The organism is Ignatzschineria sp. LJL83, from assembly GCF_054871845.1.
In genome coordinates, this window is sequence record NZ_JBTXLY010000004.1 from 1 (window position 1) to 57,671 (window position 57,671).

General features: G+C 39.1%; 56 protein-coding genes (1 of these 56 running past the window's edge). 19 read left to right on the top strand and 37 right to left on the bottom strand.

Annotated features, from left to right (window positions below):
• Positions 1–793: IS30 family transposase (locus tag ACYSN2_RS03560; protein WP_461748883.1), on the top strand; the 793-nt coding region annotated here is incomplete at its 5' end.
• A 41-nt stretch (positions 794–834) separates the two neighbouring features.
• Here ACYSN2_RS03560 and ACYSN2_RS03565 read toward each other — a convergent pair.
• The 5 genes from ACYSN2_RS03565 to ACYSN2_RS03585 form a co-directional block, all read right to left on the bottom strand.
• Positions 835–1,911 carry a glycosyltransferase gene (locus ACYSN2_RS03565; protein ID WP_461748884.1) on the bottom strand — a complete coding sequence of 359 codons (1,077 nt, stop codon included), beginning with the start codon at positions 1,909–1,911 and terminating at the stop codon, positions 835–837.
• Between the two features lie 90 nt (positions 1,912–2,001).
• On the bottom strand, positions 2,002–2,904 hold the full coding sequence (locus ACYSN2_RS03570; RefSeq protein WP_461748885.1) for a glycosyltransferase: 903 nt from the start codon (positions 2,902–2,904) through the stop codon (positions 2,002–2,004).
• A 32-nt stretch (positions 2,905–2,936) separates the two neighbouring features.
• Positions 2,937–3,515 (bottom strand): hypothetical protein, encoded by a 579-nt coding sequence (locus tag ACYSN2_RS03575; RefSeq protein ID WP_461748886.1) that lies wholly within the window; start codon positions 3,513–3,515, stop codon positions 2,937–2,939.
• 67 nt (positions 3,516–3,582) lie between these two features.
• The gene (locus ACYSN2_RS03580; RefSeq protein ID WP_461748887.1) at positions 3,583–4,536 is read right to left on the bottom strand and encodes a glycosyltransferase family 2 protein; all 954 of its coding nucleotides are present in this window, start codon (positions 4,534–4,536) and stop codon (positions 3,583–3,585) included.
• Positions 4,537–4,560: 24 nt separating this feature from the next.
• Positions 4,561–5,706: a glycosyltransferase gene (locus ACYSN2_RS03585; RefSeq protein WP_461748888.1), complete on the bottom strand. Its 1,146-nt coding sequence runs from the start codon at positions 5,704–5,706 to the stop codon at positions 4,561–4,563.
• A 251-nt stretch (positions 5,707–5,957) separates the two neighbouring features.
• Here ACYSN2_RS03585 and glyS point away from each other — a divergent pair, with 251 nt between their 5' ends.
• The 4 genes from glyS to rsmD all read left to right on the top strand — a co-directional run bounded on the left by glyS (position 5,958) and on the right by rsmD (position 10,278).
• Positions 5,958–8,027 (top strand): glycine--tRNA ligase subunit beta, encoded by a 2,070-nt coding sequence (gene glyS / locus ACYSN2_RS03590; RefSeq protein ID WP_461748889.1) that lies wholly within the window; start codon positions 5,958–5,960, stop codon positions 8,025–8,027.
• Positions 8,028–8,107: 80 nt separating this feature from the next.
• A complete protein-coding gene (locus ACYSN2_RS03595) occupies positions 8,108–8,701 on the top strand; it encodes an HAD-IIIA family hydrolase (protein WP_461748890.1) in 594 nt (197 codons plus the stop codon).
• A 14-nt stretch (positions 8,702–8,715) separates the two neighbouring features.
• A complete protein-coding gene (locus ACYSN2_RS03600; RefSeq protein WP_461748891.1) occupies positions 8,716–9,513 on the top strand; it encodes a lysophospholipid acyltransferase family protein in 798 nt (265 codons plus the stop codon).
• A 123-nt stretch (positions 9,514–9,636) separates the two neighbouring features.
• A complete protein-coding gene (gene rsmD, locus ACYSN2_RS03605; RefSeq protein WP_461748892.1) occupies positions 9,637–10,278 on the top strand; it encodes a 16S rRNA (guanine(966)-N(2))-methyltransferase RsmD in 642 nt (213 codons plus the stop codon).
• Positions 10,279–10,338: 60 nt separating this feature from the next.
• Here the strand turns inward: rsmD and ACYSN2_RS03610 are convergent, their stop codons facing one another.
• The 4 genes from ACYSN2_RS03610 to hemE all read right to left on the bottom strand — a co-directional run bounded on the left by ACYSN2_RS03610 (position 10,339) and on the right by hemE (position 13,346).
• A complete protein-coding gene (locus tag ACYSN2_RS03610) occupies positions 10,339–11,127 on the bottom strand; it encodes a deaminated glutathione amidase (RefSeq protein WP_461749031.1) in 789 nt (262 codons plus the stop codon).
• Between the two features lie 235 nt (positions 11,128–11,362).
• The gene (locus ACYSN2_RS03615) at positions 11,363–11,791 is read right to left on the bottom strand and encodes a response regulator (RefSeq protein WP_461748893.1); all 429 of its coding nucleotides are present in this window, start codon (positions 11,789–11,791) and stop codon (positions 11,363–11,365) included.
• Between the two features lie 22 nt (positions 11,792–11,813).
• Positions 11,814–12,269, bottom strand: coding sequence for an NUDIX domain-containing protein (locus tag ACYSN2_RS03620; protein WP_461748894.1), 456 nt, complete (start codon positions 12,267–12,269; stop codon positions 11,814–11,816).
• A gap of 9 nt (positions 12,270–12,278) precedes the next feature.
• Entirely contained in the window at positions 12,279–13,346 is a 1,068-nt protein-coding gene (gene hemE / locus ACYSN2_RS03625) for a uroporphyrinogen decarboxylase (RefSeq protein ID WP_461748895.1), read from the bottom strand.
• A gap of 342 nt (positions 13,347–13,688) precedes the next feature.
• Between hemE and rpsB the strand changes: the two genes are divergently transcribed.
• The 4 genes from rpsB (at position 13,689) to ACYSN2_RS03645 (ending at position 17,077) form a co-directional block, all read left to right on the top strand.
• The gene (rpsB, locus tag ACYSN2_RS03630; protein ID WP_461748896.1) at positions 13,689–14,471 is read left to right on the top strand and encodes a 30S ribosomal protein S2; all 783 of its coding nucleotides are present in this window, start codon (positions 13,689–13,691) and stop codon (positions 14,469–14,471) included.
• A gap of 92 nt (positions 14,472–14,563) precedes the next feature.
• Complete coding sequence (tsf, locus tag ACYSN2_RS03635) at positions 14,564–15,427, top strand: translation elongation factor Ts (RefSeq protein ID WP_461748897.1); 864 nt, start codon at positions 14,564–14,566, stop codon at positions 15,425–15,427.
• Positions 15,428–15,758: 331 nt separating this feature from the next.
• A complete protein-coding gene (locus tag ACYSN2_RS03640; RefSeq protein WP_461748898.1) occupies positions 15,759–16,124 on the top strand; it encodes a hypothetical protein in 366 nt (121 codons plus the stop codon).
• Positions 16,125–16,246: 122 nt separating this feature from the next.
• Complete coding sequence (locus ACYSN2_RS03645; protein ID WP_461748899.1) at positions 16,247–17,077, top strand: hypothetical protein; 831 nt, start codon at positions 16,247–16,249, stop codon at positions 17,075–17,077.
• A 107-nt stretch (positions 17,078–17,184) separates the two neighbouring features.
• On the opposite strand, the gene mog is transcribed toward ACYSN2_RS03645, so the two are convergent.
• The 15 genes from mog to ndhC all read right to left on the bottom strand — a co-directional run bounded on the left by mog (position 17,185) and on the right by ndhC (position 32,481).
• Entirely contained in the window at positions 17,185–17,754 is a 570-nt protein-coding gene (gene mog / locus ACYSN2_RS03650; RefSeq protein WP_461748900.1) for a molybdopterin adenylyltransferase, read from the bottom strand.
• A 171-nt stretch (positions 17,755–17,925) separates the two neighbouring features.
• Positions 17,926–19,386, bottom strand: a complete 1,461-nt coding sequence (locus ACYSN2_RS03655; protein WP_461748901.1) for an NADH-quinone oxidoreductase subunit N — start codon at positions 19,384–19,386, stop codon at positions 17,926–17,928.
• 14 nt (positions 19,387–19,400) lie between these two features.
• On the bottom strand, positions 19,401–20,915 hold the full coding sequence (locus tag ACYSN2_RS03660; protein ID WP_461748902.1) for a complex I subunit 4 family protein: 1,515 nt from the start codon (positions 20,913–20,915) through the stop codon (positions 19,401–19,403).
• Between the two features lie 9 nt (positions 20,916–20,924).
• On the bottom strand, positions 20,925–22,931 hold the full coding sequence (nuoL, locus tag ACYSN2_RS03665) for an NADH-quinone oxidoreductase subunit L (protein ID WP_461748903.1): 2,007 nt from the start codon (positions 22,929–22,931) through the stop codon (positions 20,925–20,927).
• Between the two features lie 4 nt (positions 22,932–22,935).
• Complete coding sequence (nuoK, locus tag ACYSN2_RS03670) at positions 22,936–23,244, bottom strand: NADH-quinone oxidoreductase subunit NuoK (RefSeq protein ID WP_461748904.1); 309 nt, start codon at positions 23,242–23,244, stop codon at positions 22,936–22,938.
• Position 23,245: 1 nt separating this feature from the next.
• On the bottom strand, positions 23,246–23,923 hold the full coding sequence (locus ACYSN2_RS03675; RefSeq protein WP_461748905.1) for an NADH-quinone oxidoreductase subunit J: 678 nt from the start codon (positions 23,921–23,923) through the stop codon (positions 23,246–23,248).
• A 9-nt stretch (positions 23,924–23,932) separates the two neighbouring features.
• The gene (nuoI, locus tag ACYSN2_RS03680; protein ID WP_461748906.1) at positions 23,933–24,424 is read right to left on the bottom strand and encodes an NADH-quinone oxidoreductase subunit NuoI; all 492 of its coding nucleotides are present in this window, start codon (positions 24,422–24,424) and stop codon (positions 23,933–23,935) included.
• A 19-nt stretch (positions 24,425–24,443) separates the two neighbouring features.
• A complete protein-coding gene (nuoH, locus tag ACYSN2_RS03685) occupies positions 24,444–25,496 on the bottom strand; it encodes an NADH-quinone oxidoreductase subunit NuoH (protein ID WP_461748907.1) in 1,053 nt (350 codons plus the stop codon).
• Positions 25,497–27,830 carry an NADH-quinone oxidoreductase subunit NuoG gene (gene nuoG / locus ACYSN2_RS03690; RefSeq protein ID WP_461748908.1) on the bottom strand — a complete coding sequence of 778 codons (2,334 nt, stop codon included), beginning with the start codon at positions 27,828–27,830 and terminating at the stop codon, positions 25,497–25,499.
• Entirely contained in the window at positions 27,830–29,116 is a 1,287-nt protein-coding gene (gene nuoF, locus ACYSN2_RS03695) for an NADH-quinone oxidoreductase subunit NuoF (RefSeq protein ID WP_461748909.1), read from the bottom strand. Before nuoF ends, nuoG begins: the two co-directional genes overlap by 1 nt.
• The gene (locus ACYSN2_RS03700; RefSeq protein WP_461748910.1) at positions 29,116–29,637 is read right to left on the bottom strand and encodes an NADH-quinone oxidoreductase subunit NuoE family protein; all 522 of its coding nucleotides are present in this window, start codon (positions 29,635–29,637) and stop codon (positions 29,116–29,118) included. Before ACYSN2_RS03700 ends, nuoF begins: the two co-directional genes overlap by 1 nt.
• Before the next feature lie 33 nt (positions 29,638–29,670).
• On the bottom strand, positions 29,671–30,936 hold the full coding sequence (locus ACYSN2_RS03705; RefSeq protein ID WP_461748911.1) for an NADH-quinone oxidoreductase subunit D: 1,266 nt from the start codon (positions 30,934–30,936) through the stop codon (positions 29,671–29,673).
• 8 nt (positions 30,937–30,944) lie between these two features.
• Entirely contained in the window at positions 30,945–31,643 is a 699-nt protein-coding gene (locus ACYSN2_RS03710; RefSeq protein ID WP_461748912.1) for an NADH-quinone oxidoreductase subunit C, read from the bottom strand.
• A gap of 8 nt (positions 31,644–31,651) precedes the next feature.
• Positions 31,652–32,137 carry a NuoB/complex I 20 kDa subunit family protein gene (locus ACYSN2_RS03715; RefSeq protein ID WP_461748913.1) on the bottom strand — a complete coding sequence of 162 codons (486 nt, stop codon included), beginning with the start codon at positions 32,135–32,137 and terminating at the stop codon, positions 31,652–31,654.
• Positions 32,128–32,481 carry an NADH-quinone oxidoreductase subunit A gene (gene ndhC, locus ACYSN2_RS03720; protein ID WP_461748914.1) on the bottom strand — a complete coding sequence of 118 codons (354 nt, stop codon included), beginning with the start codon at positions 32,479–32,481 and terminating at the stop codon, positions 32,128–32,130. The genes ACYSN2_RS03715 and ndhC overlap by 10 nt, the downstream gene beginning before the upstream one ends.
• 197 nt (positions 32,482–32,678) lie before the next feature.
• Between ndhC and ACYSN2_RS03725 the strand changes: the two genes are divergently transcribed.
• Together ACYSN2_RS03725 and ACYSN2_RS03730 are read left to right on the top strand one after the other, a co-directional pair.
• On the top strand, positions 32,679–33,878 hold the full coding sequence (locus ACYSN2_RS03725) for a M20 metallopeptidase family protein (protein ID WP_461748915.1): 1,200 nt from the start codon (positions 32,679–32,681) through the stop codon (positions 33,876–33,878).
• A 239-nt stretch (positions 33,879–34,117) separates the two neighbouring features.
• Positions 34,118–35,824 (top strand): proline--tRNA ligase, encoded by a 1,707-nt coding sequence (locus tag ACYSN2_RS03730; protein ID WP_461748916.1) that lies wholly within the window; start codon positions 34,118–34,120, stop codon positions 35,822–35,824.
• 445 nt (positions 35,825–36,269) lie between these two features.
• Here ACYSN2_RS03730 and tsaB read toward each other — a convergent pair whose 3' ends face one another.
• The 3 genes from tsaB to ettA are packed head-to-tail and all read right to left on the bottom strand — an operon-like array spanning position 36,270 to position 38,847.
• A complete protein-coding gene (tsaB, locus tag ACYSN2_RS03735; protein WP_461748917.1) occupies positions 36,270–36,995 on the bottom strand; it encodes a tRNA (adenosine(37)-N6)-threonylcarbamoyltransferase complex dimerization subunit type 1 TsaB in 726 nt (241 codons plus the stop codon).
• 3 nt (positions 36,996–36,998) lie between these two features.
• Positions 36,999–37,166: a zinc-finger domain-containing protein gene (locus tag ACYSN2_RS03740; protein ID WP_461748918.1), complete on the bottom strand. Its 168-nt coding sequence runs from the start codon at positions 37,164–37,166 to the stop codon at positions 36,999–37,001.
• 10 nt (positions 37,167–37,176) lie between these two features.
• The gene (ettA, locus tag ACYSN2_RS03745) at positions 37,177–38,847 is read right to left on the bottom strand and encodes an energy-dependent translational throttle protein EttA (RefSeq protein ID WP_461748919.1); all 1,671 of its coding nucleotides are present in this window, start codon (positions 38,845–38,847) and stop codon (positions 37,177–37,179) included.
• 288 nt (positions 38,848–39,135) lie between these two features.
• On the opposite strand from ettA, the gene ACYSN2_RS03750 reads away from it, so the two are divergent.
• The 4 genes from ACYSN2_RS03750 (at position 39,136) to phnD (ACYSN2_RS03765) (ending at position 43,193) form a co-directional block, all read left to right on the top strand.
• Positions 39,136–40,104 carry a quinone oxidoreductase family protein gene (locus ACYSN2_RS03750; RefSeq protein WP_461748920.1) on the top strand — a complete coding sequence of 323 codons (969 nt, stop codon included), beginning with the start codon at positions 39,136–39,138 and terminating at the stop codon, positions 40,102–40,104.
• Between the two features lie 270 nt (positions 40,105–40,374).
• Positions 40,375–41,058 (top strand): MBL fold metallo-hydrolase, encoded by a 684-nt coding sequence (locus tag ACYSN2_RS03755; RefSeq protein WP_461748921.1) that lies wholly within the window; start codon positions 40,375–40,377, stop codon positions 41,056–41,058.
• Positions 41,059–41,194: 136 nt separating this feature from the next.
• Entirely contained in the window at positions 41,195–42,133 is a 939-nt protein-coding gene (gene phnD / locus ACYSN2_RS03760; RefSeq protein WP_461748922.1) for a phosphate/phosphite/phosphonate ABC transporter substrate-binding protein, read from the top strand.
• Between the two features lie 166 nt (positions 42,134–42,299).
• Entirely contained in the window at positions 42,300–43,193 is an 894-nt protein-coding gene (gene phnD / locus ACYSN2_RS03765) for a phosphate/phosphite/phosphonate ABC transporter substrate-binding protein (protein ID WP_461748923.1), read from the top strand.
• 24 nt (positions 43,194–43,217) lie between these two features.
• On the opposite strand, the gene mnmC1 is transcribed toward phnD (ACYSN2_RS03765), so the two are convergent.
• Positions 43,218–44,558: an FAD-dependent 5-carboxymethylaminomethyl-2-thiouridine(34) oxidoreductase MnmC1 gene (gene mnmC1, locus ACYSN2_RS03770; protein ID WP_461748924.1), complete on the bottom strand. Its 1,341-nt coding sequence runs from the start codon at positions 44,556–44,558 to the stop codon at positions 43,218–43,220.
• A 239-nt stretch (positions 44,559–44,797) separates the two neighbouring features.
• On the opposite strand from mnmC1, the gene ACYSN2_RS03775 reads away from it, so the two are divergent.
• A complete protein-coding gene (locus tag ACYSN2_RS03775; RefSeq protein ID WP_461748925.1) occupies positions 44,798–45,256 on the top strand; it encodes a YehR family lipoprotein in 459 nt (152 codons plus the stop codon).
• 105 nt (positions 45,257–45,361) lie between these two features.
• Here ACYSN2_RS03775 and ACYSN2_RS03780 read toward each other — a convergent pair whose 3' ends face one another.
• Both ACYSN2_RS03780 and ACYSN2_RS03785 read right to left on the bottom strand, forming a co-directional pair.
• The gene (locus ACYSN2_RS03780) at positions 45,362–45,715 is read right to left on the bottom strand and encodes a RidA family protein (RefSeq protein ID WP_461748926.1); all 354 of its coding nucleotides are present in this window, start codon (positions 45,713–45,715) and stop codon (positions 45,362–45,364) included.
• A 545-nt stretch (positions 45,716–46,260) separates the two neighbouring features.
• Entirely contained in the window at positions 46,261–47,151 is an 891-nt protein-coding gene (locus ACYSN2_RS03785; protein WP_461748927.1) for a LysR family transcriptional regulator, read from the bottom strand.
• A 339-nt stretch (positions 47,152–47,490) separates the two neighbouring features.
• Here ACYSN2_RS03785 and ACYSN2_RS03790 point away from each other — a divergent pair, with 339 nt between their 5' ends.
• Complete coding sequence (locus ACYSN2_RS03790; protein WP_461748928.1) at positions 47,491–47,679, top strand: DUF2798 domain-containing protein; 189 nt, start codon at positions 47,491–47,493, stop codon at positions 47,677–47,679.
• Positions 47,680–47,882: 203 nt separating this feature from the next.
• On the opposite strand, the gene pnp is transcribed toward ACYSN2_RS03790, so the two are convergent.
• The 7 genes from pnp to gmk all read right to left on the bottom strand — a co-directional run bounded on the left by pnp (position 47,883) and on the right by gmk (position 56,045).
• Positions 47,883–49,973 (bottom strand): polyribonucleotide nucleotidyltransferase, encoded by a 2,091-nt coding sequence (gene pnp, locus ACYSN2_RS03795; protein ID WP_461748929.1) that lies wholly within the window; start codon positions 49,971–49,973, stop codon positions 47,883–47,885.
• Between the two features lie 260 nt (positions 49,974–50,233).
• Positions 50,234–50,503 (bottom strand): 30S ribosomal protein S15, encoded by a 270-nt coding sequence (gene rpsO, locus ACYSN2_RS03800; RefSeq protein WP_461749032.1) that lies wholly within the window; start codon positions 50,501–50,503, stop codon positions 50,234–50,236.
• 127 nt (positions 50,504–50,630) lie between these two features.
• Complete coding sequence (locus tag ACYSN2_RS03805) at positions 50,631–51,167, bottom strand: DUF192 domain-containing protein (protein WP_461748930.1); 537 nt, start codon at positions 51,165–51,167, stop codon at positions 50,631–50,633.
• A gap of 1 nt (position 51,168) precedes the next feature.
• Positions 51,169–52,350, bottom strand: a complete 1,182-nt coding sequence (locus ACYSN2_RS03810) for a JmjC domain-containing protein (protein ID WP_461748931.1) — start codon at positions 52,348–52,350, stop codon at positions 51,169–51,171.
• A gap of 276 nt (positions 52,351–52,626) precedes the next feature.
• A complete protein-coding gene (locus ACYSN2_RS03815; protein WP_461748932.1) occupies positions 52,627–54,807 on the bottom strand; it encodes a RelA/SpoT family protein in 2,181 nt (726 codons plus the stop codon).
• A 268-nt stretch (positions 54,808–55,075) separates the two neighbouring features.
• Positions 55,076–55,306, bottom strand: coding sequence for a DNA-directed RNA polymerase subunit omega (rpoZ, locus tag ACYSN2_RS03820; protein WP_461748933.1), 231 nt, complete (start codon positions 55,304–55,306; stop codon positions 55,076–55,078).
• A gap of 91 nt (positions 55,307–55,397) precedes the next feature.
• Positions 55,398–56,045, bottom strand: coding sequence for a guanylate kinase (gene gmk, locus ACYSN2_RS03825; protein WP_461748934.1), 648 nt, complete (start codon positions 56,043–56,045; stop codon positions 55,398–55,400).
• A gap of 158 nt (positions 56,046–56,203) precedes the next feature.
• Between gmk and ACYSN2_RS03830 the strand changes: the two genes are divergently transcribed.
• Positions 56,204–56,791 carry an invasion associated locus B family protein gene (locus ACYSN2_RS03830; RefSeq protein ID WP_461748935.1) on the top strand — a complete coding sequence of 196 codons (588 nt, stop codon included), beginning with the start codon at positions 56,204–56,206 and terminating at the stop codon, positions 56,789–56,791.
• Between the two features lie 191 nt (positions 56,792–56,982).
• On the top strand, positions 56,983–57,671 hold the 5' portion of the coding sequence (gene mnmG / locus ACYSN2_RS03835; protein WP_461748936.1) for a tRNA uridine-5-carboxymethylaminomethyl(34) synthesis enzyme MnmG. The gene runs 1,225 nt beyond the window's last position; the window shows 689 of its 1,914 coding nt (coding positions 1–689); the start codon lies at positions 56,983–56,985; its stop codon lies off the right edge, out of view.

Here is a 57,671-nt window from a genome sequence, read left to right on the forward strand (position 1 = left end):
TAATAATTTAGCAATTGACAGAAAAGCTAGCAATCAAGGGCGATTACGGAACTTTTTCTGGGAATATGTAGAGTATTTATTACAAAAGTACTATTCCCCTGAGCAAATTCATGGGCGTTTAAAATTGCGAGGATGGCAAGATGTGGGGTCGATAGAGTCCATTTATCTCTATGTTTACAAAGACAAAAAGAATGGTGGGAAGTTATATTCTTTTCTCAGAAACCAAAAAACATATCGAAAGCGTTCCGTACAAGGAAATGATCGTCGTGGCAAAATCCCTAATCGAAAAGACATTTCTGAAAGGCCGAAAGTTGTCGATAAGCGCTTAAGAATCGGTGATTGGGAAGGAGACACCATTGTCGGGAAAAATCATCAAGGTGTTTTGTTGACCTATGTTGATCGAGTCTCGAGACTTACAAAAATGTGTGCGCTTCCGAATAGAAAGTCGAAAATTATCGCAGAAACAAGTATTAATCTTCTGAAAGAGCACCTTGTGCTGACTCTAACTTATGATAATGGAAAGGAGTTTTCTTCTCACGAAGAAATTTCGAAAACACTTGATGCAACAAGCTATTTTGCAAGACCTTATCATTCCTGGGAACGAGGAACCAATGAAAATACGAATGGATTAATCCGTCAATTTTTCCCAAAAAATCAACGTTTAGATAACCTTGATACGCAAGCAGTTCAATATGTGGAAGATCTACTAAATAATAGACCTAGAAAGGTGTTAGGATATTTAACACCTTATGAGTATTTGGTCAAAAACGTACTTGTCGCACTTCGTATTTGAATCTGCCAAATATAATAATGCGCTTTTAATGCAGGATCATATTAATACTTTAGCACCTCACATAATCCCTCATGAAATCGTCTTGTAACACTAGCTACAGAAAATTTATCCACAGAAATTTTTATGCCGTCTTCTCTAGGTAAGATAAGTTTTTTAGAAAGAATCCGATCTAGAATATCAATCAATTCAGTATCATCATCCATATTAACCAACCAGCCATTTATATCATTTTTAATAATACTAGCTGGCCCTATTGGGCAGTCCGTTGAAATACATGGTATACCTCTCATCATAGCCTCAACTAGGACAAGCCCAAATCCTTCCGTAGTTGAATTCAATAACAATAACCCAGCGGAATTAACCATTGTCCATGGATCATCCTTCCAACCATGGAAAATTATTTTATCTTCCAAACCAGAATCATGAATGAAACTATTAAACAATAGGTCATCTTCACGATTACCTGTTGAACCAATTATATCTAATGTCCAATTTTCGTTTTTTAAATTTTTTAGGCTATTAATTAACTCTACTACACGCTTATCTTTATCAATTCTTCCAATAAATATAAATTTATTATATTGTCTCGTAATAGATGATCTTGGGATTGCAACAGGATTATATACTGTAAATACCTTTTTTTGATTTAATCGAGTTCCTAACTGTTCAGCTATTCCATCACTAATCGCAAAATGCGCATCAAAAATTTGTAGTTTTTCTTGAAAGCTCGATTCTGTATCAATCATCTTATCTAAGCTACAATGTGGCCAAGAAATGAGTTTTAGATTAGGTTTTTTCTGCTTTAATTTTGAAAAAAAAGAATAATTCTTCAAAAACTCCTTTTCAATTTTAAGTACAAATAGAATATCTAAGTTATCCTCTTCAATTTCTTGAAAAAGCCGTTCAATACCCTTTCTATGCACTATTTTGTACAAAGCTCTAGGCCTTAAAACATGTTTTCTTCTAAGAATCCTTGGCATGTAGGAACTATAATAGTTAGAAAAACTCCGAAGAAAAATCTCATCTTCCGGTTCATAAATAAAATACCCTTTCGTCCAAATATCTTTTTTTTCTAATTCACTAACTAGCGTTGTAAGTACCTGCTCTGTTCCAGCCATTCTAGTATGTTGCTTTAATGTAATAAACCCGATCCGCATTTATTCATACTCCAAAGAATTTTTATTGTATTTACCAAAATCAGTAGTCTTTCAATTTATTTTTAAAAATTTTTTTAGCTTACTAGCAAATCGAGCATCTTTTTTTATTGGCTTAACACAACTCTGATCTTTAGCGAGTAAATGTCTTGAACCAACATAGTCTGTCATATCTTTCTTATCAATTGAGCCAAATCCAATATTCCGGTAATTTTCTAAAGAATACCCTTCGGATAAAGCCTCTTTATAGTATCTATCAAACAATGTTATTAGATCTTTTCTCCAATGTTCATTTACTTCTCCCTCATACCAATGCTTACTTCCTTCCTTTTTCAAACGAGGAATTGAATATTTATGACTAAACTGGGTATCGATATCCGTAAAATGAAGAATCTTTATTTCTTCAATAGCAAGATTTTCCCCATCTAAACTATTATAGTTGTCATTAAACGGCGTAATTAGTAAAGGGTTTTTTTGCAGTTTCTTCCCTAATCGCTTATGACTTTTTTCTTTTGATTTTATTTTATTCAATTTAGGCAACTTATTTTTAGCCTTCGCACAATCCCATAACATAACACATGTACGATGCGCTTGGTCTCCACCTTTAGAAACCATAATACTATTCTCATTAAAAGGATGATCCCATAAATTTTTTATATCCGACAGAACTATCATATCCGCATCCATATATATAGCCCTACCTTCATATCCACAATAAGCAGGGATAGACCACCTGAATCCTGAAAAAGGTGTTACCCATAAAGTAGTATTCCAACCTTTATTATTCTCTGGATCAGAGTACCAAAAACTACTTGAATCACTTGATAGTTGCATCCATATGATTTCAAGAGGCGAAGTGGTATGTTTTCTCATGCTATATTCAAGAACCATCATCTGCTCTAAATCACAATTATTAGGATCACACCCTACAAATACCCGTATAACTTCCTTTGACATAATACTATTCTCCTTGCCTACTCACGAAATTACTATTCTAACAAGTTTATTTTCTTACTGTTTACCAACTCATCAATATATTTTTTTTCAGCTTTCCAACTGTGTCCAGACCATCCAGAAAAAGTAAAGTTATGTAAGTAAATCTTTCGACTTGGGTATAAATTAACAAACATGTAAACTGCTAAAAAACCTGTGCTAGCCATATTGCCGAGAATATCTTCACAGATCTGTTGCATATCCCTAGGAAAATATACTTGTCTAAAAGAATTAAGCCTATTTTTCTTTTTAAACAAATGAAATCTAAAGCTATATTTTAATTTTCGAGATAAGGAAACTGGCTGATATCGTGAAAAAATCATATCAGAAACAGAATATCGCCATATAACAATAGTGTTTTCTTTCAAACAGAAAGCACTAATATAATTATTGCCTGATACCATGTCTGATGAATTAGCAATAAATAGAATATCTGCGATTAATGAGGATGTTATATTCGGTAAGTTAAATCTTACTACAACATCCTCTTCCTTGATAAAGTGTGAAATATCATGTTTTTCCTCACTATTTCCTACTATAAAAATCGAACCTGTTTTATGCTTGGGAAGATACATAGTCAGTAACTAATTCCTTAATTCTATAATTTGAAATATTTTTTAACTCAGTTAATTAAAAAACAAGTCATCCCCATTTATATTTAAAATAAGCATAACTCCATTTATGAGGTAATCTTAATATTAAATTTTGCTCAATGAATTTTAATTTATAAGTTGCTAATAAAGGTAGCCTTATTAAGGTTAATTCTCTTAAATACTTATCAATAGTTAATGGATCTTTAAAAGTAAACAAATACTTTAAAAGTGATCTCCTTAATCTCTCTATGATTAAAGCTGATTGTGAATCTTGAGGAGAATAAAGCCCATAAATAACAGATATAACATGATATAAATCATCTATATTTTTTTTAGTCAATGAAGAAGTTGTTATTGACTCAGCCCGCTCGTGATAACTATACACGATCTTATTTATGGTTATAAGAGTCTGAGCTTTTCTATAAACAAAATACGACCACAAATCATCTTCATAATAAATATTGGGCTCAAAAAACAACCTTTCTCTTAATATAAATGCTCTATTTATCAATCGTCCCCAAGCAGTGGTAGGTAGCTTTCCAGAGGAATATGTGGAAAAAATATCTGTATTTCGTAAGAAACAATGCCCATCTAATACCCTTTCCTTCGTCACGATATTGTCAACTATACGTTGAGATCCACCTACAACTAAATCTGGCATCTCAATATCTTTCAGCCCACTAATTAAATCAGAGATTGATTGTTTATGTGCAATCTGATCATCACTATCTAAAAAGAATACATAATCTCCTCTCGCCGCTCTCAACCCACTATTCCTAGCCTCGGAAAGTCCCCTATTTTTCTCATGCTCAATATATGTAACTTCACTTCTAAACGCTGAATTTTTAATATATTCTTTGGCTATAAAGAAACTCTGATCAGGCGTGCAATCGTTAACCAATACTAATTCAATATCCTGATAATCTTGACTAATAACAGATAACAAACATCTTTCTATCTCTTCCTGAACTTTATAAATAGGGACAATTATAGATACTTTCATATTGAAATAATTCCTTTTAACCAACTAATTTTTAGTTTTTAGCACTGATTGAATCGCCTGCATAAAACACTCAATATAATTAACGGTAATATATTGACTGACACTATCAACAATACCTAAAGCTTCTGGTAATGGAATATTTCCCATCAAAATACCTTCCAATACCTCTACGCCTGCAGCTTCATCATCAATAGCGTATATCCAACCATTAGTGCCTGGCTTAATTAATTCAACTGCACCTTGAGTGGCAGTTGCCAAAACAGGAATACCCCGTTGCATAGCTTCCACTATTACTAAACCAAAAGCTTCTCTTTTTGAGTTGAGTAATAAAACACCTGCTGATTGAATTTCAGCCCAAGCATTCTCTTTCCAACCATGGAAAACAACTTTATCCCCTAACCCCATATTCATTATTTTTTGTATAAACTTCTGGTCTTTTTCTTTCCTTCCAGTTGATCCATATATATCCAAAGTCCAGTTTCCAACTAGTTTTTTTAGTTGGAGTAATAAAGAGTCAACTCGTTTATTCGAATCAATTCTACCCATATAGATAAATTTTCTTGGGTTTCTAACAATAGGCTCTGCACAATTTACAGGATTATAAACAACATCTATATCTTGAGCTCCATAGTCTCTTTCTAATTCTTTAGAAATTCCCGAACTAATTGCTAAATGTCCATCAAACAAATGAATACGGTCTTTTACAGCTTGAGCTATTTGAGATGAATTACTTGATAACGAACTATGAACCCAAGATAAGATCGGAATATTTACCTGTTCCTTAAAAGTTTTCAAGAATTCATAATTGCCCAAAAACTGCTTTGATAAGTCTAGTGTAATCAGTAAATCTAATTCATCTGATTGCATAAGAGTAAAAAGTTTCATCCCATTTCTTTTAACGTAACTTTTTTGAAAAATTCTAAAAATTTTTGTTGGAAGTATTTTTTCTAATAAAGATAGTGATCTTGGTAATGGCAAACAGGTTAACGATATAAATTCTTTTGTGAAATCATCATATTGAGGGCTATATAATGCATAAAATTTGAGCTCTACATTTTGTTTAGGTATTTCCCTAGCAACAATTTCCAAAACCTTCTCAAGTCCACCGGGCCCGTCATGTCTATTGCGCAGTAAAATACCAATTCGTAAAGGACGCTGTTCTGTACTCATAATTTCATACCTATTATTGAAAATTATTTAATAGAGATCATTATAAACACAAACCCCCTGAACGGGAATTTTCCGTTAGCTATCATGACTAATTTCAAAAGTTTTTAATTTAAAGTTTCAAAAAAATCAAAACCTAAAAGGTGTATCAGAGATAATTTAAACTCAATTAGTCGAATCCCACCAAATACGCTAAAATAACCGCTTATAAAACTAAATAGGTCTTTTCTAAACTTTTTTTAGATGGAATCACAATGATTAAAGAAACGCTACTGATTGAAATTGGAACGGAAGAGCTTCCACCACGTGCATTGAATAACTTATCTGAGGCTTTTAAAAAAGGCATTGAATCTGAACTTAAAGCGAAAAAACTTGAGTTTTCAGGGATTCAAGCTTTTGCAACGCCGCGCCGTTTAGCACTTTTAATTTCTGATCTTCAATCAGAACAAGCGGATTATAGTAGCGAACGCCGAGGCCCAGCAATAGCCGCTGCCATGAAAGATGGCGCACCAACGCCGGCACTTCTTGGATTTGCGCGCTCTTGCAGCGTGACTGTTGAAGATTTAACGCTCCTCGAAACAGAGAAAGGCGCTTGGTACACGTTTAAAGAAGAAGTGAAAGGCGAATCTTTAGAATCGCTTCTTCCGGCAATGATTGAAAAAGCCCTCAAAGGCTTACCGATTCCAAAAAGAATGCGCTGGGCAAGTCATGATTTTGAATTCGTGCGCCCTGTTCGTTGGATTGCGATTGTTTACGGCGATAAAGTACTCAACACCGAAATTTTCGGCATTAAAGCCGGCAATAAGAGTCGTGGTCATCGTTTCCATACATCTGCGCCGATTCAAATCACGCACGCAAAAGATTACGAAGCGATTATGACAGAACAAGGTCATATCGTACCGGACTTTGCAAAACGTAAAGCGATGATTGAAGCGCAGATTAAAACCGTTACTGAAAATGTTGGTACGCCGATCGTCAACGAAGGTTTGCTCGATGAAGTGACGGCGCTCGTAGAATATCCAAATGCGATGATTGGTGGCTTTGAGTCACACTTCTTAAATGTGCCACAAGAAGCATTGATTATTGCGATGGAAGATCATCAACGTTATTTCCCAATTGTAGATGCTAATGGCAAGCTCATCGATAAGTTCTGCTTTATCAGCAATATTATCAGCGAAGAACCAGCGGCAGTAATTGAAGGAAATGAGCGTGTGATTCGTCCTCGTTTTGCCGATGCGGAATTCTTCTGGAATGAAGATCGTGAAAAACCATTAGAAGATTACTTAGCGAATCTTGAAAATGTAGTATTCCAAACAAAATTAGGTTCACAAGCAGATAAAATCAATCGTGCGAAAACGTTAGCAGAAGCGATTGCGAAAGATATCAATGCCGATGAAGCATTAATATCTCGTGCAGCACGTTTAAATAAAGCTGATTTAATCTCTGACATGGTGCAAGAGTTCCCAGAACTTCAAGGCACAATGGCTCGTTACTATGCAAATGCGCAAGGGGAAAACCCGATTGTGGCGGATAGCTTAGAACAAGTATATTGGCCACGTTTTGCCGGCGATCAATTGCCAACCACGAAAGAAGCGCAGGCTCTAGGATTGGCGGAGCGTTTAGATACGATTGTGGGTATTTTCTCTATTGGCGAAATCCCGACAGGTTCACGCGACCCTTATGGTTTACGTCGTAATGCGCTTGCGGTGCTTCGTATCTTAATTGAAGAAAAGCTTAACTTAGATCTTCTCAAACTCATTGAAATCAGTGCAAGCACAATGCCGGCATCGGTTGACGCTGAGAAATCTATCGCTACGATTTTCACTTATATCTTCGATCGTTTACGCGCATATTCTGCGGATCTTGGCGTTTCTAATGATGTTTTCGCATCGATTTCTGAATTGAAGCTTACCAATCCGCTCGATATCTATCATCGTCTGCTTGCAGTTGCGGCATTTAAAGCGCTTCCGGCGGCAAGCTCCTTAGTAGAAACGAATAAGCGTATTCACAATATCTTAAGCAACAATAAAGATGAAGTAGCAGCAGAAAGCGTTCAAGAATCACTCTTAGAAAATGATTCGGAGAAAGCATTGTTTGCAGCAACTCGTGAGCTCAGTGGTCAGATTGAAAGCTTAGTTGCAGCAAAAGATTATGCGGCAATTTTAACGGCGCTGAGCAATCTTGCAGATCCGCTTGCGAAGTTCTTTGAAGATACTATGGTCATGGCGGATGATCTGGAAGTTCGCCGTAATCGTATTGCGCTCTTAACGGAAATTCGTAACGACTTTGAAACCGTTGCCGATATTTCTAAGCTTCAACTTTAATTCTTTAGCGGTAATCTTTTAGTAACAACCGCATTTTCAAATGCTGAAAAATGCCAGAAAATGCAAGGTAACGTAAAAATATGTGTGATCATTTATCCTTAAAATGGCCAGATTTAGTGATTTTAGATCGTGATGGTGTGATTAATCATGATTCGAAAGCGTATATTAAATCTGCCGATGAATGGATGCCCATTGAAGGAAGCTTAGAAGCCATTTCTAAGCTTTCAAATGCCGGCGTTAAAATCGGGATTGCCACCAATCAACGGGGTATTTCGTTAGGATTATATGATCACGCAGCACTTACCGAAATGCATGAAAAAATGTATTCGCTTTTGACAGATCTTGCTGGGGAAATCCATGCTTTAGAATTTTGTACGGCAGATGATAAAACGCATCCTGATCGTAAACCTAATCCCGGCATGCTTCTCAAGATTAAAGATCAGCTCAATATGCCGGCAGATTCGGTCATTTACTTTGTCGGCGATAAACAGTCAGATATTAAAGCTGCCATCAATGCCGGCGTTTTACCGATTTTAGTACGCACCGGCAATGGCGAGAAAACAGAGCGTGATTTATCAGATGGCAAAAAAGCACAACCGCTTGCCACATTTGATTCACTTTCTGATTTTATTCATGCCCTTTCTGCTTCCACCAACGCTATCGATTCAATCTAAAAGGATTTATACGAATGATTACTTGGCTTCGCTCACTCATTACCCTTTTAGGTTTTATCATTTTCTATCTCATCATTACGCCCACGATGCTCATTACGACGATCGTACTATGGGGTTCTTGGTATAGAGCCGTTACTAAAGCTTGGTCAAAACTTCTCATCGGCTGGATGCGAATTGGCGCCGGCATTCATTACCGCGTGATTGGTCGTGAAAATTTAGAAGCATTGAAAGAGCAACCTCATTTCATTATTTCGAATCATCAATCGGCATTAGAAACCCTCATTTACACCATCATTTTGCCACCGCATTCTTTTGTCCTGAAAAAAGAATTACTCTATATTCCATTTTTCGGCTGGGGATTGGCGAAATCAAAACCGATTGCCATTAATCGAAAAGATGGGAAAAATGCGCTGAAACAGATTTCAAAACAAGCCAAAGAGCGCTTTGCCATTGGTCGTTCTGTGATTATCTTTCCGGAAGGAACGCGCGCACCTTTTGATAGCGTGATTCCTTTTAAAAAAGGCGCATTTATTGTGACTAAACAATTAGGCGCACCGGTGTTACCTATTGCAATTAACTCAGGTCTTGCCGCTCCTAAAGGACGATTTATTAAAGAGCCCGGCGTTGTGACGATTGTCATTGGAAAGCCGATTATTTCCCAAGACCTTTCTACCGGCGAACTTGCGAAAGTCACAGAAGGCTGGATTCGTAGCCACATCGTTCAAACCTTAGATGTGCCATTAATTCCCACAGAAGCGGAAGTTACAGCCTTAACAGCGCCGATTGCGATTGAATCAAAGCCGGCAGAATAAGTAAGCGTTAAACTCTAGTTCATCTATTTCAGAGTTTTCTAACAGCTTTATTTCCAATATTCATTCCCAACCTTTATGGCAAACTTTCATTTCTCATCTTTAAAACGATCTTAAGCCTTTTATATGAAACCATCACGACCGAATTCCTCAAAACAACGCCAGAATCATCAAATTCAAATTATTGGTGGTGAATATCGTTCTCGTAAAATTGCGGTGATGGATGCAGATGGACTTCGCCCAACGTCTTCGAGAGTTCGAGAAACGCTCTTTAATTGGCTCCAAAACATTATTCCCGGCAGTATTGCCATTGATGCATTTGCCGGTACAGGTGCGCTGGGCATTGAGGCGATTTCTCGTGGCGCAAGAAAAGTGATCTTTATCGAGAAAGATCCTGCTGTTTTCAGAAAACTTCAAGAAAATATCCAACTGCTCAAAATTCCTCGTGAAAAATATGAACTTCTGAATATGGATAGCATTCGTTTTTTTGAAGAGAATCACTCACAATTAATAGCGTTCATTCAAAAAATTCAAGCAAACGAATGCCGAGCGCATCTCTTTTTAGATCCGCCCTTTTTTGCAGATCTCTATCCACAGTTATTAAGCGCTTTGCAGAATCATGAACTGTTAGAGAACTTAACATCGCTCTCCATTGAATCTCCCTTGAAACTCGCAATAATGGATACAGCAACTGCGTTAGCGCCGTTACAGGCATTTCGTGAGATGAAAACAAAAGAGAGTCTGTTGCAGTTTTACCGGCATTCATAATTATATTTATAATTACATCCAATAATGCCGGCAATATTCTCTATCGTTTATTTCTATCGCTTATTTTAATTCCGGCGGTAAGAATCTCGTATTTTGAAGTACCGGCAATTGCGCTCGAGCTATTTCCAATCGTTCACGATCCAATTCCCCAAAGAGTAATCCCGGCATTTCTGATAATTGCCCGATTACGATTCCAAGGGGATCTACGATTAAGCTATTACCGATATTAATGATGCCACATTCGCTCACAGCAAGCATATAGCAGGTATTTTCTAACGCTCTGGCAGTTGCTAAGACTTTCCAATGATGCTCTTTTTGCGGACCTTTTACCCAAGCAGAAGGAAGCAGAAATGCATCTGCGCCTTGAAGCGCCAAACTTCTTGCAAGTTCTGGAAAACGCAAATCGTAGCACGTCATTAAACCAAACTTAAAACCATCAATCTCTAAGAGTTGCGCGATCTTATCGCCCTCTTGCACCGTTAATGATTCCTGCACAGAAAACGCATCATAGAGATGAAGCTTATCGTAGCGCGCGATGATCTCCCCATTTCTTACGGCAATCAGCGCATTAATCACTTTGCCATCATTTCCGGGAATATTGATGGTAAATACCGTTGTAATCGAGAGAGATTTACTGGCTTCTAAAATCCTCTGCATAAATGGGCCATCAAGCGATTGTGATGATTTTAAAATAGAGAGCGGATCGGTAATATCTCGTGCCAAAACCGCTTCTGGCAATAACAGGAGTTTGGCACCATAAGAATCCGCTTCCTTCATGTAATGCAGACAACTCTCTACATTCTCTTCCCAATTTTCAACAACTTTAAATTGCCCAAGTGCGACTTTCAATTTGTTTCCCATATCTTCTTCTCTCCCTTGAATGGTTTTAATCATCTGTGATTATTTTATGGTTTTCTAAGATGCGCAATGATTACTAATAGATCTCAGATATAACATACCCGATTTCTCTCTTCCCTTCTTATTTCAGATATAAAAAAAGTATTGGTCCAAACCGCTACCAATACTTTCACTTTCTATCTTGGATATTTTTGATCTTGCGGAGAAGCTCTTTACGGATTGATATTTATATCTTTTGATCCACTAATGACATCGTATTTTCATCATTAACTTTCGCAATTTGATAATCATCCCATAGCTTATAAATTCTCTCGAGCAGTAGTTCAGAATCTCCTTTTTTGCTCATAACTCCGAGCAATTCCGGAGCTCTTGCTAAAGAGTAAAGCACTAAACGATCATTGCTTGTCATGATAATGCCGGGAATCACTTTTGGTAGACATTGATTTTGCAATTGTGCCAATGTTTCTGCACCTGTGAGTTTCGGTAAAACTAAATCGACAATGATCAAATTAGGTTCAAAACCCTCATTCAACAATGCCGTAGCTTCATCAATATTCTCGGCAATACAGTAATTCTCAGTGGTCAAAACTTCCGGCAGTTTCTGCTGCAACGTTTCATCCGCACAGACAAATAACAGCTGATCTAATGGTTTCATGAAATTCCTTTGATGATCATCATTAGCGAGCGGAATGACCGACACGGCGATCGTAAGCTAAATAAGTATCAGACCATAAGATCACTTCTTGCACTCTTGGCGTTACTCGCTTCAAGGCTTCCACTCTTGTCACCCAAGCCCATTCGCTATGTTCAGGTCGACCGAGTTCAGGATTGATCGGCAACCGAATTCCTCGCCGCCGAGTTTCTGCAATATAGTAACGAGCCACTTTTTTTCCACGAAAATAGGGATCGGTCTCGAAATAATCGAGTCCCCATGGAAATGTGAGATCCCGGATTGTCGTTTCTTCTTCCACTTCACGCAAGGTTGTATCTAGCGGAGTTTCTCCCTTTTCAATCTGCCCTTTGGGAAAATCCCAAAAATTATAGGCTTTTAATAGTAAGTAGCGAAACTCCCCACGATCCCAACGAACAATCACCGCTCCACAAGATAAAATCTCTGGAGGATTACTATTCATAGCTAATCCTTAGTGATACTGCGGACTAAACTCACGAACAGCTTCAACCATCGCTTTCACGTTTTCTGGATCAATGCCCGGATGAATACCGTGACCAAGGTTGAAAATATGTCCTTCATCGCTCGCAACTTTACCAAAGCCGGCAAGTACTTTCTGTACGTTTTCACGCACAACTTCTGGTGTTGAGTAGAGAACGCCTGGATCCATATTTCCTTGCAATACGACTTGTTTTCCAACAAGCGCTTTTGCTTCAGCAATATCGGTCATCCAATCTAAGCCCATGCCATTTGCACCAATAGCAGCTTGCTCTTTCAACCACATGCCACCATTTTTAGTGAAGACAATGCTTGGGATTTTCTCGCCATCATATTCAGTAATAAGACCTGCAATAATTTTCTCCATGTAACGAAGAGAGAATTCTTGATAATGCTCTTTTGAAAGAATACCGCCCCAAGTATCAAAAATTTGAACGGCAGCTGCACCATTTTTAATTTGCGCATTCAAATAATCAATCACGACATCAGATAATTTATCTAATAATTGATGCATCGCTTTCGGATGCTCATACATAAAGCCACGTACTTTACCGAAGTCTTTACTACCGCCACCTTCGATCATATACGTTGCAAGAGTCCATGGGCTGCCGGTAAAACCAATGAGTGGCACTTCATTTTTAAGCGCCTTACGAATAGTAGATACGGCATTCATCACGTAACCAAGCTCATCTTCAACATCTACAACAGGAAGCTTTGCGATTTGTGATGGATCTGTAATCGGCGTTTCAAAGATAGGGCCTTTGCCGGGTACAAAACTTAAACCTAAACCCATTGCATCTGGAATTGTGAGGATGTCTGAGAATAAAATCGCAGCATCAAATCCAAAACGATCAATCGGCTGCAATGTCACTTCACAAGCAAGCTCAGCATTACGGCAAAGCGCCATAAAATCACCTGCTTGCGCACGAACTCGACGGTATTCTGGTAGATAACGACCTGCTTGGCGCATCATCCACACTGGAGTTCTGTCTACTTTTTCTTTTAAAAGGGCACGAATAAAACGATCATTTTTATAAGTCATTGTTCTGTCCTAAATCTAAAATTTATATCGTCGAAATTATATCATAATCCCCTTATTTACTCTGTCTTTATTATTTTAATTCACTAGCTTAAAACATCTTTTAAGACTATAATACAGGGCTTGCTATTTTGCTTGATTTATAATCAATCTCTCTTTAAAAAGTGATTTTTTGAATTCAAAATTAGGTAGCATTTGAACTGTAAATAGAATTTTCTATTTGCGTATTAAACTAAAATTACTCACAGATGATCACTCCTAAGCGGGGGTGCTTTATGATTTATCATTAAAGTTACGCTTAAGGAAAATCTGGAGGCTCAACCCTAAATACATAAAGGAAAAATTATGTCACAAGTATCTATGCGCGAAATGCTCGAAGCGGGCGTACATTTTGGTCACCAAACACGTTTCTGGGATCCAAAAATGAAACCTTTCATCTTTGGTTCACGTTCTAAGATTCATATCATTAACTTAGAAGAAACACTTCCAATGTTTAATGACGCGATGAACTTTATCTCTAAAGTTGCATCACAAAATGGCCGTGTTCTTTTCGTTGGTACAAAGCGTGCAGCATCTGACATCGTTACTGAACAAGCACAACGTGCAGGTATGCCTTACGTTAACCATCGCTGGTTAGGTGGTATGCTTACTAACTTTAAAACTGTTCGCAACTCAATTCGTCGTCTTCGTGAAATCGAAGAAATGCAAGCTGATGGTTCTATCGAGCGCTTGACGAAAAAAGAAGGTATTTTATTAGAGCGTGAAGCAATCAAACTCGAAAAAAGCCTTGGCGGTATTAAAGATATGCCAAATATCCCAGACGCAATCTTCATTATTGATGTTGGCTACGAAAGCAACGCAGTAGCAGAAGCTAAAAAAATGGGTATTCCAGTAATTGGTGTTGTTGATACAAACAGCTCACCAGAAAACATTGATTATGTTATCCCTGGTAATGATGATGCTATTCGTGCAATTCAACTTTATGCTACAGCAGCAGCTGACGCAGTTATCGAAGGCCGTGGTTCAAATGCACAGCTTATTTCTCAAGATCTTCAACAAAAAGATCAATTCGTAGAAGTAGCTGAAGAAGTTATTGCTGAAGTAGAAGCTGAAATCGCTGCAGAATAAGAAATAAGGTGGGCACTTATACGATTATCGCGATAAGTGCCCTTCTTTATCATTAATTTCCGATTAACTTTTCATTTATTAAGGTATTTATAATGGCAATTACAGCAGCTATGGTAAAAGAACTCCGTGAACGCACTGGTTCAGGGATGATGGAATGTAAAAAAGCACTTACAGAAACAAATGGTGATATCGAAGCAGCAATCGAACTTATGCGTAAGAACGGTCAAGCTAAAGCTGATAAAAAAGCAGATCGCGCAGCCGCTGAAGGTGTGTTATTAATTCGTAACGATGACAAATTTGGTGTAATCGTTGAAATCAACTGTGAAACTGACTTCGTAACTAAAAATGCTGACTTCATCGCATTTTCAAACAAAGTTGCAGACCTCGCTTTTGAAAACCGCGTAAACACAATCGATGATCTTGCAAACATCTCAATTGATGGGGCATCTCTTGATTCAGTACGTAAAGATCTTATCGTTAAAATCGGTGAGAACATCTCTGTTCGTCGTGTAGCAAGCATCGCAGCTCAAGGTACAATCGGCGCATATGCACACGGTATCCGTATCGCAGCACTTGTTGACGTTGAAGGCGGAAACGCAGAACTTCCACGTGATATCGCAATGCACATTGCGGCATCTAACCCTGTTTGCGTAGATGCATCTGGCGTTCCTGCAGATCTTTTACAAAAAGAGCGTGATATCTTTACTGCACAAGCAGAAGAGTCAGGCCGTCCTGCAGATATCCAAGAGAAAATGATCGAAGGTCGTATTCGTAAATATCTCGAAGAAGTAACGCTTGTTGGTCAATCTTTCGTTAAAGATCCAGACGTAACTATCGAAAAACTTCTTAAATCTGAATCAGCTAAAGTAAACAGCTTCGTGCGTTTAGAGCTTGGTGAAGGTGTTGAGATCGTTGAGTCTGACTTCGCAGCAGAAGTAATGGAACAATTAAAATAATTTAATCTCTTTAACAGATTGAGTTAAATTGAATCTATTCAATTTCATATCAAAGAGCAGTGATTTTAATCACTGCTCTTTTTTTATGGATACCTAGAAAGACTCTCATCACTTTCAGCACTTTCATGATGATCATTACCACCACTTCCTTACTTTAGAAACCTACAATCAGTTACCACCGTAAAATGTATTTCCTGAAGAACTGACAAGCAAGCAACAATAAAATAAAAAAATAATCAAATAGTGATAAAATTAAGCAGTTATTATAAATAATGATTAGAAGGTTGTATTGAATCCTTTGACATCACAAAAATAAAGGTCTCTGTTTGTTATGAAAAAAATAGTTCTCAGTTTGCTTCCCCTACTTCTTATAGGCTGTGCAAACAATATTGCACCATCCTCTGAAACGGAATCATTCACGGAAGAGATTTCGACAACTAACTCCCCTGCATTAAGTGAATTCAAAAAAACACGAGATGAGCTCATCGGCACAAATATTCAGCTACTCATTCAAACAAAAGGGACACCTACTAATATCAACAAAGGTAGACTCGGTAATTTTTACACTTGGAAAGAATATCAATCTGCACATAATTTCTTTTATCAAGATTTTACTGAAACAATCTGCGTAGACACATTTAAAGTGGATCAAAATGATATTATTATGAATTGGGTTAGTAAAGATTGTTACTACTAAATAAGCCGATCAAAAACTGACTACTATCATATAAAATATAGTTTTTTTACTAAGATTGACACTCCTATGAAATAGAACTGATAGGATTTTCCTCAGATACTATTTTTCAATGGAGTTTTTCTATGCACAAAAATGTAAATACTCTCTCCCCCGAAATCTACCTAGAACTCGATAGTGTATTACAATCTAAACCTCGATTACAAAATCCCCCTAAAAACTATTCCTCAATTTCATACTTAAAAAGTATAATAGGTGCAGTAGTTTTTCTTATTCTCACAATCTATCTCGGGATCAATATTCCGAAGGATTATACAATCAGACAAGATATGGTCGCTGTAGATACGGATTATATTCATGGTCATTGCTCACAATACTTACGTGTATTCCTCAATTGTGATGTCGATTTTAAGATAGAAAATAAAACGTACAATCAGCACTTAACTTTTCTAGATTTTAGTAAGAAAATTTATGAAGTCAATGTATATGCCAGTAGATCAAATCCTGATCTTATGGCACTAGATCTTGCCATTGATAAGCTTTATAACCGTATCTTCACAACACTACTATTTTTCTTTCTATCAATGTTCTTATTTCTGAGATGTTTTCAATACTATAAAGATACAACTGTTAATGATAAGAGAATCTCACAAATCATGTCTGAACTGAATATGGCTCCGAAAGGTACACCAATCTTATTGCAAGCAATACCAGCATCGCAGATTTCTGATAAAAAAGGATTAAGCTATACAGCGAATATTAAAGGAGCTAAGAAGTTTGTCCATTTTAATCATATTCATCCTTTAACCGTAGAGATACAGAATGAAATAGCCATTTTGGTACTCGTTAATTCGGCATCAAAAAATTTTATCGTGCTAGATCAAGACCTCATGTTTTTTGATCTGAATGAACATGAAAAAAATGCATTCTGTGATCGTCTAAAAGATATTCAATAACCAAAAACCTTCGAATATATTCACCCTAGATATTGAATAACCTATGAAGCAATAAACGAGAAAGTTTTCCTTTCTCGTTTATTTTTTACATCCTTTTTGTATCTGTTTTATTTCTTCTTAGGTCTAAATGCCGTTGTGACCGCTTCATTGACTTCAATATAATTTGCGCCAATAAGATCTAAACAATAAGGGATTGCCGAGAATATTCCATTTACCACAATATTATTGTCTGCATCTTTTACGCCGGCAAGGGTTTCTTCAATGGCTCTTGGGCGACCGGGAAGATTCACGATTAAGGTTTCATTACGAATCACACCAACCTGACGAGAAAGAATCGCTGTTGGCACAAAATGCAAACTAACCTGACGCATCTGCTCGCCAAATCCCGGCATCTCTTTATCCGCAATTGCTAATGTGGCATCGGGTGTGACATCACGTTTAGTCGGACCTGTTCCGCCCGTTGTCAGCACTAAATCACACTTTTTTGTATCCACTAAATCAATGAGTGTTGCTTCAATGAGAGATTGCTCATCGGCAATCAAAGACTCATGGAATACTATCGGATTTTGAATCGCTTGTTCAAGCCAATTTTTTAGATGTGGAATTCCTTCATCTTGATAAATGCCGGTACTTGCTCTATCTGATACGGATACAACGCCAATCGTAATTGTCTGCATTTTCTTCTCCCATTCATACATCAAAAATAAATTTTATAGATTGAATCATCTTATTCTACTCACAATAAAAAAGAGCGCCTGAATTAATTCAAACGCTCTTGTCTCTCTTCTTAATTATGAATCATTCAATCACGATTCATATTGAGAATGATTGAGTGATACTAATCAACATTAAAGAAATGCTAATAAAAGTGATGGTGCTACACCTAAAACAATGAGAAGCAATGCATTCACGTTGAAGAATACTCTGCTGCTTCCTGTTGCTTCAATCGTTAACTCTTTACCTGAAGTTGCTTCATCAAAGAACATTACTTTGATCACACGAAGGTAGTAGTAAAGACCGATCACTGACATTAACAATGCAACGATTACAGTGTAGAGATAGCCCGCTTCAAATGCTGTTTTCAATACGATGAATTTCGCATAGAAACCCACAAAGAATGGAATACCACCCATTGAAAGCATTACAACTGCCATTAAGATTCCGTACCATGCATGTGTTTTTGCAAAGCCTTTAAGATCATCAATTCCTTGAATATCACGACCATTAATCTTCACAGAAAGTAAGAATCCAAAAGCTGCTGTTGTTGTCATTGCATACGTAATTGCGTAGAAAAGACCTGCGCTTAAATCCATTGCACTTGTTTCTGTGATGAGAAGACCAAGAAGAATAAATCCAGCGTGTGATACTGCAGAGTAACCGAGCATACGGCGGATATTATCTTGTTTCAATGCCACTAAGTTACCGATGACAAATGATACGATTGCAACCGCAATAATAAAGGGTTGCCATTGATCTCTAAGCTCAATTAAACCACCTAAAAGAATGATCACACCCATCATGAATGCAGCCACTTTTGGCGCTGCACCAATGAACATTGCAACAGGTGCCGGAGCGCCTTCGTACACGTCTGGAACCCAACCGTGGAAAGGTGCACCACCTAATTTAAATACCGTTCCAACAATTAAGAATACTGCTGAGAACAGAATTAAACGAGATTGGCTATCTGTCATACCTTCTGCAATCACTGTTTTAATATCGGCAATTTGTAATGATCCTGTACCACCGTAAAGAAGCGCCATACCGAAAAGAAGGATTCCTGAAGACATCGCTCCCATTACAAAGTATTTCATCGCCGCTTCAGAACCTTTGTTACTACGTCTGTTAAGCGCCACTAAACCGTACATAGGAAGAGACATTAACTCAAGACCTACATAAACCGTTAAGATGCTTCCCGCAGCAACAAGTACCATCATTCCAAGCGTACTAAGGAGAATCAGAACATAATATTCTGCATTATCAATATCGCTATCTTTCAGACGACCATAACTATAGATCAAACCAAATGCCACAATAAGAAGCATCAAGACTTTGATTAAAGTAATAAGTGGGCTGTAAAGAATCTCGCCAAACCAGAAAATATTACTCGCAATGAAACCGCCAGTCACATCGTAGTTATATTGGAACAAGCCGAGAGCGGCTGTTCCAAAGAGTCCAATTAAACTCAAGATATAAAGCGTTGACTGCTTTGCACTCTTATTTAAACTCTCATATAACAAGATAATAACGATCATGCTCATTAAAAAGATCTCAGGAAGAGCTACAAGCAGATCGGTCAAATTTAATTCCATAATGTTAACTTCCCTTAGAATTGTCCTGTTAAGTGAGTGATAAGCCCATCAATCGTTGATTGCATTAAGTTTGCAATCGGATCTGGCCATACTCCTAAAAGAATGATCAAAATCGCTAATGAACCTAATAAGAACCACTCACGCCCATTAATATCTTTCATCTGTCTAACATGATCATGAACGATATCGCCTAAGATCACGCGCTTCGTTAACCAAAGGTTGTACGCCGCACTTAAGATCAATGATAACGCTACTAAGATCGCGATATAAACAGAGTAATGGAAGCTCGCGAGAACCGTCCAGAATTCACCGATGAAGCCTGATGTTCCTGGTAAACCTGAGTTTGCCATCGCAAAGAAGATGAAGAACGCACCGAAGATCGGCATGCTATTAATCACACCGCCGTAATCCGCGATTTCTCTTGAATGGATTCGATCATAAAGCACCCCAATACAGAGGAACATTCCTGATGAAATCAAACCATGAGAGATCATCTGCATCATTCCACCTTGAAGTGCCATTTGCATCGCTTCAGGATCTAATGATCCGCCGCCTAAAAGTGCAACTGGCAAGATGAACGCAAGCGTTACGAAACCCATGTGAGAAATAGAAGAGTATGCAATCATTTTCTTCATATCACGTTGAACAAGTGCGACTAACGCAATATATAAAATTGCGATCACACTTAAACCAACGATCAACCAAGCGTAAGCAGATGCACCTAATGGCGCAATTGGAAGAATAAAACGAACAAATCCATATCCACCAATTTTAAGTGTGATTGCCGCAAGAATCACTGAACCACCTGTAGGTGCTTCAACGTGCGCTGATGGTAACCATGTATGTACAGGGAACATCGGCACTTTTACCGCAAATCCAGCGAGGAATGCGAAGAAAAGCCATTTTTGCGTACTTTCTGCAAGTTCAAGATTTTGGAAACCCAAGATATTGAAATCGCCACTTTGGAAATAGAGATAGATCAGTGCAACTAATAAGAAGATTGAACCTAAGAATGTATAGAGGAAGAACTTCAGTGCCGCAGTAATACGACCCGGTCCACCCCAGATACCGATAATTAAGAACATTGGAATCAACATTGCTTCAAAGAATACGTAGAAAAGAATTCCATCTACTGAAGCAAAGATACCATTCATTAATCCTTCAAGAATTAAGAATGCCGCGAAATATTGATTCGGACGATCCTTAATAATTTCCCAACCGGCAATCACAACTAAGATTGTGACGAAAGTTGTCAGGATGATAAATGGCATTGAGAAACCATCAATCCCAAGATGGTAACTAATTCCAAGCTCACTACTCCATGCAATCTGTTCTACAAATTGCATACTACTCACATCAGGATTGAACAGGAATAGTAGCGGTAACGAAATAATAAAAGCAAGAATAGCAAAGGCTAAAGACATCCAACGTACACGGGTTGGCTCGTTGCCAACCGTGAGTACGATGAGTCCTCCGATAATCGGGAGCCAAATGACTAAACTTAACCAAGAGATCTGCATTGTTTCCATTGTTTATTCCTAGTTAAAAAATACGACCCATGTCATAAGCGCTAAAAGACCAACTACCATAATAAATGCCGCATGATAGATGTACCCTGTTTGAATTCTGCGAACAAATCCACCTGCCGCCGAAGCAACATGCGCCGCACCAAATACAATTCCGCGATCAATAATAGCATCATCAATTTTTGTCCAGAAGAAGCGACCAAGGGCAACTGCTCCATTTGCAATAAATTTCTGATTAATTTCATCGAAGTAGTATTTGTTTTCAAATACGTTATAGAGTCCAGTTTTTTCAAGGATTTCACGGCCTTTTCTAGCCACGCTTGGACGATATAAGAAGCTAAACCAAGCAACCGCAATTCCCGCTAACGTGAGATAGAATGCCGGTGCTGTAATCGCTTCCTTAGTCATTGCCCAAGAACCCTCAAAACCATTTTTCATAATTTCAGTCGCTGGATTCACCAAGTTATTGATGTAAACAGATTCCGCTAAGAATGTGTTTTCGATCATAATTGGTGCCATATACCAACCTAAAATCACTGATGGAATTGCTAATAAAATTAATGGTAATGTCACAACCCATGGAGATTCTTTTGGTTCAGCAGGAAGAATACTTTCGTCTTCTCCATGATGATCATGTCCTAAAGATTCATCAACCGTATAACGTGGTTTACCATGGAACACTAAGAAGTACATTCTAAAAGTATAAAGCGCAGTCATAAATACACCCGCTTCAAGTGCTAATAATGCATAACCTGATCCGAATGTTGTACTGTGTGCCAATGCCCAGATGATTCCCTCTTTCGAGTAGTAACCTGAGAAGAATGGAATCCCAACGAGCGCAAGTACCCCAATTAACGTCGTAATCCATGTGATTGGCATTTTCTTACGAAGTCCACCCATGAAACGCATATCTTGTACATGACTCATTCCGATGATGACAGAACCTGCCCCTAAGAAGAGTAATGCTTTAAAGAATGCGTGAGTTGTTAAGTGGAATGCCGCTAATGAATAGGTTGAAGCTCCTAATGCTACGGTCATATATCCTAATTGCGAGATCGTTGAGTAAGCAATCACTCGTTTGATATCGTTTTGGAAAAGACCCAAGATTCCCATGAAGAGTGCTGTTGTCGCTCCAAGAATCAGAACCATTGACAGAGCCGCCGGTGATAATTCATAGATTGGTGACATACGCGCAACCATGAAGATCCCTGCTGTAACCATCGTTGCCGCATGAATAAGTGCAGAAATTGGCGTTGGTCCTTCCATCGAATCAGGTAACCATACATGGAGTGGAACTTGCGCAGATTTACCCATTGCTCCAATGAAGAGGAACACTGCCGCAAACGTCATAATATTCCAATCCGTTCCTAAGAAATGGATTGTTTTTGGCGCTGCATCTAATCCTGCAAATACTTCTGTATACGTCAACGAACTTGTCATGTAAGCCACACAAGCAATCCCGATTAAGAAACCAAAGTCTCCCACACGGTTTACTAAGAATGCTTTCATGTTTGCATACGTTGCCGTTGGTTTTTTGAACCAGAAACCAATCAAGAGATATGACACTAAACCTACAGCTTCCCAACCGAAGAAGAGTTGCATGAAGTTATTAGACATCACAAGCATCAACATTGAGAATGTGAAGAGTGAAATATAACTGAAGAAACGGTTATATCCAGGATCGCCTTTCATGTAACCGATAGAGTACACGTGAACCATCGTTGATACTGATGTAATCACAACCATCATCATCGCCGTAAGGTTATCTACCATGAAACCTACGCCAACACTTAATGATCCTGTGCTCATCCATGTATAGAGATTTTCATTGAAAATATCCGCTCTTCCCGACATATGAGAGAAGAGAACATACACAGATAACGCTGCCGCAATTGCTACGAAAGCAATTGTGACAGTATGTGCTACTTTCTCATTGATTACGCGACAGAATAGACCTGAAATCGCCGAACCAATCAGTGGTAATAACACAATTAAGAGATATATATACTTAAATTCCATTACATTAGCCTCTTAATTCCGTAATTTCATCAACACTAATGCTACCGCGGTTTCTGAATACTAATACTAAAATAGCAAGACCAATTGCTGCTTCCGCCGCTGCAACAGCAAGCGTAAAGAAGACAAAGATCTGCCCGTGTAAATCGCCGGAGAACTGAGAGAATGCGACAAATAATGTGCTACTTGCGAGTAACATTAACTCGATACACATTAAGAGTACAATCAAGTTCTTGCGATTAATGAAAATTCCCGCAGTACTGATTCCAAATAGAATCGTCGAGAGAATAATATAATCATCAATGACTAAATTCATTTTACTTCCCCTCCTCTTCTGTTGTCACAGTTTCGCTAACTTCCTGAACAGGTGCCGGCGCTAAAACTGCAGAATCCATCTTCACCATACGTACGCGTTTTGTAGGATCAGCTTTAATCTGCCAGCCCACAGGAACATCTTTACGACGAAGAGGTCCGATACGACGAGTTAATGCAATTGCAGCAATCATTGCTACTAAAAGAATCAACGCCGTTACTTCAAATGCATAAATGTATTCAGTGTAGAGAAGTACGCCAAGCTCTTGCGCATTGGTGAGTTCACTTCCTGCACGAATCATCTCAACGCCGCCTTCAAGTGAGAATTTGTTTGCAATGAAACTATCTCCACCTAACACAACGATTAAGATTTCTGCAACAAATACGATTCCCACTAATACGCCTATTGGAAGGAATTTTACAAAACCTTCTTTCAACATATCATGCGGAATATCGAGCATCATCACAGCAAACAGGAAGAACACCATTACCGCACCACAGTAGATAATAATCAGTGATAGCGCGAGGAACTCTGCTTGAAGTAACAACCAACAGCAACTCACCATGACAAAGATCAGAACTAAATGTAGCACTGATGTCATTGTGTTTTTTGCACTCACAACACGGATCGCTGAATAGACCGTGATAAGTGCAAAGATGTAAAATAAGATCTTAAATAACATCTGCTCCTCCTAATATAGTTTCGAGTCAAGTGCGCGGTCTGCAGCGATTTGTACTTCGTACTTATCGCCGAGTGCTAACAAGCCTTCTTTAGTGATGATATTCTCGCCTTTCTCTTCCATATGATATTCAAATACACGTGTTAACACGATGGAATCAACGGGGCATGCTTGTTCACATAAGCCACAGAAGATGCATTTAAAGAGATCAATATCATAACGAGTGGTTCGACGAGTGCCATCGCCACGCTCTTCTGTATCAATTGTAATCGCATTTGCAGGACATACTGCCTCACAAAGCTTACAACCGATACAACGCTCTTCCCCATTTGGATAACGGCGAAGTGCATGAAGTCCACGGAAACGATTAGACTGCGGTGTTTTTTCAAACGGATACTCAACAGTGAATTTTGGTTTAAAGAGATAACGAAAGGTAATCCCTAAACCTTTACGTAATTCTTTTAACGTAAATGTTTCATAGAGTGATTTTAAATATCTAAACATTGATAGTCCTACCTATTCCTTAAAACCATGGTTTTAAACCGATGCCGTACATCACAAGAACTACTGCGATCCATACTAAAGCTATCGGGATAAAGAATTTCCAACCTAAACGCATGATTTGGTCATAACGATAACCAGGGAACGTTGCACGTACCCAAATCATTGCAAAGAGGAAAAATGCCATTTTGAGAATCATCCAGAATGTACTGTCATGTGCTAAGAACGAAAGCACAGGAATATTCTGAACCGCTTCAACACCTGATAACGGCGATAACCATCCTCCAAAGAAGAGAAGGCTCATCAATGCCGATACCAAGATCATGTTGGTATATTCAGCAAGGTAGAATGTTACGAAACCTGTTCCTGAATACTCTGTAAAGTATCCCGCAACGATTTCAGATTCTCCCTCTGTTACCTCAAATGGCGCACGGTTTAATTCCGCTAAGCCGGCAATAAAATAGATCACAGCCATCGGTAATAATGGAATAAAGTACCAGTTCACAAGTCCTAATGATCCTGATTGCCCTTTTACGATATCTGTAAAGTTAAGGCTACCTGAAATCATCACAACTGTGATCAATGCAAAACCAATTGCAAGTTCATAAGAAACTACTTGCGCTGCACTACGGATTGCGCCAAACATGGAGAACTTAGAGTTTGAACCCCAACCTGCCATCAATGATGCATATACGCTGAGCGATGTTAGCGCAAGAATGTATAAGATTGCAGAATCCATAGAAGAACTAATCCAACTTTCATTGAATGGAATTACTGCCCATGTTGCAAAAGCAGTCGTTACAGCAATGAAAGGTGCGATTAAAAACATTGTTTTATTCGCAGCTGAAGGAATAATCCACTCTTTGAAAAGCATTTTCAATAAGTCAGCAAAAGGCTGTAAGATTCCCTTAGGTCCAACACGGTTCGGCCCTAAACGAATATGCATATATCCAAGAACTTTACGCTCTGCAAATGTTAAGTACGCTACAGATAAAACGATTGGCAAGAAGATTGCCAATGTTTTAATTAGAGCCCAAACAAGCGGATAATGAATAATTGCCATTACGGTATCCATCTAATTTGCTCCCTTAATTGGTTGATAAAATTGCGTGTCACCGGCATATTCTGTCGGAATTCTTACGCAGCCTTGAGCAACTTTCGTCGACACACGTGAAAGGAAATTATTTTCACGATTTAAAATCGGCATTACGCTTGCTTCGTCACCGGCATTGTTAAATGCGATACGAGCACGTTTTGCTAATGGTGTTTTCTGAAGTGCTTGACCACGTCTTACATAAGCATCTGTTGAGTAGATTGAAGTTGTCGGAACTGCAAGTAATCCTTCTTTCGCAAGAGGTACATAATCAAATGATGCGCCGCTTACTTCATTAGAATTATTTTGTAATTTCGCTTCATTTGCCGCAAACCACTTCGCAAACACATCTTCAGAACTTACATAATCAAAGCCTGATAACTCAAACTGATTACCAAGAACTCGAAGAATTTTCCAAATTGGACGTGCTTCGCCGTGTGGCATGCTTGCTGCTTGAAGAGATTGAACCTTACCTTCTAAATTCACAAAGCTACCTGAACTCTCTGCCCATGCTGCACCTGGAAGGACAACATTTGCTAAAGATTTCACAGTTTCACTTGCAAACGGTGTGATCGCAATCACAGCTTCTGCTGAAGTGAGTGCTTTCAATGCTTTTTCACGTTCTACAAAATCAAACTCAGGATCAATTGCACCCACTAATACATATGCTTTAAGTGGAGAATCAATCATCGTTGCCGTGTTTTTACCAGCAGTTGTTAAGCCTGATAATGCCGCAGCTGAACTATTTGAACCTTGTGTGAAGCATCCTAATTTCGCACCCGTCATACGAGCAATTTCAGAAGCTAATACACGAATCGTTGCAAATTGCGGATGGCTGATAGCATCATGTCCTAAAACAATCCACTCTCTTTCACCATTCACGAGTTGCTCTGCGACTTTTGAAACCGCATCGCCGTGAATCGCCGTATTATTCATTAAGCTTGTTAATTCAGGACGAATCGAAGTGCCTTTTGCTGCAGATACTTTCGCCACAATTGCCGCTAATTCATTGACCCAATCAAATGGATGCGCAATGATCGTTTCGTTCATTGCATGAAGCTGATCTGCATCATACGACGCAAGCATCGATACTTTCGCACCATTTTTTACAGCATCACGAACACGAATTGCTAATACCGGCACTTCCATACGAGGATCTGCACCAATTAAGAAGATTGAATCTAAGTGATTCACTTCCGGAATTGAAACACCTAATGCGCGGAATGCAGATTCAGATTTGTCACCGCTGAAATCACGTTGGTTAAAACGATAATCCACATTGGTGAGTTTCAAACCTGCTTGCAACTCTTTCACAAGCTGAACCTCTTCTACAGAAGCCATCGGCGATATAAAAACACCCACTTCATCAGCGCCATATTTTTGAATAGCACCTTCAATGATGAGTTTTGTTGCTTTTAAGGCATCTTCCCATGACGCTTGCTCGAGTTCGCCATTACCGTTATCCACTAATGGGAAAGCGGCTCTGTCATCACTGAACAATGCTTCATAGCTGAAACGATCTCTATCTGAAATCCATGGTTCATTAATCTCATCATTACGGCGAGCTGCAACACGTGATACTTTTCCGCGAAGCGTATGAATATCTGTATTTGCACCAACACCATCATGCATGCTGATAGAATCATGATTAATATATTCCCAAGGGCGCGCACCATATTTAGATGGTTTCGCTGTTAAAGCACCTACTGGACAGATATCAATAATATTTCCTGATACTTCTGAAACAAGCGCATGTTGAATGTAAGTCGTGATCTCTAAACGATCTCCACGATCTACTCCACCAAGCTCACGCATTCCAGCGATCTCATCTCCAAAACGAACGCAACGTGTACATTGAATACAACGATTCATGAACGTTTCAACGAGTGGACCGATATCAATTTTTTCTACGTGACGTTTCTCTTCTGTATAGATCGACTTATTTTGACCGTATTCAGCTGAGAAATCTTGAAGCTCACACTCACCACCTTGGTCACAAATTGGGCAATCCAATGGGTGATTAATGAGTAAAAACTCCATAATCGCTTTTTGCGCCGCGCGAGTTTTATCATTACGCGTATGAACAATCATGCCATCCATAATCGGCGTAGCACACGCCGGCGCCGGTTTTGGCATACGTTCAACATCTACCAAACACATACGGCAACTTGCAGCAATCGATAATTTATCGTGGTAACAGAAACGTGGAATCGCAATTCCTTCTCTATCTGCCACTTCAATTAACATTGTGCCCGCAGGTGCTTGAAATTCTTTACCATCAATATTGATCGTAAATTGTTTAATTTCATTACTCATTATTGGGCTCCCACAATCATACTTCTGCCGTGTTCAATGTAGTATTTGAACTCTTCAGGGAAATGTTTAATAAAGCTGAGAACAGGTGCTGCCGCTGCATCACCTAATGCACAAATCGTTCTACCGCCGATGTTATTCGCAACATGGAGTAATCTTTCAAGATCTTCAGGACGACCACGACCTTCAACGATTCCTTCCACTAAACGATAGATCCAGCCTGTTCCTTCACGGCATGGTGTACATTGACCACATGATTCACTGAAGTAGAAGCTAGAAAGCGTTTTCAAAGATTTCACCATATCTGTGGTTTCATCCATGACGATTACTGCGCCTGAACCCATCATAGATCCTGCTTTTTTCGCAATAGAATCATAATCCATGTTGGTTTCCATCATGATATGACCTGGAACTACAGGAACTGATGATCCACCTGGAATCACTGCTTTAATCTTACGACCTTGCCAAATTCCACCTGCTAACTCTAAAAGATCCTTAAATGGCGTTCCCATTGGGATTTCATAGTTACCTGGTTTTGCCACGTGACCTGAGATTGAGAAAATCTTCTGCCCGCCTGCGCCTGGTATTCCATGCTCTTTAAACCATTCAGGACCATTACGGATAATGCGCCCAACGGAAGATAAAGATTCACAGTTATTGATCGTTGTCGGTTTACCGTAAAGACCTACTGCTGCCGGGAATGGTGGTTTAAAACGTGGTTGCCCTTTCTTTCCTTCTAAGGATTCTAAAAGCGCCGTTTCTTCCCCACAAATATACGCTCCCGCTCCTAATGCGCCGTAAAGCTCAATAGAAATGCCGGTTCCTTGAATATTTTGACCGAGTAATCCTGCATCTTTTGCTTCTTGAATCGCAGCTTCAAAGCGCTTGAAAGGCTCTTCACTGAATTCACCACGCATGTAGTTATAACCCACTTTCGCACCGATCGCATAAGCAGCAATTAACATTCCTTCCACTAATGCATGTGGGTTATAACGCAAGATATCCCTATCCTTACAAGTGCCTGGCTCAGATTCATCCGAGTTACAAACGAGATAGCTACTGCCATCATCATTTTTCGGCATGAAGCCCCATTTTAAACCTGTAGGGAATCCCGCACCACCACGACCACGAAGCTCAGAGGCTTTGACCATATTGATGACTTCATCTTTCGAGAGTTCACCCTTTAATATCTTTTTCCACCCATCGTAGCCACCTAAGCTCAAATAGGTCTCTAAAGACCAAGGCTTATCGTGCCCGAGAGTGAAGTAACAAACTTCATTTTGTACCATTAGTTTGCCTCTTTCTTATCTGCTCTTGATTCGATACGATCGAGAATCTCATCAATCTTCTCAATGGTTAAGTTCTCATGATAAACATGATTAATTAAAGCTGCAGGTGCGGCTGTACAAGCTGCTAAACATTCGTCTTCTTTCTTTAATGAAAAAAGACCGTCAGCTGTTGATTCTCCGGCCTTGATTCCTAAACGGTTTTCTACATGCGTTAAAATCTCTTCAGCTCCACGAAGCATACAAGAGATATTGGTGCAAATAAGCACTGCATTTTTACCGCAAGGTTTTGTTTCATAGTTTGAATAAAACGATGCAACTTCATACACGGCAATGGGTGCTAAATCTAAATATTCTGCAATCGCATCCATTAACTCAACCGTTAAATAACCGTCATTTTCATGCTGAACTTCACGAAGCGCTGCAAGAAGTGCCGATTGCTTCCGATCTTCCGGGAAGCGTGTAAGCCAGCGATCAATTTCTGCTCTTGCGCTGCTACTTAATATACTTTCTTTATTCTTCATCTTAGCTACTCTATACATTTATGATTCGTAAAATTAGCGGTCAATATCCCCGAAAACCATGTCTTGTGTACCTAAGATCGCAACCAAGTCAGACAACATGTGATAGCGAGCCATCTCTTCTGTTGCTGAAATATGTGCAAATCCTGGTGATCTAAATTTCACACGGTAAGGTTTATTTGCCCCATCTGAAACAATGTATGTTCCAAACTCCCCTTTAGGGTGCTCAACAGCGGCATAAGATTCACCTTCTGGCACACAGAAGCCTTCCGTGAATACTTTAAACTGCTGAATTAAAGATTCCATGCCTTCTTTTACGTCACGTCTTTGAGGAATTGTCACACGACTATCTTCACTCATAACAGGACCTTTGTTCTCACGAAGCCATGCAATACACTGTTTCACAAGATGTGCCGACTGAATCATCTCTTCAAGTCTTACTAAGAAACGATCATAACAGTCGCCATTCACGCCGACCGGCACTTCAAAATCTAATTCATCATACACAGAATATGGTTGTGTCTTACGAAGATCCCATGCAACGCCAGAACCACGAAGCATTGGACCTGTAAAACCAAGTTCAATAGCTCTTTCTGCCGTTACGACGCCGATTCCAACAACACGACCTTTCCAGATACGGTTACCTACAAGAAGATTCTTGTATTCCACCATATTGTGATTCACAAAACGATCACAGAAATCTTCTAAGAAGTCTAAAACATCGCCTTGACGCGCCTTATTGATACGCTCAAGTTTCTTCTTCGATCTGAATTTGCTCGGTGCATATTGCGGCATTTGGTTTGGAAGGTCTTTTGCAACCCCACCAATGCGGTAATAGAACGGATGGATTCGTGCGCCTGTGATGGCTTCTTGTACATCATAAAGCTCTTCACGGTCACGGAAACAGTAAAGAAGCATTGCCATCGCACCAAGGTCATGACCATGTGCGCCTAACCACATTAAATGGTTCATAATACGAGTTGTTTCATCAAGAAGAACTCGAATATATTGCGCACGTTTTGGAACTTCAATACCTAAAAGCTTCTCTACCGCTAACACAAACGCATGTTCGTTGTTTAAACATGAACAGTAATCTAAACGGTCAAGATAACCGATCGATTGCGTATAAGGTTTTGCTTCCATTAACTTCTCAGTTCCACGATGAAGTAGACCGATATGAACGTCAGCTCTTTCAACCGTTTCACCTCGAAGTTCGAGGATCATACGCATTACACCATGCGCGGCCGGATGCTGAGGTCCGAAGTTAATCGTATAGTTTTCAATATTTGTTACTGCAGTCATAATCTTGATTACCCCTTACGAATCATACGTGGAATATTTACTCGGGACTCAATTGAGACCGGCTGATAAACCACACGGCGTAACTCTTCGTCATACACCACTTCTACGTTTCCGGTTAATGGGAAATCTTTACGAAGCGGATGACCGATGAAGCCATAATCCGTTAAAATTCTGCGTAAATCTGGATGGTTTTTAAAGGCAATGCCGAACATGTCAAATACTTCACGCTCGAACCAGTTTGCGCCACTCCAAATATCCGTTACAGAATCTACCATCGGGATTTCGTTGTTTTGCTCACCATCAAGATATGCTTTCACACGAAGACGGGAGTTATGCGAATAAGAGAGAAGATGGTAAACCACCGCAAATCTTTCACTCATGGACGCATTATATGCCGTTGCTTCTAATTGCGTGCCGGCACGACCGACCGCTTGCGGGTCAGTTCCACGGCTAAAACCATGATTCGACGCTTCCACATCCCATTCCGTTAAACCGTATGCTGCATAATCTACTGCTGTGATATCTGTCACTTGCTCAAATTTAAGCTCATCATGGTGACGTAAAATCTCCATCACTTCATGAACTTTTTGCGGTGCAATCGTAATTGTTAATTCGCCGACATCAAGCACAGATTTTAAAATTTTATCCCCAAGAGTATTCTCAAGTGTTGCAAGGAGCTCTTCTGGATTTCTAATAAACTTAGCCATCAATTCACCTACCCTAATCTAGCAATCGTACTAGTTCTTTTAATCTTGTCGTGAAGACGTAAGATTCCGAACATTAATGCTTCTGCCGTTGGCGGGCAACCTGGTACATACACGTCTACTGGTACAACTCTATCTGAACCACGTACTACCGAATACGAGTAATGATAATAACCACCACCATTTGCACATGAACCCATGGAAATGACCCATTTTGGTTCCGGCATCTGATCGTATACTTTACGAAGTGGTACTGCCATTTTATTCGTTAAGGTTCCAGCAATGATCATGAGATCTGATTGACGAGGAGAAGCCCTAAATACTGCGCCCCCAAATCTATCTAAGTCATATCTTGCCGCACCTACGTGCATCATCTCGACAGCACAACATGCAAGACCAAATGTCACAGGCCATAATGAACCTGTCCTAGCCCAGTTAATTGCCGAATCAAGAGTGGTTGTGACAAACCCCTCTTCTAATCTAGCCTCTAATCCCATTCAAGTGCCCCTTTCTTCCACTCATACGCGAAGCCAACTGTTAAAAGAACAAGGAACACCACCACAGCCATAATGCCGGGAAGTCCTATCATCTTTAACGCAGTTGCCCACGGAATCAAGAAGATTAACTCTAAGTCAAAAATAATAAAAAGAATTGCAATAAGAAAGAAACGGACATCAAACTTCATTCGAGCGTCTTCAAACGCCTCAAATCCGCTTTCGTATGGAGACAGCTTTTCAGCATTTGGCTCACTCGGTGCTAAAAAATACCCAAGGGCAACAAGCACGCCGGCGAAGGCGATACTAAAGCCTACAAAGACCGCTACAGGAAGATATTCCATCATAGCCAATTTTCCTCCAAGACTCTGATTCTAATAATAAGTTAATATAAACAAGAGCAAAGCCTATCAGATTGAACCCCGAATAAGCTTCAAAACTCCAACATAAAATTGTATCCTAACCCTACTATACTAATGGATTTGACTATAAAATTAAAGTCCATGATTAATTACTCCTTACCTTTCTGAAGGAAAACTCCAATATGCTCTCGAAAATTTTCCAGGATCCAAATTCATCTCTCATTCAGTTTCTAAAAAATCACGATAAAAGCTTTAGAGAAATACGCCAATCGATTCATATGAATCCTGAATTATCGCGTCAAGAACTTGAAACTGCGAACTTAATCGAATCACTTTTACAATCTTGGGGAATGACAACAGAGCGTCTCTCTACAACGGGCGTGATTGGAGTTTTACAAAAAGGGGCTTTTGAAAATGGTAAACGCATCGGGCTTCGCGCTGACATTGATGCCCTTCCCATTCATGAAAATGGCGATTTAGAATACGCCTCAAAAAATGCCGGCGTGATGCATGCCTGTGGTCATGATGGCCATACAACTATGCTTCTTGCAGCAGCAAAATATCTGAGTGAAGAAGCCGTATTTGATGGCACAATCATTTTCATCTTCCAACCAGATGAAGAAGATCAAGCCGGTGCTCGTCAAATGGTGGAAGATGGTTTATTTGAAAAATTCCCCGTAGATGCTGTTTTTGGAATTCATAACCTTCCGGGCGCACAAGAAGGCGTTGTGCTTATTAATAAAGGTCCACAAATGGCCGGCACTTGTGAAGTGCATATTGATGTATTTTCAAAAGGTGGTCATGCGGCTCATCCTTATCAAACCACCGATAGCGTTTTAGTGGCTTCTGAAATCGTTGTGGGATTACAATCTATTATCTCTCGCAATATCCCCGGCATGAGCGCTGCTGTTCTGACGATTGGTTCTATTCACGGCGGTCATGCGAACAATGTCATTCCTAATAAAGTCGCACTCTTAGGAACGCTTCGTTATTTTGATCTCAAAACACGAGATCTTATTAAAGATCGCATTATTAAATTAGCTAATGGCATTTGTGAAGCTTACGGTGCAACTTGTGATGTCCGTTTGATTGATGGCTATATTCCAACGATTAATCACGATGAGGAAACAGACATCGCTATTGAAGCATTCAACACTTTGATCGATCCTAAATATATTCGCTATGATAAAGTACCTTCCATGGGTGCTGAAGACTTCGGCTTCATGCTTCAAGAACGTCCTGGCGCATATTTTTATATCGGCAACGATCAAAATGATGAGTTAGTCGGTTTACATACCGATCAATATGACTTTAATGATAATAATATTCTGGTCGGTGGTGCAACGTGGGTGACGCTTGCGCTCCATTATTTACAGCGCTAATGCCGACAAACCTTAAACATATTTACTATATATAATAAAGCATCAATATTGGGGAATTGCCTGCCTTGAAATACGGCTCCCCTATTCTCTTTTTGATTCTTATTCTAAATACCTTTAAGATTTGATACTTAAACATCAAATATTACGGATTTATGATTGAATTCTTCATTGCTATTCCTCATAAATGCCTCATTGAATTTCCTGCTAAAAACAGATTTTTTAAGCGATTACAAATATATATGAAAACAAGTCAATTTTTAATTACGACACTCCGTGATACTCCTAACGATGCGGAGATTAAATCTCACCAACTCATGCTAAGAGCAGGCTTAATTCGCCGTGTAACTTCCGGCATTTATAGCTGGAGCCCATTAGGTTTACGTGTGCTTCAAAAAACCGAAAATATCGTTCGTGACGAGATGAACAAAGCCGGCGCGCTTGAGATGCTCATGCCATCCACGCAACCTGCGGAACTTTGGATTGAATCTGGCAGATGGGAGCAATTTGGCCCTGAACTTCTTCGCTTTAAAGATCGTCATACACGCGATTACTGCTTGGGTCCAACCCATGAAGAGGTGATTACAGACTTTGCTCGCCAAGAGCTCAAAAGCTATCGTCAATTACCAATTAATCTCTATCAAATTCAATGGAAATTCCGTGACGAAATTCGCCCACGTTTTGGCGTTATGCGTTCACGCGAATTCCTCATGAAAGATGCGTATTCATTCCATATTGATGCAGAATCTTTAGATGAAACATACAACAAAATGTATCGTGCGTATTCGAATATCTTAGATCGCTTAGAACTTGAATATCGTGCAGTATTCGCTGATTCAGGCGCCATTGGCGGTAGTAAATCTCAAGAATTCCACGTAGTCACACAAGCCGGCGAAGATGCGATTGTGTACTCAACCGAATCTGATTACGCAGCAAACGTAGAAGCGGCGGAAGCAATTGCGGTTGGTTCACGTGGTGAAGCGGATCAAGCATTAAAGAAAATTGAAACACCCAATGTACATTCCATTGAAGATTTAGCGAAATTCTTAAACTCGCCCACAGAGATGCATCTGAAAACATTGATTCTTCGTGGTGTTGAAGATGAATTGATCGCTGTTTGCTTACGTGGCGATCATGAGTTGAATGAAGTGAAAGCTGAAAATAGCGGCATTTTCAAAACACCGTTAGAATTCGCAACAGATGAAGAGATTCTTGAACAGCTCAACACAACGCCGGGTTCTATCGGCCCTGTCAACCTTCCGATTCGTACGATCTTCGATCGCCAAGCATCGCTCATGAGCAACTTCAGCTGTGGTGCAAATGAATCGGGTTATCACTTTATCGGCGCAAATATTGAGCGTGATTTCCCAGAACCTGAAGTGATGGATCTTCGTGAAATCAAAGCCGGTGATCTTTCTCCTTGTGGAAAAGGAAAAATCGCCGTAGCGCGCGGAATTGAAGTGGGTCATATCTTCCAATTAGGCGATCGCTACTCAAAAGCAATGAATGCAACAGTGTTAGATCAAAATGGAAAAGCGACCGTGATGCAAATGGGTTGCTATGGCATCGGCGTTACAAGAATCGTTGCTGCAGCGATTGAACAGCGCAATGATGATGCCGGCATTATCTGGCCAAAAGCGATTGCACCATTTACGCTTTCACTCATTCCAATGAACTACGGCAAGTCTGCACTTGTTAAAGAAACCACCGATAAACTCTATGCGGAATTAACAGCATTAGGCATTGATGTTCTTTTAGAAGATCGTAATGTTCGCCCAGGCGAAGCATTCAGCGATCATGAACTTATCGGCATCCCTTACCGCATTGTGATCGGCGATCGTACGCTTAAAAACAATGAAGTAGAATTCAAAGCTCGTACAGATGAAGAAGCGACGATGATTTCTGTGGATAACATTGTGAACTTCTTACAAGAGACATTTTCACTCTAAGTTTTACTAAGCTGAAAAGATTGCAATTAAATTATCACAATTGCGATAATTATGATTAAGATCAAATTCAAAAGCCACTTTCTATCATGAAAGTGGCTTTTTTATTGCCCTTTTGATTATGATTGCTTTAAATTCTCTTTCATTTACCCTTTCCATACATTATTTCTCTTATTTATGCCTCTTATTGGAAGCATTGAGTTTGAATACCGCTCTCAAATAGAGCTGATTTGTGGCGGGAGAGAATTTTTGCATACTTTTAGCCATCCTGCGCCCGCAATACAGGATTTTAAAATTCTCGCTATCCGATACTCAAATTTCATAACTTCTTCAAAACTTACCTATCAGACAAAATAAAACCCATCTTAAAATCACTTCTAAGATGGGTTTAAAATTAAATTCAATTAGATTAAATTGAGTATTCAATATTTTGAATCAAACGGCTTCATTACACGTTTTTAGCTTGCGCTTTCTCTTCACGAAATGCTTTCTGCTCTTCAATGGTCATTGCGATATTGTGACGAAGATAGACCGGCGATACCTGATCGGCGTAAAGACCTAAGCCTTTTTCTAAATCACGAAGTGCTAATAACGCAATATCTCCGGCTCTTGGATAATGACGATCTTCAATCAATACGGCATTTAAGTTGGTAACGGCTTCAGCATCAAGCGCCCAACCATCACCCACTGCTAATAATTCATGACCTTGATCCGCCATCTTCTCATACACTTCAGCAAGAGAATTGACCTGATCTTCTTCCACGATAATCAGCTCGCCATTATCATCTAATGCATAGATCGCCCAATAGACTTCGTCCATTTTCGCATCTAACATCGGCATTACTTTCGCTGTAGGATTCTCTTCCAATACGGGATATGCAAGCGCCGCAAGCGTGGATACCGGCACAATCGGAATATTTAATCCTGCTCCTAAACCCTGCACAAAACCGCATGCAATGCGAAGTCCGGCAAAACTGCCAGGACCTACGGAAAATGCTAATCCATGAAGTTCGCTTAATTCAATTTCAGCGGCTTCCACCACTTCTTTTGTCATCGGCATCAAAAGCTCAATATGCTTACGAGGCGCGAGCGTTAAACGCTCGACGATTTCCCCATTCACATAAACAGCCGCAGAACATGCTTCTGTAGATGCGTCTACTGCTAATATTTTCATGAATTATTCAACAATATATTGTGTACTGCAATATGGGCAATGAACTTCCCCATCCTGATTAGGTGCTAAATAAACTCTTGGGTGATAGCCCCAAGGATCTACATCAATCGGTGGACAACAAATCGGTAGTTCTTCTACAGTTAGCTCTACTTTTTTCTGATCTAATGCCATGATTCGCTCCTTAGCGTGAAATCGGTTTATATTTGATACGTTGAGGATTATCCGCATCATCTCCTAAACGGCGACGACGGTCAGCTTCGTACTCTTCGTAGTTTCCTTCGAACCATTCTACATGAGAATTTCCTTCAAAGGCTAAAATATGCGTTGCGATTCTGTCTAAGAACCATCTGTCATGCGAGATTACAACAACGCAACCTGCGAATGCTAAAATCGCATCTTCAAGTGCACGAAGTGTTTCGATATCAAGGTCGTTCGTAGGTTCATCCAGAAGAATCACGTTTCCGCCTGAACGAAGCACTTTCGCTAAATGCACTCGATTTCGCTCTCCACCCGAAAGATCTCTAATCAACTTCTGTTGATCTGAACCTTTAAAGTTAAAGCGACCACAATATGCACGTGATGGTGTTTCGTAGTTTCCGACTTTGATAATATCTGAACCGCCGGAAATCTCTTCCCAAACTGTTTTCGATCCATCAAGCGTATCACGGCTCTGATCCACATATGCAAGTTCAACACTCTCACCCACACGGAATTCACCTTCATCCGCTTGTAATTGTGATGTCATTAAGTTGAACAGTGTTGATTTACCAGCACCGTTAGGGCCAATAACACCCACGATTCCGCCTCGTGGAAGGTTGAAGTTCAATCCTTCATAGAGAAGTTTTTCGCCGAATGCTTTTGAAACATTCGTCGCTTCTACTACTAAATCCCCTAAACGTGGACCTGGTGGAATGTAGATTTCCATTGTTTCATTACGCTCTTGGAATTCTTGGCTTTCTAACTCTTCAAAACGCGCTAAACGTGCTTTTGATTTCGTTTGACGACCTTTCACACCTTGACGAACCCACTCAAGCTCTTTCTTAATTGCTTTCGCAATTGATTCTTCTTGTTTCGCTTCTTGCTCTAAACGGCGATTTTTCTGCTCTAACCAATCCGAGTAGTTTCCTTCATAAGGAATACCACGTCCACGGTCGAGCTCTAAAATCCAACCTGCCACGTTATCAAGGAAGTAACGGTCATGCGTTACCGCAACAACAGTTCCTGGATAATCGTGAAGGAAGCGCTCAAGCCACGCAACAGATTCAGCGTCTAAGTGATTCGTTGGCTCATCGAGAAGCAGCATATCTGGTTTTGAAAGAAGTAACTTACAAAGTGCTACTCGGCGTTTCTCTCCACCTGAAAGCGTTTTCACATCACGATCCATCGGTGGAAGGCGAAGTGCATCTGCGGCGATCTCTAATTGACGCTCAAGACCATGACCATCAGAACTTGCAAGAATTGCTTCTAACTCTGCTTGTTTTGTTGCAAGCGCATCAAAATCCGCATCGGGTTCTGCATATGCCGCATAAACTTCATCAAGTTCTGCTTGTGCATTTTTAATGTGGCTCATCGCTTCTTCTAAGTTTCCGCGAACATCGAGCGCTTCATTTAAGTGTGGTTCTTGCTCCAGATAACCGATTTTGGTTCCTGTTTGAACACGCGCCTCACCTTGAATGTTCGTATCAACGCCCGCCATAATACGAAGCAATGTTGATTTACCGGCACCGTTTAATCCTAATACACCAATTTTGGCGCCAGGGAAGAAAGAGATGGAAACATCCTTTAAAATCTCTCTATTCGGTGGTACGACTTTACTCACACGATTCATCGTGTAGATATATTGTCCTGACATATCTAAAATCCTTATCTAAGATAACTTGATCAATCCCGTGAGCTTGACCAATTTTCACATACAAATAAATTCCTCGATATTCTACCCTATATCGCATTAAATTGATCTGATTCTCCTAGATTTTTTCTGATTTTCCTCTGAATAAATAAAGAATACCGGCAATAGCCAAAGTGTTAGAAATCTTCCATAATGCTTCAAGCGCTAAAATAATTTTAAAAACAGCCACAATAACGACTCATCACTAATCCCTAATCATAAAATCAACAATCTGCAAAGGAGTGCTTTACCATGAGTTACCAAATCACATTAAAACAGCAAGGCGATATCTCTAATCTCGTTAAAGAGCCAACAACGCTTGCCCTTCCCGGCAAAGGCGAAGTTCGTATTGAGCAAAAAGCCATTGGTTTAAACTTTATCGATACCTACCATCGTGATGGCTTATATAAATTGGCGACGCCCCTTGTGATCGGTCAAGAAGCTGCCGGCATTATTACGGCGGTTGGCGAGGATGTGGAAGGATTCAATATCGGCGATCGTGTAACTTATGCTAGCATTCTCGGCGCTTATACTTCTGAGCGGAATATTGCGACCGACCGTTTAATCAAAATCCCGAATAACATCTCTTTCGAAGAAGCAGCATCTTCTCTTGTTCGTGGTGGCACGGCAAGCTATCTATTATTTGATCTCTTTCATCTTAAATCAGAACATACAACACTCATTCATGCCGGCGCCGGCGGTGTTGGGCAAATCCTGATTCAATGGGCGAAAGCGATTGGTGCCACGGTTATTACAACCGTTGGTAGCGTTGAAAAAGAAGCCATTGTCAAAGAGCTCGGCGCCGATCTTGTCATTAATTATCGCACTGAAAACTTTGCCGAAAAAGTACGTGAATTTGCACCAGAAGGCGTAGATGTCGTGTATGACGGCGTTGGGAAAGATACTTTCTTAGCATCTCTCGATTGCCTTAAATCTCTCGGCATGATGGTGTCTTTCGGCAACGCATCAGGTGCACCGCCGGCAATTTCTCCACTTTTATTGCAAGATAAAGGCTGTCTTTTCCTCACAAGACCGAATCTTAAAGCTTATACGGCAACTGATGCGCGCTATAGAACCGTGATGGGACGTTGGTTAACGGCATTAAGCTCGAATCAAATTAAGCTTTCCTTACAAAAAACATTCCCGCTTAGCGATGTTGGACTTGCACATAAAGCCTTAGAGAATCGAGAAATTATTGGATCAGCAGTTTTAATTCCTTAACCTTCAAGGTTCAATGATCAGTTCAAAAGGTCAATTCAAAGTCTTTATAAAAGCCTTTATGTAAAACCCTACGACGAACCATTCAGATCGAAGATTAAAACATCAAATTTGAACTCATACAGTTTTCTAATAATGAATCGATGAGTTCAAATTTTGTATTATTCGAGATATACCCCAATCAATATCCACAAATACGCACTCATCAAACATTTCATACAAATAACTGAACACAGATAACTGTATACAAATAATATTCACAAAGGAGAAATTATGGCACCACAATATAAGATCCATTCCGAAGTTTACGAAAGATATGAGAATTTTAGCCATATCATTGAAGATACAGAAACTCATGAAGCGATTATTATTGATCCAGCATGGGATGACACTTACTTTATCGATCGTGTCGAACAACTAGGGATAACTCCGGTCGCTATTTGGCTTACGCACGGTCACCATGATCATGTAAGCGCGGTGCAAGCACTAAAAGAGCATTTCGATATTCCGGTCTATGCTTCAAATGTAGAAATTGATTTTATCAATTCATATCCGAAAGGCGATCTTCCGCTGGCATTTAGAGAATTGCCGGAAGATATCATTCCTCTTTATGATAACGACATCATTCCTTTCGCCGGCGAAGAGGTTCGCGTCATTAATACACCGGGGCATAGCTCAGGTTCTATCTGTTTTCTATTAGAAAATGATATGATTACCGGCGACACCCTATTTGTAGATGGAGCCGGCAGAGCGGATTTAATCGGTTCAGATCCTGAAGATCTCTTTCATTCCTTAAATAGAATCAAAGCAGAAGTACCGCATCATGTTCGTATTCATACAGGTCATTCTTACGGTCCCTCTGCAACCGCGACTTTAGAATCACAACTCAAAACAAACCCTTTTTTACAACGTCTAGATGACATTCAGGAATTTGTGAATTTTCGTATGAGCATTTAGAACCTCTAAAAACGCACAACTATTTGTAAAGATTACAATATTTATTGATAATAAAATTTTCAAATATTATCATTTAATGAAGTTTGTCTATTAGTCTGCATTTTCTTCTACCTAATATTGGGAAATAAATAGAGGCATGAATCTTCGATTATTCTCAACTTACATGATATTCATATTTGGAGTATTTTTTTCATCGTCTGCAGAAGCAATCTGCACCCTTGAAAAGAATCAATCCTCCATATATTGTCAAGAAAATGCAGATTCTTTAACACTTCCTGAAATTGATCCATCAGAGTACATTACCCCTGAAACATTAGTGATTACAGTTCCCCCTAGCGAAGAGATCTACTCTTATAATAGTATTCTCTCAGATTTTTATGCTTACTTAGAGAACTGTCTTCACAAAAAGATTGTTTTTTATCCTGTATATAGTAGTGAAGCAGAAATTGAGGCAATGCGCTTAGGTCATGTGCATATCGCTAGCTTTTTAGCAGGATCTACGATTAAGGCCATGACTCAAGCGGGTGCTGTACCTTTTGCGATTAAAGGAAATGCCGATGGCCCGATTCAGACAAATATGGTGGTAATCGTACGACAAGATAGCCCTTTCAATACTTTATTAGACCTAAAAAATAAAAGAATTGCGCATACGAATACCAATTCTAGTACCGGCTATTTGGCATCACAGCGATTTTTTCCTAGAGAAGGACTCATTCCTAATCAAGATTATCAATCTATTTTCTCTGGTAAACACTATCTCTCCATATTCGGTGTGAAATCAGGAGATTATGACGCCGCGACCATTGCGTTAGAAGTATTAGAAAAAATGATTGCAGATCAAATAATAGATCCTGATGATTTCCGTGTGATCTATCAAAAAGGTCCTTTTCCTTCTAATATTTTCAGCTATAAAAATACGCTTTCTCCTGAGATACAAGCGCAAATCACTAGTTGCTTCTTCAAATTTCATGTCACAAAAAATCGCAACAATACCCCCGAAGAGATGGATCGGTTTATTCCTTTAAACTATCAAGAATACTTAGAAATCGTCAGAGAAACCTTCACTTCACAATAGCACCTAGCTCTCATTCATGTTAAATAATGTAAATAATTGAAAATTACTTGGGATATATAAGGTGTTAATTGACCAATGTTGTAAATTATAGTCTAATGCTGAACAGTTATATCTATTTTATTATATTAATAATTTTAATTACAACATTTTAAAACAGGAGGGATTAATGTTGAATTTTCGCATTATATTGATGATATCTCTCCTGTTTTTAGTCACATCAATATCTTGGGCCGAAAATAATAATCCTGAACTCGTTAATATTCATAATAATATCAAATCCCCCAAGACATTAATTCTCTCTTTCGCACCTTTTGAAGAGTATATTGATACGGATACAATATTCAATCCTCTACTCAGTCATTTAGAAGTCTGTTTAAATCAGCGTGTGATTTTTTATCCAATGCAAAGTAATGAAGCGGAAATTGCCGCAATGCAATCAGGTAGGCTACATATTGCTGGTTTTTCAACGGGTAGTATTGTAACAGCGGTTAATAAAGCCGGCGCTATCCCTTTCGCCACCCAAGGAAATTCTGAAGGATTTGTCGGTGCAGAACTCATTATGATTGTAAGAAGCGATAGCCCTTACCAAACATTATCAGACCTGAAACAGAAAAGAATTGCGCATTCTAATGCAACTTCCCTCACCGGTCACCTAGCTCCTTTAACCTTTTTTCCCAAAGAAGGCTTAACTCCAGAAAAAGATTACCCTATTCTCTTTTCAGGAAAACATGATCAATCGATTTTAGGAGTATTATCGGGGGATTATGACGCCGCAACGACGACAACGGAAATTTTCGATCGAATGGTGGAATATCAAGAGATTAATCCTGATAATTTTAGAATTATTTACCGAAGCCAAACATTTCCTTCAGCTGCTTTCGCCTATTCTCCCCACCTCACGCCAGAACTACAGAAAAACATTCAACAATGCTTTTTTAATTTTGAGCTTCCCTCAGAAATGAGAAAAGGATTTGGGGATGCAGAGCGCTTTGTACCCATTAATTATGAGCAGGATTGGGCACATATTAGAGAAATATTAGACGCTTCCAGTCCCCTGTAAAATGTTTTCTCCTCGAAATACCATTTATTGATTAAAGCGAAGCTCTCGGTAATAAAAGCGATTCGGATGTAAAGCAGATAACAATCCTTGAGAATAAGGCGCTTTTAATGTTTCTTCAGAAAAAGAAGCATGCACGTATTGCCAGATGATTTCTGCAGCAATAGATGCCGTAATCATTCCTCTTGAACCATGGGCGGTAGATAAATACAATCCCAATTCCCAAGGAACAAGTGCCATAACAGATGCTTTTGCATCTAATCTCAAAGCTTTAAATCGCTCTAAGAACAACTCTCGATGCGCTAAGGGGCCAACGATAGGAATAGACCCCATAGCACTTGCCCTAGTCGCGGCTCGTCCTTCAAGACTTCCCAATACCGAAGGATCTTGTAACGCTGTTAAACCCAACCTTGCTACAAGTTCTGCAGAACTTGTTCTTAACATCTCGATATTCTCAATATGCTCAGAATCAGTCGGCAATCCACCTAGTTTATGCCTGTGAAATGTGGCACCAAACGTTGTCTTCATCACACCTTGATCCTTTCTAGCAGGTGCGATATAGCCCTCGCCACTGACAACCGTCAATAATTCACAATCCGCTATTGCCGTAGTTGTTTGCCCTCTGACAACAGTAAAAGGAAATGTTTTACATTGATCTAATTGCCGAACACGATCTGCCATTGCCAAGACGATTAATTTAGAATGATATCTATTATGAGAAGTTTTCACTTTCCATAATGGAGTGGTGTCAGTCAATTGCTGATTTATGACTGACGTTACTTCATGCTGACATTTCACAGTAATATTAGGATGCGATAATAGAGCATTCACTAACTTCGGCGGAGATACCCAACCTGATTTTGGGAAAAACAACCCTCCTGATGACAGTGTTGCACCGGCAATTCTACTCGCTTCTGCTTGATACACATAATAAAGTAAATCCTGTGGATACATCTTCGCTAATTCAAATTGCTTATCCTGATGTTTTTCAGACTTAGATAGCTGGATAAGCCCGCAATCATCCCAATCTTCTCCTTTAACAAGAAGATTTCGATCTGTTAACAGCTTTAAGATGTTTAATGTTTCTTGAAAGCCAGCGATCAATAACTCATTTTGCTCCAGCGTATTGGGAGATAGCTTCAGATACATCATCCCTTGCAGATTACCAGACCCAGCTTCTGCAACCTTAGCCTCCCTTTCCAATACCGCAATCTTATAACCCGCTTCCGCAAATCTAAAAGCCACCATAGCTCCGGCAATACCAGCTCCGACAACAATCAGGTCATAATCTAACTCTACCGCTTCATAGGCAGAACTATTTAACACCATTCTCGGCATTCCTAACCAAGATTGCTCGCTACCACTCATATTTTATCTCTTTTAATTTTGAACACTTTTAATCACCAAATGAATATATATGACCTATTTTCAATAATATATTCCATATCCCCCGTATTCTAATATCTCGCTCCCATATTTCAAAAAAGATTAAATATAGCGATCCGCCTAAATGTCATATAAAATGACTTTTTTATATTTACACTAGCCTTTTAAGGCTTCTACTATCTCTTCCCTCTTTTTTAGAGGTACAAGGTTTTTTTTAGATTATGAATAAGATTGCAAAAATTACAGCAGGTCTTTTTTTAACAATGGCTTTAGTAGCTTGTGGTGATTCAAAACAAGATGTTGTTACTTACGGAATCGAGCAACCTGGCGTTTCTGTACAAATGACTCTTTATGGCGAAAATGACAAAATCGTTAAACAAGTTACAAAAAGTACTATTGAATACAGCGCAATCGGGGCTGAAAATAAAGAGCAAGCGAAAGAAATTCTTAGTATTGCCACTAACAACGTTGATTACAGTGCACTAAAAGGTGTTACTTACTCCATGAATTATGGGGATAGCTCAGCAACAGAAAATATTGATATCGATCTTACAAAAGCAGATCTTAAAGAATTATCTGCGTTACCTGGATCAGCATTTGAAGGAAATCCTGAAAATGGTATTAGCATGAAAGCAACTGAAATGTTATTAGAACAATCAGGATTTTCAAAAGTAGAATAATATCTACGAAGACATGTACAAAATATCTAAAATATTCAACAAAAAAGCTGAGAAATTGATAATCTCAGCTTTTTTTTATTCTCAATCAAAAAATAGACTCAACCGTTAAAATGTCATCGCTGCTGTCACCATGATTTCAACAAGCACGGAAGGTCGTGCCATATTCGCTTCCACAGCGGCTCTTGCCGGTGGTTCATTATTCCCAATCCACGCTTCCCAAACTTCATTAAATTTTGCAAAATCGTGATCCATATTCTTAATCCAGATTTGTGCCGAAAGCATATTCTCTTTACTACTTCCTGCTTCTGCTAAGAGCGCATCGATTTTCGCTAATACTTCCTCTGTTTGTTTCACAATATCTTCTTCCGTTGTCGTTGGAACTTGTCCTGAAAGATATGCAACGCCATTATAAGTGACAAATTCCGCTAATCTATTTCCCGAAAATTTTCTTTTAATCATGAGTAATTCCTTTTTCTATTCATGGTTCATACAAATTGTTCTTAAAACCTATTGAAGATCTTTTAAAATAAAAATCTTTAATAATACAATCTTCTTTATTCTATCGTAAAACTCACACTTAGCATCGATATTCAGAATCTGTGCCTTCATCAAACAACCATTCTATTTTGCATATTATACGCCGATAACAATCGAGCCATTACTATTCACATAGTAATGGCTCGATTATGACATTAGGTGGGGAATCAACCTCCCTCCCTTTAGCACTTTTAAAACAACCTCCTTGCCTCAAAAGTGGTGAAACCTACCGATAACCTAGTTAGTCTTTGCTAGTAAAGCCTCCAATCTTTTCTAACAACCTCTTCAGCATCTATGTCGATAAACATAAACACTTCTAAATGAGTGTTAATGCTGATGATAGACCAAGGACTCCTCTTCCTACTATAGCGATATATTTTGCCATTTCATTTTTTATTATAAATATGTTCTAAGCTCGGTTAAGGGCTATTAAACCGATTTTAGAAAGAAGTGACAATTGACATTTATCAACCACCATATAACCTCTGGTTATACTCTCTCAAACGCTTATTCAAAAATCCCTGAATAAGTTTCTGATATTCTTGTGAGATCTTTCGAAGCGGCCTTTCCGATTGGTACAAGATACAAAGATCTAAAACAAGAGGCTCTTTTAACGGGTAAATCATAGAATAAGGCAATACTTCTGAGGCAGAAAAAAGATCACTGATTGTGCACCCCACCCCCTGCTTTACAAATTCTGCCGCCATATAATATGTATGCACATTTAATTGAGGCGCTTTAAAAGTGCGATATTGATGAATCATCATCGATAAAGAATCTGCGCCGGGATTAATCCAGCGAGTATCATCAATTTCATCCAAGCTCACGACCTCTTTTTTCTGAGGACTCGCATCTAGATACACAAGTGGGATTTTTGCTAAAGGAACAGAACTAATTCCTTGCTCTTTAATGGGTTTAAAACTAATTGCAAAGTCGATCTGATACCGATTCAAAAGATTTAATAACTCATGCGTATGATAAGTACTGACTTCAATTTTCGCATCTGTATATTGCTCCAAAAACATCTTTGTCACTTCCGGCACAAGGCTTAATCCAAGGCTTGGCAAACAACCAAATGAGAGCTTTCCCCGAGGTTTTTCCGCAAGATTTTCCGCCATTAACTGTAAATCACTAAGTTCTTGATACACATTTTGCGCTTTATCATACAAAATCAAAGCTTCTTTAGTCGGCACTAATCTTCCCCGAGCTCGTTCAAATAACAGATATCCTAAACGCATTTCGGCATGTTTCAGTGTCTTACTTACTGCGGGTTGAGAGATATTCAACATATCCGCCGCCCTTGAAATAGAACCACAAACCATAACGGCATAAAATGCTTCAAGATGACGTGTATTCATAAATTATTGTATGACCTCTAGCTATCAAAATGTAAAATATTGCTATCTAAAATATCGAACTATCATCTTATCTGCTTTATTTTGATATGTTGTACTTTCCCAAAAAAAATATTAAAAAAACTGTAAAAAAATTCTCAGTGCTTCTCTAATATGGCTATTACTGAATAGCCTATTTAATCGGCTTACTTTCTTACTCTTACTCTTACTCTTACTTTCAGAAAATATAAAAAATACTAAAATTTGCACATTTGTTATTTACGATCCATTAAGAACGATACAGTAAAATACATTGTTAAAAAATTCCTTTTAAACTCCATTCAACTAAAAGCTTACTCAATTATGCCTAATTCTCTTGATCGCTTTAAATTTCATCCTCGAATGATTCATATCTTGGTTCCTTTTTTCCTCTCATTTAGCATGTCTTGTATTGTGTCATTAGTCAGTACGATTATGAGTGTGGGATTTGCTAACTTTCAATTAGGAGAATGGTTTCCGGCATGGATGTTTTTTATTCGGAAATCGCCGTAATTCATCAAAATAGTTTACAAAAAACACTATCAAAAACGTTATAAAAAGCACTATAAAAAAACCTCATAATTTACATTATGAGGTTTTCTATTTTTATTCTAAGAAATGATGATTCTAAAAATGATCAGAAATTAAAGTTAGAATTAAAATTCGGATTACTATCTAATCAAAATCATCTAATAGATTCATCCATATCTTACGAATTACTCAACGTCTTTCATTGTTAAACGAATACGACCTTGGCGATCAATCTCAAGCACTTTTACTTTTACGATTTGACCCACACTTAAGTGATCGCCTACGTTTGTAATGCGCTCTTCAGATGGGATTTGTGAAACGTGAACCATGCCGTCTTGACCTGGACGTAAGTTTACAAATGCACCGAAGTCCATGATACGAACAACTGCTGATTCATATACTGAACCGATTTCGATATCAGATGTAATCTCTTCGATACGTTTTTTCGCAGCTTCTGCTTGATCGTTATTCACAGCAGAGATACGTACTTCGCCGTTATCTTCGATTTCAATGATTGCGCCTGTTTCTTCAGTAATTGCACGAATCGTTACGCCGCCTTTACCGATCACGTCACGAATCTTATCTGGGTTGATACGAATCGTTGTAATACGTGGTGCAAATTCAGAGATAGAATCTCTAGATTCGCCGATTACAGCATTCATTTCATCAAGAATATGAAGTCTTGCTACTTTCGCTTGTGAAAGTGCTTTCTCCATAATTTCTTTTGTAATTCCGTCGATTTTGATATCCATTTGAAGTGCAGTAATACCATCTTTAGTACCTGCTACTTTAAAGTCCATATCGCCAAGATGATCTTCATCACCAAGAATATCTGTAAGAACTGCATATTGGTCGCCTTCTTTAATAAGACCCATTGCAATACCTGCAACGGGTGCTTTTAAAGGAACACCGGCATCCATCAATGCTAATGAGCTTCCACATACTGAAGCCATTGAGCTTGAACCGTTTGATTCAGTAATTTCTGAAACCACGCGGATTGTGTATGGATATGCTTCCATATCTGGTAACACTGCATAAACACCACGTTTTGCAAGGTTACCATGACCAATCTCACGACGTTTTGGTGAACCTACACGACCTGTTTCTCCCACTGAATATGGAGGGAAGTTGTAGTGAAGCATAAAGTTTTCTTTATATTCACCGGATAATGCATCAATGATTTGTGCATCACGCTCTGTACCAAGTGTTGCAACCACTAATGCTTGCGTTTCACCACGTGTAAAGAGAGCTGAACCGTGTGTGCGTGGTAAAACACCTACGCGAGAAACGATTGGGCGAACCGTTGTTGTGTCACGGCCATCAATACGTGGTTGACCATCAATGATTTGGCTACGAACGATATCAGAGCTAATACGACCAATTTCTGCTGCCACTTCTGCTGCTGTAAAGCTATCTTCATCACCTGTTACTAATGCTGCAATCGCTTTTTCACGAGCTGCACCAATTGCGCTTCCACGCTCTTGTTTCACAGTTAATTTAAATGCCGCTTCAAGATCTGCACGAACAAGATCATTTACTGCTGTTTGAAGTGCGATATCCGCTTCTGGCGCCACAAATGGGAATGCTTCGTTGCCCACTTTTGCCGCAAGTTCTTTAATGTTTTCAATCACAGTTTGGAATTCGTTATGACCAAACATTACCGCGCCAAGCATAATATCTTCAGAGAGAAGGTTTGCTTCTGATTCAACCATTAATACTGCACTTTCAGTACCGGCAACGACTAAATCAAGATCAGAGGTTTCTAATTCTGTTTTCGTTGGGTTAATGATGTATTCACCATTTTTGTAACCCACGCGCGCAGCACCCAATGGACCATTAAATGGAAGGTTTGCGATAGAAAGCGCTGCTGAAGCACCGATTAATGCAACGATATCCGCACTGATTTCAGGATTAATTGAAACCACGGTCGCCACGATTTGCACTTCATTTGTGAATGATTCGTGGAAAAGTGGACGTACAGGACGGTCAATTAAACGAGATGTTAAAATTTCAAGCTCAGAAGGACGTCCTTCACGGCGGAAGAATCCCCCTGGGATTTTACCTGCTGCGTATGTTTTTTCCATGTAATCTACGGTTAATGGAAAGAAATCACGGCTTGGATCGGCATTTTTTGAAGCAACAACAGATACAAATACCGTTGTGCCTTCGATATTGACCATTACTGCCGCCGTTGCTTGACGTGCAATTTCTGCAGTTTCGATGGTAACTTTACGGCCACCGTAAATAAATTCTTGAACGATTGGTTCTAATTTCATATTTTTTCCTCTTTTATTATTCATGTAATCTTTAAACAAAGAACTATAGAATCTAAGGGAACTGTTTTACAGCTCATGGGAATCACTTCCCATCAATATTTCACCATAAACAGTAAAACAGTGCCCCTACAGAATCTTTCATTTAAAGAAAGTAAAAAAACCCCCGCATACAATGCGAGGGCTCTATTTCACAGACACACAAAATCGAATTCATAGATAGTGAACTGATTAGCATGTGTGAGAAACGGCATCTTTATCAATTAACGACGTAATGATAAACGATCGATAAGATCTTGGTAACGACCTAAATCTTTTGCTTTCAAGTATGTAAGCAATTTACGACGTTTGTTAACCATTTGTAAAAGGCCACGACGTGAGTGGTGATCTTTTTTGTTTTCAGCAAAATGTGCTTGAAGCGCATTGATGTTGAAAGTTAAAAGTGCAACTTGCACTTCTGGTGAACCTGTGTCATTAGCGCCACGACCGAAGTCTTGAACGATTTCCGCTTTTTTCTCTACTGTTAACATAATTTAAAACTCCAATATAATATAAAAGTGCCAATGGCGATCGACAGCATTTAAGCCGGCATTATAGTATGTTTGCACTAAAAATACCAAACTTATTCTAAAGGGAAATACTTTCGGAATTATTTCAAAACTATTTCCATGCCCAATTAAGATTATCGCCGGCACTTAAACCCAATTCCTCTGCTCTTCCGGCATTCAGCTCCAGCACATATTTCGCAGGATATACGGATGGATATGAGGGGCAATTTTGAATTTTACAAGGCTGGGCCGTTGCAATATGTACGACATTTCCTTGCTCATTAATATAGATAATATCCAAAGGAATTAACGTATTTTTCATCCAAAAAGAGAGCGGTGTTTCTTCTGAGAACATAAAGAGCATTCCGGAATTTTCTGGCATCTCCTGACGATACATTAAGCCTCTTGCTTGTGATGCGCTATCTAAAGCGAGTTCCACAGAAATGGGTACATCCAAAATCACCATCTCGCCTTCCCGAAGCCCTGAATTGGGAGAAAAGCCAAAGGACATTTTTACTAACCCTTGTTTTTCCTGCTGAAATTTTTCTAAATCAGGATTGGTAATCATCGGATTTGCCTGAATATTTGTAAAAACAAACATCCCTAAAATTAGAAAGCCGGCATTCAAGATTCTATACACTGCTCGCATTTTATTCGTCCTCTTCCATGATCAATATTCCCTCGTTCACAAGCGTTGCCACGAATGCGATAGATTCCTCTTCATTTAAGAACGCTTCAAGATCTTCAAACTCTAAAAACTCTGCATTCACAATCGTTTGAATCAAAGCAGATTGTTCTTCTGGTAATGGATAAGATTTCCCTCCGGCAAAGAGATAATATTGCTCTCCAATTTGTCGATGGATCAGTGTTAATCCAGGATGAACTTCCAGTGCGCCACCTTCCTCTAAAAATTCTAAAATATCCGATGATGTGATCTTTTCCTCTAACAAATCGGGTGCCTGAAACATTTTTGGCTCAGTCATAAAAGCGCCAAACCATTTTGCAATTTCATCTCTATTCGTAAGTAATCCTTCTTGAATGACTGAAACAACATTATCGAGCGCCTCATCACTAAGCTCGCCATAATTTTGAACCACAGATAATTCAGGATCACTAAATCGGGCATCTTCAGCCATATTATCAAACTTCATTTCGATAAAATCACGGAACATTTCTTGATGCTTGGGCGCTCTAAATCCTACAGACCACGTCACACTTCGCCCAATATTCACACCATAATGTCCGATTTTTGGAGGCAAATAGAGCATATCTCCCGGTTCTACAATCCACTCTTCATCGGCTTTAAAATTTTCAATCAGACGAATATCCACGCCTTTCATGAAATCATCTTCTGAAACAGGTGCATAACTAATCTGCCATTTTTTCTGTCCCATCCCTTGAATTAAAAACACATCATAATCATCCCAATGCGCGCCGACATTCCCGGCATCTTCCCCAAGACTTACTTGAAGATCATCTAAGCGCCAATTAGGAATAAAATGAAAAGGCGCCGTCACCGCTTTTAATTCCGGCAAATTTTTCTCCACATCATTAATGACAAGCATCCATTTCTTATCTTTTAACGTTGCAAAATCCTCTTCCGTTGCCGGACCCATTTTGAATTGCCAAGGACGCTCGCCACCCTCTTCAAAAATAAAACGAGAAGGAATAAAAGATTCAAATGCTAAACCGGCAATCTCATCTGCCGAAAGAGGATCTTCAAAGTCAGGAAAAGCATTTTTAACAAATAGTGGTTTTTTCTGCCAATATTCTGTTAAAAACTCCTCAGCTGTTAATCCACCTAAGAATAATAAAGGTTGTGCTTTAGACATATGGAAATTCTCTCTTTTTAAATAAGGGGTTACTACAACTATCAGCTCAAAGTTCGATACTGTTTATTAAAAATTTATAACTGATCATTATACTCAAGTCACTCTCAAAAAAACTGATATAAAACGCATAAAAGTGTTTTCATAGGTCGTTTTTCATAGATAGTTTCAGAATAAGTGAATTTAAACGTTCATATCAAAAAGCCTTTAAGATTATTGCTTAAAGGCTTTTGTTATTTTGGATTTTATCATTTTAAAAATCTGTATTTGAATCTTGAGTTAACGCCGTGAAACGCGCTCTACCAATGGTAACAATCGGATTTCTCGCATAATATCTGCTAAATGTTTACGATCTTCAACATCCACCACAAAACGAATCGTCACTAAATCATCACTAATAGGTTCCGACATAAACTCCCCTATATCCAAGTTCATCTCTGTCACTTTTGCACTCACAGAAGCAATGGCGCCACGGCGGTTTTTTGCAATAAGCGTCAATTGTACTGGGAAATCTCCCTGTGCTTTTTTGCTCCAAGCTAAAGGAATCCAGCGATCAGGTTGTTTTTTATAGTTATCTACATTTGCACAATCCACCTGATGGATAACCATTCCTTGACGCTGGCTGAGATAACCGATAATCGATTCTCCCGGCAATGGATAACAGCAACGACCTAGAGTTGTTTTCATGGTTTCCGCACCGATAATAATATCGCTCGAAACCTCTAAACCATCGGCATCTTCATCTGGTGTTTCATGTGTTCCCACCGCTAATCCTTGTTTCACTAAGAAACGATTAATCACATAATGCATCGGATACTTGCCACGACCTATTTTTATTAATAGCTCTTCTTTCGTACCCAAACCAAGCTCTTCAAGTAACTTGTTTTTATCCTCATCTGGGAAGTCATCTAATAAAATCCCTTTCTCTGCTAAGGATTTTTTTAATAACGTATTTCCGATCTTATAAGCTTCTTCATCGGTTAACTTAGAGAGATACGTTAAAATACTCGTTCTCGCTTTTGCACTTACGACATAATCGAGCCATTTTGGCGATGGTCTTAAGCCTTGTTCCGTAATAATTTCAACCGCTTGTCCATTATGTAACGATTGTGAGAACGGTACTTCTACGCCATCAACAATCACCGCTTTACAACGATTTCCTACTTCTGTGTGAACCGCATAAGCAAAATCAATGCCTGTAGATCCTTTCGGCAATTCAATAATGCGCCCCTTTGGCGTAAAGAGATAGATCTCTTTCGGGAAGATATCGGCTTTCATCGCTTCCATAAATTCTTCAGAAGAGATCCCGCTATCTTGTAGTTCTGTAACTGAATCCAACCATTTATTGGTACGGATTTGATGATGCTCTTGTCCTTCATATGCATCTTTATAACGCCAATGTGCAGCCGCTCCGGCTTCCGCAATTACGTGCATATCACGAGTGCGGATCTGTACTTCTACCGGCAAACCATTTCGACCAAACACAATCGTATGTAAACTCTGATAACCATTGCCTTTTGGAATAGCAATATAATCTTTAAAACCCCCAATAATCGGCTTATAGAGCTGATGCACCATTCCTAAAACGCGGTAACACTCATCCACCGTTGACACAATGACACGAATCGCAAAAATATCATATACAAGCTCAATACGCCCTTTGACTTTCAGCTTATTATAGATACTCCAAAGGTGTTTTTGTCTTGTGGAAATACGGGATAATATATTGCTACGAATCAAACGATCATGAATCGCATCTTTAATTCGGGTAAGGTTCTCTCTCTCATTGGCATACTTTTCATCAATGGCTTTTGCCAAAACGGCATAGCGCATCGGATAGATATTTTCAAAGCAGAGATTTTCTAAATAGACCTGTAAAACGTACATTCCCAAACGCGCGGCAATTGGTGCATATACTTCTAATGTTTCATTGGCAATGCGGCGTTTCTTGTATGCCGGCAATGACCCTAATGTGCGCATATTATGAAGTCTATCTGCAAGCTTCACCATAATAATACGTAGGTCTTTCGTCATGGCTAAGACCATTTTTCGGAAGTTTTCTGCTTTCGCTTCTTCCTTCGATCTAAATTTAATTTTAGTGAGCTTAGTCACGCCATCAACGATCTGCGCAACTTCCTCCCCAAATTCTCGGGCGATTTCACCATAGCCAATATCTGTATCTTCAATCACATCATGAAGGATCGCACCGACTAATGCCGCTTTATCGATCTGTACTTCACTCAAAATCAGGGCAACCGCTATCGGATGAAAAATATAAGGTTCACCTGACGAGCGAAACTGTTCCTGATGCGCAAAAGCACCATAAATACAGGCTCGTTTAACCTCATTAACCTCTTCTTCCGAAAGATAGCGACCAACGATACGCAATAAGCGATCGACTTTAATCTCAAATTCTTTGCGCCATGGAAGGAGATTAGGAGGAAGATTATAATTCTCCATCTCTACTCCTTTGAATCGAATATCTCGATCCTTTAATCAATCCATCAATTATATGATGTTAGAAATAACATAAATTATCATTTTGTGAAATCAATAATAAAGAAACTGTTTTATTACTTCTGAGATTTTTTAAAATCTTCAAAAGTAACTAAAACAGTTTCGTCTTATTCATTTTCAACTTTTAGAATTATTTTCCGTAATGCTCTTATTCACACTTTCAAGAGATTAGGCCTTTCTAAAATTATTGTTTGATGCTTTGCAAAATTTCTTAGAATCCTGCTGCGTGCTCTAACTCTTTTGCTTTAATTTCTGCGGCCGTAATATCACCTTTAGCGATTTCACGTAACGCAATTACTGCAGACTTAGATGCTCTGCTTGTACGAGCAACTGTCGCTTCTGCCCCACGCTCGAGCTGTCTTGCTCTTTTTGCTGCAACCGTTACTAACTGAAAACGGTTATCTACTTTTTCTAAACAATCTTGAACTGTAACACGAGCCATAATTTTACTCCTAAAACTTTAAAATTTATTTATCCGCGATTCTTGATAGAACAGCATTATAACTTTAAACCTATTAAATATTTAGATTTATTTAGATTTTCTCATTCAACAATTGTGTGAGTAATGCTCTATTTTTCACTTTCTGATACGCCGTTCGTAATCGATTGGCCTGAAAGATATGCTCTAGATCTTGCAAGGCAATTGTGAAATCATCATTCACAACAACATAATCAAAATTGACATAATGCTGAATTTGATTCACGGCATCTGCCATGCGCTTATTCACAACTTCAATATCATCTTGCTGTCTTGATGAGAGGCGATCTTCTAATGCTTGAATCGAAGGAGGAACAATAAAGATAAGCTCGGCTTCTGGCATAATTGCTTTTACAGAATTGGCACCCTGCCAATCAATCACTAACACCACATCTTTTCCCGTTGCCGTATGCTTTTGTACTTCTGCAATCGATGTTCCGTAAAGATTTCCAAAGACTTCTGCATGCTCTAAAAATCCATGCTCTTGAATCATTGTTTTAAACTGATCTTTTGATACAAAGTGATAATCGATACCGTTCACTTCACCTTCTCGAGCACTTCTTGTGGTGTGGGTAACTGCTCTTGTGACATCTTGATCTTGTTCCATTAACGCATCAACTAAAGTGGTTTTACCGCAACCTGAAGGGGCTGAAATGACATATACGCGCCCGCCACCCGTTAATTTCTCATTTGATAACTGCATCTTTTTTTATTCTCTTCCTTGTCGCATTAAGTAAATCGAGCTTTTCTTGAACGATTATTGAACTAGTATATAATAAACCCCTTGTAATGTTATTCTATTTGATTAGAAAACAGCGAAATTATTAGCATTCCCAATGATATTTGGAGTAAAACTCGATTATGTTAAAAAAGTTACTACTAAGCACAAGCGTTGCAGCGCTTCTTCTCGGAAGCATTGCATCTGCGCAACAAAACCAAACGGAAGTGGTTTATCTTAAGCAACACGGCAGCTGGAAAGTTGAATGTTTACAAGATGAGTCTCCTGAAGGGACTTTTGAAAACTGTTTAATGTCTTCAACGGGAGATATCGAGCTTACAAATCCAAATGATGCATCGCAAAAACAAAAAATTAAAGCGCTTCGTGCATCTGTTGTCTATATCGATGGCAATCCAACTATCATTTTCAGTGCTCTTCCTGGTGCACTATTGATCCCAGGTCTTGAGCTCAACATTGATGGCAAGCAATTAGAAATTGAAGGCAATAAAGTGACCGGTTTAAGCTTTGAACGCTGTTTACCAGATGGTTGTATTACAGGTCTTCCTATTAATGATCCAAAAGTTTTAAAGACTCTAAAAGACTCTAATAAACTTGGCATTAGCTACACTCATGATTTCTTAGGTCCTGAAACAAATAATGTTAAAGTAGATATCTCTATGAAAGGATTTACAGCAGCGCTTGATGATTTAGCAAAGCATTCTGAAGAATAAAATCTAGAATCTTTTACAAAAGAGACATTTCTAAAAAGGGATCTTCATTGGTTAGATCCCTTTTTTAGTTTATAATTAGCTCTTTCTATTCGTTATAAAATGGAATTTCCCCTAACGAATCCCGTGAATAAATGTTCCTTTATGGCACAATTATTTCTCACTCATTCCTCACATTAAGTTGTTTTATTTATATGGATTATCCTCAACATTTTGGCGTTATTGTAATTGGTGGCGGACACGCAGGCACTGAAGCCGCGCTCGCTTCCGCTCGTCTTGGCGTTCCTACGCTCCTTTTAACTCACAACATTGAAACGCTCGGGCAGCTGAGCTGTAATCCGGCAATTGGTGGAATCGGTAAAGGGCAAATCGTTAAAGAGATTGATGCGCTTGGCGGTTCTATGGCGCATGTTACAGACCTTGCCGGTATTCAATTTAGAACACTGAATGCTTCTAAAGGCCCTGCGGTTCGTTCTACAAGAGCGCAAGCAGATCGCACGCTTTACAAAACAGCGATGCGTAAAATTTTAGAAAACCAGCCAAACCTCTATCTGTTCCAACAAGCGGCTGACGATCTTATTATAGAAGGCGACAAAGTTTGTGGCGTGATTACCCAAACGGGTATTCGTTTCCGTGGAACAACCGTTGTCCTCACTGCCGGCACATTCCTCTCAGGATTAATTCATATCGGCATGCAAAATTATAGTGGCGGAAGAATGGGCGATACGGCATCGATTCCCCTTTCACATAAACTTGCAGAACTCAATCTTGGAAAAGGTCGTTTAAAAACAGGAACACCGCCAAGAATAGATGGGAAAAGCATCGATTTCAGCAATATGTCAGAGCAACCTGGCGATAACCCAACGCCGGTATTCTCCTATTT

What these genes read in the sequence shown, in the direction of transcription:
- ACYSN2_RS03640 (WP_461748898.1), top strand. Translation starts at nt 15,759, where the DNA reads ATGAAAAAAATAGTTCTCAGTTTGCTTCCCCTACTTCTTATAGGCTGT.
- ACYSN2_RS03775 (WP_461748925.1), top strand. Translation starts at nt 44,798, where the DNA reads ATGAATAAGATTGCAAAAATTACAGCAGGTCTTTTTTTAACAATGGCT.
- ACYSN2_RS03710 (WP_461748912.1), bottom strand. Translation starts at nt 31,643, where the DNA reads ATGGCTAAGTTTATTAGAAATCCAGAAGAGCTCCTTGCAACACTTGAG.
- ACYSN2_RS03675 (WP_461748905.1), bottom strand. Translation starts at nt 23,923, where the DNA reads ATGTTATTTAAGATCTTATTTTACATCTTTGCACTTATCACGGTCTAT.
- phnD (WP_461748922.1), top strand. Translation starts at nt 41,195, where the DNA reads ATGAATCTTCGATTATTCTCAACTTACATGATATTCATATTTGGAGTA.
- ACYSN2_RS03730 (WP_461748916.1), top strand. Translation starts at nt 34,118, where the DNA reads ATGAAAACAAGTCAATTTTTAATTACGACACTCCGTGATACTCCTAAC.
- ettA (WP_461748919.1), bottom strand. Translation starts at nt 38,847, where the DNA reads ATGTCAGGACAATATATCTACACGATGAATCGTGTGAGTAAAGTCGTA.
- ACYSN2_RS03620 (WP_461748894.1), bottom strand. Translation starts at nt 12,269, where the DNA reads ATGAATAGTAATCCTCCAGAGATTTTATCTTGTGGAGCGGTGATTGTT.
- ACYSN2_RS03595 (WP_461748890.1), top strand. Translation starts at nt 8,108, where the DNA reads ATGTGTGATCATTTATCCTTAAAATGGCCAGATTTAGTGATTTTAGAT.
- ACYSN2_RS03705 (WP_461748911.1), bottom strand. Translation starts at nt 30,936, where the DNA reads ATGACTGCAGTAACAAATATTGAAAACTATACGATTAACTTCGGACCT.
- ACYSN2_RS03725 (WP_461748915.1), top strand. Translation starts at nt 32,679, where the DNA reads ATGCTCTCGAAAATTTTCCAGGATCCAAATTCATCTCTCATTCAGTTT.
- ACYSN2_RS03580 (WP_461748887.1), bottom strand. Translation starts at nt 4,536, where the DNA reads ATGAAAGTATCTATAATTGTCCCTATTTATAAAGTTCAGGAAGAGATA.
- pnp (WP_461748929.1), bottom strand. Translation starts at nt 49,973, where the DNA reads ATGAAATTAGAACCAATCGTTCAAGAATTTATTTACGGTGGCCGTAAA.
- ACYSN2_RS03615 (WP_461748893.1), bottom strand. Translation starts at nt 11,791, where the DNA reads ATGAAACCATTAGATCAGCTGTTATTTGTCTGTGCGGATGAAACGTTG.
- ACYSN2_RS03585 (WP_461748888.1), bottom strand. Translation starts at nt 5,706, where the DNA reads ATGAGTACAGAACAGCGTCCTTTACGAATTGGTATTTTACTGCGCAAT.
- nuoI (WP_461748906.1), bottom strand. Translation starts at nt 24,424, where the DNA reads ATGTTTAGATATTTAAAATCACTCTATGAAACATTTACGTTAAAAGAA.
- ACYSN2_RS03785 (WP_461748927.1), bottom strand. Translation starts at nt 47,151, where the DNA reads ATGAATACACGTCATCTTGAAGCATTTTATGCCGTTATGGTTTGTGGT.
- ACYSN2_RS03815 (WP_461748932.1), bottom strand. Translation starts at nt 54,807, where the DNA reads ATGGAGAATTATAATCTTCCTCCTAATCTCCTTCCATGGCGCAAAGAA.
- ACYSN2_RS03755 (WP_461748921.1), top strand. Translation starts at nt 40,375, where the DNA reads ATGGCACCACAATATAAGATCCATTCCGAAGTTTACGAAAGATATGAG.
- glyS (WP_461748889.1), top strand. Translation starts at nt 5,958, where the DNA reads ATGATTAAAGAAACGCTACTGATTGAAATTGGAACGGAAGAGCTTCCA.
- rsmD (WP_461748892.1), top strand. Translation starts at nt 9,637, where the DNA reads ATGAAACCATCACGACCGAATTCCTCAAAACAACGCCAGAATCATCAA.
- mog (WP_461748900.1), bottom strand. Translation starts at nt 17,754, where the DNA reads ATGCAGACAATTACGATTGGCGTTGTATCCGTATCAGATAGAGCAAGT.
- ACYSN2_RS03805 (WP_461748930.1), bottom strand. Translation starts at nt 51,167, where the DNA reads ATGCGAGCAGTGTATAGAATCTTGAATGCCGGCTTTCTAATTTTAGGG.
- ACYSN2_RS03660 (WP_461748902.1), bottom strand. Translation starts at nt 20,915, where the DNA reads ATGGAAACAATGCAGATCTCTTGGTTAAGTTTAGTCATTTGGCTCCCG.
- nuoG (WP_461748908.1), bottom strand. Translation starts at nt 27,830, where the DNA reads ATGAGTAATGAAATTAAACAATTTACGATCAATATTGATGGTAAAGAA.
- ACYSN2_RS03750 (WP_461748920.1), top strand. Translation starts at nt 39,136, where the DNA reads ATGAGTTACCAAATCACATTAAAACAGCAAGGCGATATCTCTAATCTC.
- nuoF (WP_461748909.1), bottom strand. Translation starts at nt 29,116, where the DNA reads ATGGTACAAAATGAAGTTTGTTACTTCACTCTCGGGCACGATAAGCCT.
- ACYSN2_RS03790 (WP_461748928.1), top strand. Translation starts at nt 47,491, where the DNA reads ATGCCTAATTCTCTTGATCGCTTTAAATTTCATCCTCGAATGATTCAT.
- nuoH (WP_461748907.1), bottom strand. Translation starts at nt 25,496, where the DNA reads ATGGATACCGTAATGGCAATTATTCATTATCCGCTTGTTTGGGCTCTA.
- ACYSN2_RS03655 (WP_461748901.1), bottom strand. Translation starts at nt 19,386, where the DNA reads ATGGAATTAAATTTGACCGATCTGCTTGTAGCTCTTCCTGAGATCTTT.
- ACYSN2_RS03715 (WP_461748913.1), bottom strand. Translation starts at nt 32,137, where the DNA reads ATGGGATTAGAGGCTAGATTAGAAGAGGGGTTTGTCACAACCACTCTT.
- ACYSN2_RS03575 (WP_461748886.1), bottom strand. Translation starts at nt 3,515, where the DNA reads ATGTATCTTCCCAAGCATAAAACAGGTTCGATTTTTATAGTAGGAAAT.
- ACYSN2_RS03565 (WP_461748884.1), bottom strand. Translation starts at nt 1,911, where the DNA reads ATGGCTGGAACAGAGCAGGTACTTACAACGCTAGTTAGTGAATTAGAA.
- rpoZ (WP_461748933.1), bottom strand. Translation starts at nt 55,306, where the DNA reads ATGGCTCGTGTTACAGTTCAAGATTGTTTAGAAAAAGTAGATAACCGT.
- gmk (WP_461748934.1), bottom strand. Translation starts at nt 56,045, where the DNA reads ATGCAGTTATCAAATGAGAAATTAACGGGTGGCGGGCGCGTATATGTC.
- ACYSN2_RS03780 (WP_461748926.1), bottom strand. Translation starts at nt 45,715, where the DNA reads ATGATTAAAAGAAAATTTTCGGGAAATAGATTAGCGGAATTTGTCACT.
- hemE (WP_461748895.1), bottom strand. Translation starts at nt 13,346, where the DNA reads ATGACTTATAAAAATGATCGTTTTATTCGTGCCCTTTTAAAAGAAAAA.
- ndhC (WP_461748914.1), bottom strand. Translation starts at nt 32,481, where the DNA reads ATGATGGAATATCTTCCTGTAGCGGTCTTTGTAGGCTTTAGTATCGCC.
- ACYSN2_RS03570 (WP_461748885.1), bottom strand. Translation starts at nt 2,904, where the DNA reads ATGTCAAAGGAAGTTATACGGGTATTTGTAGGGTGTGATCCTAATAAT.
- nuoL (WP_461748903.1), bottom strand. Translation starts at nt 22,931, where the DNA reads ATGGAATTTAAGTATATATATCTCTTAATTGTGTTATTACCACTGATT.
- mnmC1 (WP_461748924.1), bottom strand. Translation starts at nt 44,558, where the DNA reads ATGAGTGGTAGCGAGCAATCTTGGTTAGGAATGCCGAGAATGGTGTTA.
- ACYSN2_RS03830 (WP_461748935.1), top strand. Translation starts at nt 56,204, where the DNA reads ATGTTAAAAAAGTTACTACTAAGCACAAGCGTTGCAGCGCTTCTTCTC.
- tsaB (WP_461748917.1), bottom strand. Translation starts at nt 36,995, where the DNA reads ATGAAAATATTAGCAGTAGACGCATCTACAGAAGCATGTTCTGCGGCT.
- ACYSN2_RS03810 (WP_461748931.1), bottom strand. Translation starts at nt 52,350, where the DNA reads ATGTCTAAAGCACAACCTTTATTATTCTTAGGTGGATTAACAGCTGAG.
- rpsB (WP_461748896.1), top strand. Translation starts at nt 13,689, where the DNA reads ATGTCACAAGTATCTATGCGCGAAATGCTCGAAGCGGGCGTACATTTT.
- ACYSN2_RS03700 (WP_461748910.1), bottom strand. Translation starts at nt 29,637, where the DNA reads ATGAAGAATAAAGAAAGTATATTAAGTAGCAGCGCAAGAGCAGAAATT.
- ACYSN2_RS03600 (WP_461748891.1), top strand. Translation starts at nt 8,716, where the DNA reads ATGATTACTTGGCTTCGCTCACTCATTACCCTTTTAGGTTTTATCATT.
- ACYSN2_RS03740 (WP_461748918.1), bottom strand. Translation starts at nt 37,166, where the DNA reads ATGGCATTAGATCAGAAAAAAGTAGAGCTAACTGTAGAAGAACTACCG.
- phnD (WP_461748923.1), top strand. Translation starts at nt 42,300, where the DNA reads ATGTTGAATTTTCGCATTATATTGATGATATCTCTCCTGTTTTTAGTC.
- ACYSN2_RS03645 (WP_461748899.1), top strand. Translation starts at nt 16,247, where the DNA reads ATGCACAAAAATGTAAATACTCTCTCCCCCGAAATCTACCTAGAACTC.
- tsf (WP_461748897.1), top strand. Translation starts at nt 14,564, where the DNA reads ATGGCAATTACAGCAGCTATGGTAAAAGAACTCCGTGAACGCACTGGT.
- nuoK (WP_461748904.1), bottom strand. Translation starts at nt 23,244, where the DNA reads ATGAATTTAGTCATTGATGATTATATTATTCTCTCGACGATTCTATTT.